At 37.5% G+C, this 57,671-nt stretch carries 47 protein-coding genes and 1 tRNA gene (2 of these 48 running past the window's edge); 25 read left to right on the top strand and 23 right to left on the bottom strand.

Going from position 1 to position 57,671, the window contains the following annotated elements; all coding sequences use genetic code 11:
- The 3 genes from gyrA to MMF97_RS11530 form a co-directional block, all read right to left on the bottom strand.
- Positions 1 to 1,777, bottom strand: the 5' portion of a protein-coding gene (gene gyrA, locus MMF97_RS11540) for a DNA gyrase subunit A (protein ID WP_243362494.1). Its footprint begins 755 nt before the window's first position; 1,777 of the gene's 2,532 nt are visible here — the first part of the coding sequence; its start codon is at positions 1,775 to 1,777; its stop codon lies off the left edge, out of view.
- A 293-nt stretch (positions 1,778 to 2,070) separates the two neighbouring features.
- A complete protein-coding gene (locus tag MMF97_RS11535; protein ID WP_243362493.1) occupies positions 2,071 to 8,664 on the bottom strand; it encodes a LamG-like jellyroll fold domain-containing protein in 6,594 nt (2,197 codons plus the stop codon).
- A gap of 112 nt (positions 8,665 to 8,776) precedes the next feature.
- On the bottom strand, positions 8,777 to 9,733 hold the full coding sequence (locus MMF97_RS11530; RefSeq protein WP_243362492.1) for a helix-turn-helix domain-containing protein: 957 nt from the start codon (positions 9,731 to 9,733) through the stop codon (positions 8,777 to 8,779).
- Positions 9,734 to 10,014: 281 nt separating this feature from the next.
- Here MMF97_RS11530 and MMF97_RS11525 point away from each other — a divergent pair, with 281 nt between their 5' ends.
- The 7 genes from MMF97_RS11525 to MMF97_RS11495 all read left to right on the top strand — a co-directional run bounded on the left by MMF97_RS11525 (position 10,015) and on the right by MMF97_RS11495 (position 19,333).
- On the top strand, positions 10,015 to 10,500 hold the full coding sequence (locus tag MMF97_RS11525; RefSeq protein ID WP_243362491.1) for a DUF4442 domain-containing protein: 486 nt from the start codon (positions 10,015 to 10,017) through the stop codon (positions 10,498 to 10,500).
- Positions 10,500 to 11,123: an AlbA family DNA-binding domain-containing protein gene (locus MMF97_RS11520; protein ID WP_243362490.1), complete on the top strand. Its 624-nt coding sequence runs from the start codon at positions 10,500 to 10,502 to the stop codon at positions 11,121 to 11,123. Before MMF97_RS11525 ends, MMF97_RS11520 begins: the two co-directional genes overlap by 1 nt.
- A gap of 46 nt (positions 11,124 to 11,169) precedes the next feature.
- Complete coding sequence (locus MMF97_RS11515) at positions 11,170 to 12,531, top strand: MATE family efflux transporter (RefSeq protein ID WP_243362489.1); 1,362 nt, start codon at positions 11,170 to 11,172, stop codon at positions 12,529 to 12,531.
- 70 nt (positions 12,532 to 12,601) lie between these two features.
- Entirely contained in the window at positions 12,602 to 15,310 is a 2,709-nt protein-coding gene (locus MMF97_RS11510; protein ID WP_243362488.1) for a TonB-dependent receptor, read from the top strand.
- Between the two features lie 5 nt (positions 15,311 to 15,315).
- On the top strand, positions 15,316 to 16,656 hold the full coding sequence (locus MMF97_RS11505) for a DUF4876 domain-containing protein (RefSeq protein ID WP_243362487.1): 1,341 nt from the start codon (positions 15,316 to 15,318) through the stop codon (positions 16,654 to 16,656).
- A gap of 2 nt (positions 16,657 to 16,658) precedes the next feature.
- On the top strand, positions 16,659 to 18,188 hold the full coding sequence (locus tag MMF97_RS11500; protein WP_243362486.1) for a DUF6850 family outer membrane beta-barrel protein: 1,530 nt from the start codon (positions 16,659 to 16,661) through the stop codon (positions 18,186 to 18,188).
- Between the two features lie 5 nt (positions 18,189 to 18,193).
- The gene (locus MMF97_RS11495) at positions 18,194 to 19,333 is read left to right on the top strand and encodes a cytochrome-c peroxidase (protein ID WP_243362485.1); all 1,140 of its coding nucleotides are present in this window, start codon (positions 18,194 to 18,196) and stop codon (positions 19,331 to 19,333) included.
- A 6-nt stretch (positions 19,334 to 19,339) separates the two neighbouring features.
- Here the strand turns inward: MMF97_RS11495 and MMF97_RS11490 are convergent, their stop codons facing one another.
- From MMF97_RS11490 to MMF97_RS11470, 5 genes are all read right to left on the bottom strand, one after another.
- The gene (locus MMF97_RS11490) at positions 19,340 to 19,495 is read right to left on the bottom strand and encodes a hypothetical protein (RefSeq protein ID WP_243362484.1); all 156 of its coding nucleotides are present in this window, start codon (positions 19,493 to 19,495) and stop codon (positions 19,340 to 19,342) included.
- A gap of 121 nt (positions 19,496 to 19,616) precedes the next feature.
- Entirely contained in the window at positions 19,617 to 20,690 is a 1,074-nt protein-coding gene (gene dinB / locus MMF97_RS11485) for a DNA polymerase IV (RefSeq protein WP_317228608.1), read from the bottom strand.
- A 15-nt stretch (positions 20,691 to 20,705) separates the two neighbouring features.
- Entirely contained in the window at positions 20,706 to 21,665 is a 960-nt protein-coding gene (locus MMF97_RS11480) for a hypothetical protein (protein ID WP_243362482.1), read from the bottom strand.
- A gap of 20 nt (positions 21,666 to 21,685) precedes the next feature.
- The gene (locus tag MMF97_RS11475; protein WP_243362481.1) at positions 21,686 to 22,429 is read right to left on the bottom strand and encodes an outer membrane beta-barrel protein; all 744 of its coding nucleotides are present in this window, start codon (positions 22,427 to 22,429) and stop codon (positions 21,686 to 21,688) included.
- A gap of 13 nt (positions 22,430 to 22,442) precedes the next feature.
- Positions 22,443 to 23,153, bottom strand: a complete 711-nt coding sequence (locus tag MMF97_RS11470) for a pseudouridine synthase (RefSeq protein ID WP_243362479.1) — start codon at positions 23,151 to 23,153, stop codon at positions 22,443 to 22,445.
- 163 nt (positions 23,154 to 23,316) lie between these two features.
- On the opposite strand from MMF97_RS11470, the gene MMF97_RS11465 reads away from it, so the two are divergent.
- On the top strand, positions 23,317 to 25,740 hold the full coding sequence (locus MMF97_RS11465) for an alpha/beta hydrolase family protein (RefSeq protein ID WP_243362478.1): 2,424 nt from the start codon (positions 23,317 to 23,319) through the stop codon (positions 25,738 to 25,740).
- 179 nt (positions 25,741 to 25,919) lie between these two features.
- Entirely contained in the window at positions 25,920 to 26,378 is a 459-nt protein-coding gene (locus MMF97_RS11460; RefSeq protein ID WP_243362476.1) for a DinB family protein, read from the top strand.
- Between the two features lie 22 nt (positions 26,379 to 26,400).
- Here MMF97_RS11460 and MMF97_RS11455 read toward each other — a convergent pair whose 3' ends face one another.
- A complete protein-coding gene (locus MMF97_RS11455; RefSeq protein WP_243362474.1) occupies positions 26,401 to 27,621 on the bottom strand; it encodes an ABC transporter permease in 1,221 nt (406 codons plus the stop codon).
- A gap of 60 nt (positions 27,622 to 27,681) precedes the next feature.
- Between MMF97_RS11455 and MMF97_RS11450 the strand changes: the two genes are divergently transcribed.
- Genes MMF97_RS11450 through MMF97_RS11440 form a run of 3 tightly spaced genes read left to right on the top strand, consistent with a single transcriptional unit; the run spans position 27,682 to position 30,506 of the window.
- Entirely contained in the window at positions 27,682 to 28,950 is a 1,269-nt protein-coding gene (locus tag MMF97_RS11450; RefSeq protein ID WP_243362473.1) for an exo-beta-N-acetylmuramidase NamZ family protein, read from the top strand.
- Between the two features lie 37 nt (positions 28,951 to 28,987).
- Positions 28,988 to 29,899, top strand: a complete 912-nt coding sequence (gene fmt / locus MMF97_RS11445) for a methionyl-tRNA formyltransferase (RefSeq protein WP_243362472.1) — start codon at positions 28,988 to 28,990, stop codon at positions 29,897 to 29,899.
- Positions 29,900 to 29,915: 16 nt separating this feature from the next.
- A complete protein-coding gene (locus MMF97_RS11440; protein WP_243362471.1) occupies positions 29,916 to 30,506 on the top strand; it encodes a hypothetical protein in 591 nt (196 codons plus the stop codon).
- A 1-nt stretch (position 30,507) separates the two neighbouring features.
- Here MMF97_RS11440 and MMF97_RS11435 read toward each other — a convergent pair whose 3' ends face one another.
- Together MMF97_RS11435 and MMF97_RS11430 are read right to left on the bottom strand one after the other, a co-directional pair.
- Positions 30,508 to 31,353, bottom strand: a complete 846-nt coding sequence (locus MMF97_RS11435; RefSeq protein ID WP_243362470.1) for an aminotransferase class IV — start codon at positions 31,351 to 31,353, stop codon at positions 30,508 to 30,510.
- Positions 31,354 to 32,388: an RluA family pseudouridine synthase gene (locus tag MMF97_RS11430; protein WP_243362469.1), complete on the bottom strand. Its 1,035-nt coding sequence runs from the start codon at positions 32,386 to 32,388 to the stop codon at positions 31,354 to 31,356.
- Between the two features lie 187 nt (positions 32,389 to 32,575).
- Between MMF97_RS11430 and MMF97_RS11425 the strand changes: the two genes are divergently transcribed.
- Positions 32,576 to 33,568, top strand: coding sequence for a DUF6588 family protein (locus MMF97_RS11425; protein WP_243362467.1), 993 nt, complete (start codon positions 32,576 to 32,578; stop codon positions 33,566 to 33,568).
- Between the two features lie 110 nt (positions 33,569 to 33,678).
- Here MMF97_RS11425 and mgtE read toward each other — a convergent pair whose 3' ends face one another.
- Entirely contained in the window at positions 33,679 to 35,055 is a 1,377-nt protein-coding gene (gene mgtE, locus MMF97_RS11420) for a magnesium transporter (protein WP_243362465.1), read from the bottom strand.
- 301 nt (positions 35,056 to 35,356) lie between these two features.
- Between mgtE and MMF97_RS11415 the strand changes: the two genes are divergently transcribed.
- The 7 genes from MMF97_RS11415 (at position 35,357) to MMF97_RS11385 (ending at position 42,026) form a co-directional block, all read left to right on the top strand.
- Positions 35,357 to 35,428: transfer RNA gene (locus tag MMF97_RS11415), tRNA-Arg, on the top strand.
- Positions 35,429 to 35,763: 335 nt separating this feature from the next.
- Positions 35,764 to 37,971, top strand: coding sequence for a hypothetical protein (locus MMF97_RS11410; protein WP_243362464.1), 2,208 nt, complete (start codon positions 35,764 to 35,766; stop codon positions 37,969 to 37,971).
- Position 37,972: 1 nt separating this feature from the next.
- Positions 37,973 to 38,710: an immunity 49 family protein gene (locus MMF97_RS11405; protein WP_243362463.1), complete on the top strand. Its 738-nt coding sequence runs from the start codon at positions 37,973 to 37,975 to the stop codon at positions 38,708 to 38,710.
- A 141-nt stretch (positions 38,711 to 38,851) separates the two neighbouring features.
- Positions 38,852 to 39,586: an Imm49 family immunity protein gene (locus MMF97_RS11400; protein ID WP_243362462.1), complete on the top strand. Its 735-nt coding sequence runs from the start codon at positions 38,852 to 38,854 to the stop codon at positions 39,584 to 39,586.
- 111 nt (positions 39,587 to 39,697) lie between these two features.
- Positions 39,698 to 40,426, top strand: coding sequence for an Imm49 family immunity protein (locus tag MMF97_RS11395; RefSeq protein ID WP_243362461.1), 729 nt, complete (start codon positions 39,698 to 39,700; stop codon positions 40,424 to 40,426).
- Between the two features lie 122 nt (positions 40,427 to 40,548).
- Positions 40,549 to 41,292, top strand: a complete 744-nt coding sequence (locus tag MMF97_RS11390; protein ID WP_243362460.1) for an Imm49 family immunity protein — start codon at positions 40,549 to 40,551, stop codon at positions 41,290 to 41,292.
- A gap of 2 nt (positions 41,293 to 41,294) precedes the next feature.
- Positions 41,295 to 42,026: a hypothetical protein gene (locus tag MMF97_RS11385; RefSeq protein ID WP_243362459.1), complete on the top strand. Its 732-nt coding sequence runs from the start codon at positions 41,295 to 41,297 to the stop codon at positions 42,024 to 42,026.
- A gap of 215 nt (positions 42,027 to 42,241) precedes the next feature.
- Here the strand turns inward: MMF97_RS11385 and MMF97_RS11380 are convergent, their stop codons facing one another.
- The 6 genes from MMF97_RS11380 to MMF97_RS11355 all read right to left on the bottom strand — a co-directional run bounded on the left by MMF97_RS11380 (position 42,242) and on the right by MMF97_RS11355 (position 46,409).
- Positions 42,242 to 42,739 (bottom strand): GNAT family N-acetyltransferase, encoded by a 498-nt coding sequence (locus MMF97_RS11380; protein WP_243362458.1) that lies wholly within the window; start codon positions 42,737 to 42,739, stop codon positions 42,242 to 42,244.
- Positions 42,736 to 43,806 carry an NAD(P)H-dependent flavin oxidoreductase gene (locus MMF97_RS11375; protein ID WP_317228616.1) on the bottom strand — a complete coding sequence of 357 codons (1,071 nt, stop codon included), beginning with the start codon at positions 43,804 to 43,806 and terminating at the stop codon, positions 42,736 to 42,738. The genes MMF97_RS11380 and MMF97_RS11375 overlap by 4 nt, the downstream gene beginning before the upstream one ends.
- 23 nt (positions 43,807 to 43,829) lie before the next feature.
- Positions 43,830 to 44,762: a Dyp-type peroxidase gene (locus MMF97_RS11370; RefSeq protein ID WP_243362455.1), complete on the bottom strand. Its 933-nt coding sequence runs from the start codon at positions 44,760 to 44,762 to the stop codon at positions 43,830 to 43,832.
- A gap of 157 nt (positions 44,763 to 44,919) precedes the next feature.
- Complete coding sequence (locus tag MMF97_RS11365) at positions 44,920 to 45,333, bottom strand: (R)-mandelonitrile lyase (RefSeq protein ID WP_243362453.1); 414 nt, start codon at positions 45,331 to 45,333, stop codon at positions 44,920 to 44,922.
- 126 nt (positions 45,334 to 45,459) lie between these two features.
- Positions 45,460 to 46,026 (bottom strand): dihydrofolate reductase family protein, encoded by a 567-nt coding sequence (locus tag MMF97_RS11360; protein ID WP_243362451.1) that lies wholly within the window; start codon positions 46,024 to 46,026, stop codon positions 45,460 to 45,462.
- Between the two features lie 20 nt (positions 46,027 to 46,046).
- Positions 46,047 to 46,409 carry a DUF2200 domain-containing protein gene (locus MMF97_RS11355; RefSeq protein ID WP_243362449.1) on the bottom strand — a complete coding sequence of 121 codons (363 nt, stop codon included), beginning with the start codon at positions 46,407 to 46,409 and terminating at the stop codon, positions 46,047 to 46,049.
- Between the two features lie 199 nt (positions 46,410 to 46,608).
- On the opposite strand from MMF97_RS11355, the gene MMF97_RS11350 reads away from it, so the two are divergent.
- The 4 genes from MMF97_RS11350 (at position 46,609) to pgl (ending at position 52,687) form a co-directional block, all read left to right on the top strand.
- A complete protein-coding gene (locus MMF97_RS11350; protein WP_243362447.1) occupies positions 46,609 to 48,921 on the top strand; it encodes a patatin-like phospholipase family protein in 2,313 nt (770 codons plus the stop codon).
- A gap of 83 nt (positions 48,922 to 49,004) precedes the next feature.
- Positions 49,005 to 50,420: an NADP-dependent phosphogluconate dehydrogenase gene (gene gndA / locus MMF97_RS11345; RefSeq protein WP_243362445.1), complete on the top strand. Its 1,416-nt coding sequence runs from the start codon at positions 49,005 to 49,007 to the stop codon at positions 50,418 to 50,420.
- A 27-nt stretch (positions 50,421 to 50,447) separates the two neighbouring features.
- Positions 50,448 to 51,959 (top strand): glucose-6-phosphate dehydrogenase, encoded by a 1,512-nt coding sequence (gene zwf / locus MMF97_RS11340; RefSeq protein WP_243362444.1) that lies wholly within the window; start codon positions 50,448 to 50,450, stop codon positions 51,957 to 51,959.
- The gene (gene pgl / locus MMF97_RS11335; RefSeq protein WP_243362443.1) at positions 51,959 to 52,687 is read left to right on the top strand and encodes a 6-phosphogluconolactonase; all 729 of its coding nucleotides are present in this window, start codon (positions 51,959 to 51,961) and stop codon (positions 52,685 to 52,687) included. Before zwf ends, pgl begins: the two co-directional genes overlap by 1 nt.
- A gap of 12 nt (positions 52,688 to 52,699) precedes the next feature.
- On the opposite strand, the gene trxA is transcribed toward pgl, so the two are convergent.
- The 5 genes from trxA to MMF97_RS11310 form a co-directional block, all read right to left on the bottom strand.
- Entirely contained in the window at positions 52,700 to 52,996 is a 297-nt protein-coding gene (gene trxA / locus MMF97_RS11330; protein ID WP_243362442.1) for a thioredoxin, read from the bottom strand.
- An 18-nt stretch (positions 52,997 to 53,014) separates the two neighbouring features.
- On the bottom strand, positions 53,015 to 53,635 hold the full coding sequence (locus MMF97_RS11325) for a hypothetical protein (RefSeq protein WP_243362441.1): 621 nt from the start codon (positions 53,633 to 53,635) through the stop codon (positions 53,015 to 53,017).
- 1 nt (position 53,636) lies between these two features.
- A complete protein-coding gene (gene bioA / locus MMF97_RS11320; protein ID WP_243362440.1) occupies positions 53,637 to 54,908 on the bottom strand; it encodes an adenosylmethionine--8-amino-7-oxononanoate transaminase in 1,272 nt (423 codons plus the stop codon).
- Between the two features lie 68 nt (positions 54,909 to 54,976).
- Complete coding sequence (locus MMF97_RS11315; protein WP_243362439.1) at positions 54,977 to 55,411, bottom strand: NUDIX domain-containing protein; 435 nt, start codon at positions 55,409 to 55,411, stop codon at positions 54,977 to 54,979.
- Positions 55,408 to 56,385 carry a cation diffusion facilitator family transporter gene (locus tag MMF97_RS11310; RefSeq protein WP_243362438.1) on the bottom strand — a complete coding sequence of 326 codons (978 nt, stop codon included), beginning with the start codon at positions 56,383 to 56,385 and terminating at the stop codon, positions 55,408 to 55,410. The genes MMF97_RS11315 and MMF97_RS11310 overlap by 4 nt, the downstream gene beginning before the upstream one ends.
- A 112-nt stretch (positions 56,386 to 56,497) precedes the next feature.
- On the opposite strand from MMF97_RS11310, the gene MMF97_RS11305 reads away from it, so the two are divergent.
- Positions 56,498 to 57,671, top strand: partial view of a pyridoxal phosphate-dependent aminotransferase gene (locus MMF97_RS11305; RefSeq protein WP_243362437.1) — the 5' portion only. 23 nt of this gene lie beyond the right edge of the window; only the first 1,174 of its 1,197 coding nucleotides appear in the window; its start codon is at positions 56,498 to 56,500; its stop codon lies off the right edge, out of view.

Raw genomic sequence — 57,671 nt, 5'->3', positions numbered from 1 at the left:
TGATAATATTCTGAAGCGCTCTTCCTTTGCTTTGACGGGTACCTTCAGGTATTTCATATACACGTAACCAGAAACAACGACCCGCATCTGTAAAGCATAACATATAGTTGTGGTTAGTGGCTACCAGCAAATGCTCAATAAAATCTTCATTTCTTGAATCACTTCCTTTTGAACCTTTTCCTCCACGTCCCTGTATTCTGTATTCTGTAGCCGGTGTACGTTTAATGTAACCTTCATGAGATATGGTAATTACAACTTCTTCGTCTTCGATAAAGTCTTCCATACTCATATCTTCTGCCGAATGAACAATAGATGTTCTGCGTTCATCACCGTATTTATCGGTAATTTCTGTCAACTCATCTTTAATAATCTTCATTCTTAAACCCTCATCTGCTAATATAGATTTCAGGTATTCGATGGTTTTCATCAATTCAGCATATTCATCTTTGATCTTATCTCTTTCAAGTCCTGTTAACCTTCTAAGAGTCATATCTAAGATTGCACGGGCCTGTATATCACTTAAACCAAATTTTTCCATTAAACCTGTACGTGCATCTTCTGGTGTGTTTGAAGATCTGATCAGTTTAATTACTTCTTCAATGTGGTCTAAAGCAATAAGTAAACCTTCTAAGATATGCGCACGTTTTTCGGCCTCTCCTAATTCAAATTTTGTTCTTCTAACCACTACATCGTGTCTGTGGTCAACAAAATGATGAATAAGATCTTTAAGATTTAATAATTGCGGACGTCCATTTACCAGCGCAATGTTATTTACACTAAATGAGCTTTGTAGGGCTGTATATTTAAATAAATTATTTAGTACAATATTGGCATTGGCATCTCTTTTTATCTCATAGACAATACGGATACCGTCTTTATTAGACTCATCTTTAATATTAGAGATACCTTCTATCTTTTTCTCTCCTACCAGCTCTGCTGTACGTTCTATCATCTGGGCTTTGTTTACCAGATAAGGTATTTCTGTAACAACAATGCTCTCTCTATCTTTTATGGTTTCTATTTCGGCTTTGGCACGCATTACAATACGACCTCTTCCGGTTTCAAAAGCTTCCTGAACACCTGAGTAACCGTAAATAATAGCACCTGTTGGAAAATCAGGGGCTTTAACATATTTCATTAACTCGGCAATAGTAAGATCCCTGTTATCTATATAAGCAATAGTTGCATTTACCACTTCCGTTAAATTATGCGGAGCCATATTGGTAGCCATACCTACGGCAATACCTGATGCACCGTTAACTAACAGATTTGGGATTTTAGATGGTAAAACCGTCGGTTCCTGTAAAGAATCGTCAAAGTTAAGTTGAAAATCAACTGTATCTTTATTGATGTCGGCAAGCATTTCTTCAGCAATTTTTTGAAAACGTGCCTCAGTATAACGCATTGCCGCCGGAGAATCTCCATCTATTGAGCCGTAGTTACCTTGTCCATCAACCATCATATAGCGTAAACTCCAAGGTTGCGCCATACGCACCATGGTCATGTACACAGATGAATCACCGTGAGGGTGATATTTACCCAGTACCTCACCCACAATACGGGCTGATTTTTTATAAGGTTTTCCACTGCCTAAACCTAAATCCAGCATACCATATAATACTCTGCGGTGAACCGGTTTTAATCCGTCTCTCACATCTGGTAATGCCCTGCTCACAATAACAGACATCGAATAATCGATGTAAGCAGATTTCATCTGCTCATCTATATTAATAGGAATGATCTTGTCGCTGTCTTGATATTCTAAATCTTCTGCCATAATTCTTTTTGTCCGTTAAAAACGGAATTAATTAGCTACTGATATAATCTTGCGAATTTAATAAAATAAGCTACATTATATAAGGCAATGTGGAAAAGTTTTAGTCTTTGTAACTAATCATTTAGATTCATCGCAAATGTCCTGGCTTATTTACATTACGGTATCAGCCTTTTTTAAGCTACCGAGACAAAAGATAGGTAACTTTATTGGTCTAATTTATTAGTCTAAACTTATTAAAAAGCCACCTGTCTTATGGGTTCAGGTGGCTCAATAATATGAATACTTTTGATGGATTATTTCTTCACTACTTTTTGGGTTTCGTTTATACCTTTTCCTCTGAGGCGGATAATATACGTTCCTATTGGATACCTACCTAGCGACAGTATCTTGCTGTCTTCCCTATCGTTGATATTCCATTGTTGCAGTACTTTTCCATTTATATCTACAACCTGCAATAGATTAAAACGCCCTGCAGTAAAACTGATATTAACCTGATCTTCTGCAGGGTTGGGGTAAAGCAGAAAGCCATAGGCCGAAAAACTAAAGGTCAAGCTTCTTATGCCCAGTTCTGTTGGCTTGCCATCATTATCTATCTGTACCAGTTTGTAATAGTTGGTACCATTTAGTGGAGTTTTATCGATGTAGGCGTAGCTATGAGAGGTGAGATTTGAAAGTGGAGAAGCCGAAACCTCGCCTATCTTTACAAAAAAACCATCGTCACCGCTTCGGTAGATTTCAAAGCCTCTGTTGTTCTGTTCGCTTGCAGTTTTCCATTCCAGTTTGGCATAGCGGCCCTCTGGCTTGGCCATGAAGCTGATTAAGGTTACCGGAAGTGGGGCTCCTATTACCTGTAGTTGCTGTGTCACATCTGCTGCCGCAAGATAATTGCTGCTTCCCGTCTGGCTGGCGGTGATGTCTGTTGTACCTTCTCCTTTTATGTGTACTTTCCATACTCCGGCATCCTGATATACCTCGGCAACTGCTGCATTGCTGCTTGTAAAATTCAGCGCAAGATTGCTGCTAACGGTTGCCAATAAAGCAAAATCGGGGCTTGTGGTGGTTTTTGTAGTTAATGGGGCAAAGCTAATTGTTTGATTGGCTTTGCCTACTGATAGGGTTAGATTAATACTAGCGCTATTGTAATTTGTTGTAGCAGCTTGTGTAGCAGTTATGGTTGCTGTTCCTGCGCCTTTAATTGTTACAGTACTACCATTAATAGAGGCCACATTTGCATCGTTGCTGCTATAGCTAAATGTTTCGCTACTGCTGCTGGTTGGGGCAGTTAAAGTGAAAACCGCATCGCCATAGATTTTGTTAATGTCGGCAAAGCCAGACAATGACGGATTTGCTTTGTTTACAGTCATCTCTCCATTTACCAGGCTAACAGCATAATTTGCGGTCACCTCGTTACCACTACCATTATTATCCTTGATTATTATACTATTGTTATCGATTACAATAGGATAAGTTGTAACATCTGCTCCTGTCGCTGCACCTGTACTACTCAATAACAATGTGCTAATGCCATCGCCAGATGCGAATACAGGATTTCTTGTACCGGTTATAATTACTTCTGACGAATTATTGGCAAATGTATATTGTGTAGCATAAGTCTTTGTTACATCTTTGGCTGTAATTGTAATCTGACGTTTCGTTATCGTCAGTCCACCGTTTACATAATTAATGGTATAGTTTTGTGCGGTCAGACCCGATGGAATAATTGGATAGACTGTTGCTGAAGCGTTAACTGCTGTCTGTGCTGAACCACCATAGCTCAATGCACCCTGCAGTACACCAAATGTATTTTCATGTTCACCGTTCACAAATCCTTGATAAGAAGCAATGGTATAAGGCCCAGCAAACTTCTGCCCGTCATAAACCTTGGCTTGGTCAGCAGCCGTAACTGTCAATACCGCTTGTTCAACCTGCAATTGCCCTTCTTGCAATGTAACTACATAGTTGGTGGTTACATCATTATCTCCGGCATCTTTGATTACCACACTACCATTGGTGATCTTGCTTGTATAATAGGGAGTTGCGATTACAGGTGCAATACTTGGAGTGCCTGAACTGGTGATCGTTACTGCAGAAAGGGTTTGCCCCGAGGCAATTCCCTGACCACTGATGGTTACGGCTGATGCCATCGTTCCATAACTATAGGTACTGCCGTATGTTTTTTGTGCAAAAGCTGGCTGAATACTTATGGGACGTTGATTTACGGTTAAAGTCATTGTGATACTTCCGCTATTGTAACCAGACATTGCCGCCTGTGTAGCGGTAATAGTTGCCGTTCCTGCACCTGTAATGTTTACGGTATTTCCATTAACAGTTGCCACATTGGTATTGCTACTGCTGTAACTGATGGCTCCATCGCTATTACTGTCTGGTCCGGTCAATGCAAATACTGCATCGCCATATGTTTTGGTAACATCTGGAAAGTTGGACAATGTGGGTGTTGATATACCTTGAAATTCATAAGCACCTAAATCTACCCTGTTTTGCCAGATGCGTACGGCATTTGCAAGATCGATAGTGATGCTAACAGGTAGCAAGTTATTACTTCCCTTATTGATGACATTACTGATATCTTTCAAACTGTAATCGCCTGTGTTATTTGGTGTATTGGCAAGGGTTGGAATCACCGCTTGCACAAAGTAAGGGTTAGCGAAAACGTTATTCCCCTGATCTGTACCAAAAGAAGATTGCCAAATCCCTGTACTGCTTTCGATAAGTGAATACAACACATTGGCCATACCTCCTGCTTCGTTACGTATATTGGGAGATACTCCTCCTGTAGCATTGCCATAAACAATGCTGTTACCTATAGTGGTGATTGCCGTGTTGCCTTTGGTATTGATACCGCCGCCATCGCCGCTGGCATAGTTGCCAGCAACAGTGCAGTTGATAAACTTAGGATTGCTGCTGCTTCCGGCAAATACAGCACCACCATAAGCCGCTTTGTTGCCTGTCATGAGTACGTTGATACAGGTTGGTGCAGATGCATTGAAATTGCTCATAGCACCGCCGTTGTCCATTGCTGTATTGCCTTGTATCACGCAATTCTGCAATACAGGTGATGCCAATAAGGTATACAAGCCTGCACCCTGATTGGATTGGTTATCAGTAAAGGCACAGTTACGGATAAGCACCTTATTATTGGTGTTGTACAATGCCAAACCACCGCCAGTATTTGCTGTTATATTAATGCCATTGCAGGTATAAGTAGTACTTTTGTCGCCATTTGCCCCGGCAAAAGCAAAGCCATCTACTACGATACTGTCTGCCGCTGCACTGGCAATAACCATCACATGATAGCTGTTGTCGCTGCTGTCATTTACCGTGCCTATATCACCAGAAAGGATAGTGCCTCCAGTTCCTCCAAGGTTGGGGAGTACACGTCCGGCAAGGTCATTTGCTGTACCGTTAAGATTGGTTTCATTGCCTGTAAATCCGCCGTATAGTTTCACATTGTTTACCATTACAAAAGCATTGTCTCTACTGTTGCTTTTTGTGGTATAGCTGCCATCGGCGCCGCTGTATAGGGGTTTGTAGGTTCCTTGGGCTACGTATATCTTTAGGGGATTATCTGCGGTAAAGTTGTTTTGCTGCCTTGCCCATTTCAAGGCTTCGGCCAGTTGGGGCATGGCGTTTGTCCAGGTAGTACCGGTACCTGTTCCGGTAGCATTGAGGTTTACATAAATAATATTGTTGTTACCGGGTACCGGATTTATAATTTTTAGGGTAGCTGTTAATATAAGCGTTTGGTAATTAGCGCCGCTAATGGTGGCTGTTACCTGATAGGTCCCTACAGCTGTATAGCTATCATAGTTTACTGTTACGCCCGTGGGCAAATTGCCGGTAACCGCTAAAGTTTTTGGGGTTCCATCATAGGCAACGTTATCGTCTTTCAAGGTAAGGCCCGTAACTGTAGTTTTGGTGATGGTGAGCTCGCCGTTTACATAATTAATGGTATAATTAGCTGCAGTTAAACCTGATGGCACGATGGTATAGGCCGTACCTACGTTAACCGCGGTTTTTGCTGTACCGTTGTAGCTCAACGTTCCGCTAAATACTCCCGGCGTGGTTTCATCTTCACCATTTACAAATCCCGTATAAGAAGCAATGGTATAAGGCCCCGAGAATACCTGCCCATCATAAACTTTTGTTTTATTGGCGGCAGTAATGGTAATGGCCTTGCGGGCTATGGTCAAAGTGATTGTAGTGCTGCCTCCACCGTAATTGGCCGTGGCGGCCTGCGTGGCGGTAATGGTGGCCGTGCCTGCGCCAACAATGGTTACCGTGCTGGCGTTAATGGTGGCTACTGCCGTATTACTGCTGGTATAGCTAAAAGCACCAGTGCTGTTACTGGTTGGTTCGATGATGGTAAATGGGGCGTCACCGTAGGTTTTAGCCATATTGGCAAAACCAGAAAATACCGGATTTCCTTTATTTACCGTTAGGGTTTTGGTAATGTTGCCTTCACTGTAATTGGCTGTAGCGGCCTGCTTGGCGGTAATGATAGCCGTACCTGCGCCAACAATGGTTATTGTGGAGCCGTTAATGGTGGCTACTGCCGTATTACTACTGGTATAGCTAAAAGCACCAGGGCTGTTGCTGGTTGGTGCGATGATGGTAAAAGGGGCATCACCGTAGGTTTTGGTCATATCGGCAAAGCTGGACAGTGTGGGGTCTGCAAATCCCTGATATTCGTAAGCACCTATATCAACGGTACCTACTTGTCTTTGGTTGCCCACCATATCGATAGCTACAGTAGCCATGCTGTTATCGCCTTTATTAATGAGGGGTGATTGCACCTGCAACCGCAAACCGTCATCTGCTGTGCCCCATATGCCATCGTTACCGGCAGGATTATCTGCATTGACAAACAGGGGGTCGGTAGTATTGTCGAGATTGTTGGCGGCATATAAATACCAACCACTAAGTCGGTCATCTGGTGGATAACTCTGTATCAGGCTATTGTATATATATAATACACTACCGCCTTTGGTGAAAGATGCTTCGCTCTTCACGCCTCCGGTATTACCAAACAGAACAGTATTACGGAACTCGGTTGTTGAAGAAAGGCAAACAATAACCTCAGGATGATAAACAGACGAATTACGGGTAAATGTACAATTAATAAACTTTTGGGTAGCACCGTAGCTACTATAAAAAGCTCCGCCATCGCCCCCTCCTGAACCGCTGGATAATGCTTTATTGCCATAAAAAACACAATTGTTAAAGGTTGAAACACCTGCTGCTTCATTATATATAGCTCCTCCTGCTCCATCTCCAGTGCTGATATTATTGGCAAATACACAGTTGGTGAATGTAGGAGATGCAACAAGAATATCCTCATTCCAGAAGGCGCCTGCAAATCTATCTGCCTTATTATTTAAAAATAGGCAATTGTTAAATGCGGGATGAGATGCCCTATTGCGAACTGCGCCACCTGATGTTGAACTGTTATCCAAAAAGGTACAACGTGTTAGCATCATGGCACCGCAATAAGAATTAAATAATGCACCACCACCGTAACATCTATCAATGTTACTAGAAAAAGTACAGTCGGTAAGGTTAGGTGTACTGTTGTTGTTGGCCATTGCACCACCAGACCTGGTGCCCGCTGTAGTGTATCCACATACATTGGCAGAAAAGATACAATTGGCAAACATGGGGGCACCGCCTTCATTGTACACAGCTCCACCATTTCCGCCTGCCTTATTGTTGGTGAATGTACAGTTGCGTACCGTGGGCGACACGTTGACATTGCGCATACCAGCACCAGCTTCCAACCATTGATCTTGGCCTGAACTGCTATAGGTAACTATGCCTTCGGTTATGGTAAAGCCATCCAATACGGCCGCCAAGGTAAGCCCGTTGCTCTCATTACGGATGACTCTACCTGCATTGCCCCTCAGCGTGGTAACATTGGCTTTATAATTACGTTCGGTAAATTTAGGATTACCGGTGGCTGGGAAACCACCATAAATCTTCACGCTTTCTTTCATGATAAAAGACGCCCCGTAGGCAGGCTGGTAAGTACCAGAAGCTACCCAAACTTCGTCGCCCGGTGCGGCAATGTCAATAGCGGTCTGCAGGTTGGTATAGGCATCTTCCCAGGTGGTACCAATGTTAAGGGATGTTGCCGCGGCATTGACATAGTATATTTTAGCTACATTCTGTACAAAATTAGCACTGCTACCTGTCAACGCAAAATTTTTAAGGGTAAGCGTATTGTTGTTGCCAGAAATATCGGGAATGGTACTTATTGTCGTATTATTGGCATTCGGGGTACCATTATTAAAGTCGTAATAAGCAAGCAGATTAGTTTGCGAGGGCTGTAATACGTTCATGCTGAGCCGTATCTGTTCCTGCGAGCGTGCCGTAGTCCAAAAGCGCACTTCGTCTATGTCGCCGTTAAATAATTCGCTCCCAGCATTATTTGCACCTATGGTAAAGTTTCCATTTGGATTATAGGGTGCGGCAGTACTGTTAGCTATTGAAATACCATTTTTATACAACGTGATCGAATTGTTATTGCGGGCAATAGCAAGGTGTGTCCACTCATTGGGAACAAGCGAAACGCCGCTGCCTACAAAGGTTACACCACCCATTAAAACCTTTATTTCGCTGTTACCCATTAAATAAATACCATATCCATTACCACCTGTACTACCATTATAAATAATGGCCTGATTGCTTCCCGAACCACTCCATCGCACCCATGCTTCCATGGTAAAATTGGTAGCGGTAGTAGAAATCACAGTACCTTTGCTTAGATAGCCAGTGCCATTGAAATTTAATGCGGCCTGTGCAAAAACAGTGGTTATATTTAAAAAGGGGATTATAAAAAATAAAAGCTTGAAGTAAAAATTTATCTTCATTGATGAACAATTTAGTGTGGTTTTAACTACAAAGTTAAACCACGCATTTATTGTCGCTAAATTTTGAGCGTACAACTTTGTCCAGTTTTATAAAACTGGACAAAAAAGTAAATTACAAGGAGTTGCGATATGCTAGAGGCGTAATACCAACGGCTTTTTTAAAGGCATTATAAAAAGCACTCCGGGTAGCAAAACCCGATTTTTTGGCTAAAGCTTCAATTGTATAATTGTGCATAATGTCTTTGTCAATCATATCATTCTGAATGCTTTTGATACGATAACCGTTCACAAATTCTGAAAAAGTGAGTTGATAGGTATTGTTAAATATAGACGAAAGCTTATGTATGCTAATGGATAACGCTGCAGCCATATGCTCCATGCTCAAATCTGAATACCTGAATGCTTCTTGATTAATAATATAATCTTCTATTTTACTACACCATTCTTCTGTTTCTTTATCTTTTTGCAAAGAAAGCTGATGCTGCTTTTGCACCTTTAGCAAAGTACCCAATTTCATGTCAAGCATGGAAGCTACCAAATTCAAGGGCAATCTTTCTATATAACCCGGCTTGGTATTTATAAAATACAGATAACGTTCTTTGGCATTGCCCACCCTAATGATGTGGCTACGCTCCTGCGCATCGCGATAGTATTTTTCTACCATTACCCTAAACAGGAAGTTCATATCAAAATACTGAAGAAACAATGCCTGTAAATCATCATTATGCATGGCTATGAGTTCCGTATCTTCAACAGCTATAATGGCCTCTTGTGAAGGTACTATACCATGCAGCCCGGAAATAGAGCTCACAAATTCGTTATCTATGGAGATATAGGTAACAATCTGTTTTTTCTTATGAATGGTCTGCCCCATCAAAGCTCCTTTTTTAATGAAATACATATACTGGCTACGCTCTCCCTCCTTTAGTAGAATCGCTCCTTTTTTTACCTTAAATCGTAGCGTTTTTTCATAAAAAGCTTGCTTTAACTCCTCGCTAATGGGATATATAGTTGCCAGTATATTTAAAATATACACAACATCTTCTTTCTGAGCTTTTTTATGGGGCATAATTTTTTACATGGAATGCAGGTAACAATGTAATGTGCTGTATCAGCAGCATAACCATCAAAAACCATGTAAATATATTCTTTTTATCTCTTTTTTAGTAGTTTGTTTATTAGTTGGTTAGTTGATTGGTTGGTTAGTTATACATCTTTCGGTCTTTGTTCGTTTAACATAGCCAAATTTCGGTCTTCTAACTTCTGAATTTTTCGTTAGTCTTTGTAAATTAATCAAAAATTAACTTCAGTTTTTTCAAACTTAAATTTAATTACAGATATTTAAACATCATGATGGTATCTGAAAGAACGCTTAAATGGGCGTTAAGTTTGTATCCTCCTTTGCTTTTTCAACGCATCTGGGTTAGAAGATTTCATAAAGGTTTTAGAGGAGTTGATGTAAAGATCAGCAACAGTTTTTTAAACAGAAATTACAATGGTTCTATTTTTGGCGGTACCATATATGCTGCTACTGATCCCTTTTATGCCATCCTGTTTGATCAACTTATGCAAAGAAAGGGCTACAAATGTAGAGTATGGCTAAAAAGTGCTTCTATACAATACATTAAACCTGGTATGTCAGCGCTGTATTTTACCATTGTCATTACAGATGAAATGATAGCTGAAGCAGAAAAAGCGCTTACAGAAACCGGAAAATTTGTAAAAGCCTACCCTATGGAACTTTACAACAAACAAGGTGAGCTTTGTGCCAGAGTGATGAACGAAGTTTATTTAAGAAATAAATATCCAAACGAAAACAAACGGGTAGCGATTTAATGAACATCAGAAAACTCATATTAGAAGGCGAAAACGCAAGTGTTGATTTCAAGAAAACTATCAGCAGCTGCGAAAAAATTGCCAAGACTTTGGTTGCTTTTGCCAATAACCAAGGCGGTATGTTGTTGATCGGTGTAGCTGATGACGGTTCTGTTAAAGGGGTAAAATCAGAAGAAGAAGAACGTTTCATGATTACCAAGGCCGCCCATGTTTATTGTAAACCTGCAATAGAACCCGAGTTTGAAGAAGTATATGTTGATCATAAAACGGTATTGGTGGCAAAAATCCCTCAAAGCGACATTAAGCCTCATTACGCTTTAGATGAGAACCAAAAATGGTGGGTGTATTTCAGGGTAAAAGATAAAAGCGTGCTGGCCAGCAAAATACTGGTAGATGTGCTTAAAAAAGGAAAATTAGAAAGCAATCTATTGAGCTATACCGATCAAGACAGAATCTTTTTGCAGCATCTTAAAGAACAGCATCGCGCTACTTTAAAAGAGTTGGCCAAGCTTACAAGAAGTTCTTATAAAAATGCCCAAAAAACTATTGTTAACCTTATTTTGATGGGTAGTATAACACCACATATTTCTGAAAAAGAAGAGTACTTTACCTTGAGCAATTAAAAATTATCGTGATTATCTGGCGTAAAATTCCGATTTTTGCAAGCTTATGCTTAGCTATTCATTCAAGAAATACAAACCTTATTATAACGAAAACCTAAAACTTGCACTGCCCATTGTAGTATCGCAATTAGGGCATACCCTTGTGCATATGGCCGATGGTATTATTGTAGGTCATTTTGCCGGAACGGTACAACTGGCAGCAGTTTCGCTGGTAAACAGCCTTTTTATGCTCATACTGGTTTTGGGCTTGGGTATTTCATATGGCTTAACGCCTCTAATAGCACAGGCAAACGGAAGTAAAGATTACGAAAAATGTGGTAAACTATTAGCAAACAGCATTTTAATCAATTTTATTTTTGCCGTTATCTTGGTGGTACTGGTTTATCTGGTATCTTTTACATTGATCAATCATTTGGGGCAATCTGCCGATGTGGTTGAACATGCCAAACCCTACCTGCGATTAATGGGAGTTTCTATTATTCCCTTAATGATTTTCCAGTCGTTTAAGCAGTTTACAGAAGGCTTGGGCTTTACCAAACAGGCTATGTCTATTTCTATATGGGGTAATATTGTAAACATTATTTTCGGGATCATTTTTGTAAAAGGTATGTTTGGCATTGAGCCCATGGGCGTTAGAGGCGTAGGTTATGCTACTTTAATAGATCGAGTAGCCATGGCTATAGCTATGGGCGCTTATGTATTTAATTCCAAACGCTTTATTCCTTACTTAACACACTTTGCATTTAAAGCGATTAATTTCAAAAAAATAAAAGAAATCATCAAACTGGGTGCACCTGTCGCCATGCAATATTCTTTTGAGATCAGCGCATTTAGCGGTGCCGGAATTATGATTGGTACTATAGGAAAAGTTGAACAGGCTTCTCATTTCACAGCTTTATCTTTAGCTGCGTTTACTTATATGTTGGCCAGTGGAATTGCTTCGGCAGCGACCATCAAAACAGGTCACAATTACGGAGGTAAAAAATTTGTAGATCTGCGTCACTCGGCCATAGCCAGTTACCATGTGGTACTTTTATTTATGGGTTTTACCGCAATTCTTTTTATGGGAGCTAACCAGTTTTTACCCTATATCTTTACCGATGATAAAATGGTGGTAGGTCTTGCCGCACAACTTTTAATCATTGCAGGTTTTTTCCAGTTATTTGATGGTACGCAAGTGGTAGGCTTAGGTATATTACGAGGTATTGGCGATGTAAATATTCCTACTTTCATTACATTTCTATCTTATTGGGTAGTTGGCATACCTTTAGGTTATTATGTAGGAATATATCATGGTGTTGGTGTTAAAGGCATTTGGTACGGCTTAACTTTTGGCCTGCTTGCTGCCTCTATCCTATTATTCTGGCGTTTTCAGGTATTGAGTAAGAAACTCAATCAATTTAATTAGAATTAGTCTAAATAATTTGTTTTAACAAACTATTTTCTTCAATTTTGCGACTGTTTATAATTAGTCTAAATTGAAAAGATACTTATACTTATTATTTCTTATTCTTAACGGCCCTATACTTTTTGCCCAAATCAGCATCCAGGGCAAGATTATTAATCATAAACAGGAACCTTTAGAGTATGTTACTGTAAGGTTGCCTGACCTTGATAGGGTTAGCTATACCGATAAAGATGGATCATTTTCTTTTATCATCAATGTTAAAGATATCAAGTCTTTGAGGTTGCAGGCCAACATGGTTGGTAAAGAAAGGTTTGACAAAACCATAAATATCGATGGTGTAACTAAAAAAGTTTATGTACCTATAACGTTACAGGATCTCAATTTAAGTTTGAATGAAGTTCAGGTATCTGCTGTACAGAAAACGACCAATCTCTCTAACTCATCTGTTTTATTTGACAGGCAAGCCATAGAACAGGCACAGGCCTTTAGTTTAGCAGACATATTAAACGGATTACCTGGCAAACTGTACAGTCCTGTTGACTTACAAAGTCCCAAAAATTTGACCTTAAGAAGTGAGGCTTCCGGGAGTGCTGCCAATAATAATGCAATGGGTATAGCCATTATTGTGGATGGTTTAGCACAGAATAACAATGCTAATATGCAGGCTAAAAATGTGGGCACTTATGGTTTGGGCAATTCTACCATTACAGACCGAACCAATAATGTGGGTTATGATGTAACTTTTGGAGGGCTGGACTTAAGAGAAATCCCTGCTGATAATATAGAAAGTATAGAAGTAATTTCTGGAGTAGCTCCTGCTCAATACGGAGATTTAACCGACGGAGCCATCATTATTAATCGCCAGGCTGGTAAAACTCCATTTATGTTTAATACCCGTATCAATAATGGGTCTACCAATTTTTCTTTAACTAAAGGTTTTAAACTTCCTGAAAAATATGGCTTTTTAAATGCAAATATCAATTACTTAGTGAGTAATGACGACCCACGTGACAACATGAAAAAATACAATCGTGTTTCGGGTGGAATAATGCATACCATTTATTTCAATCATCGCATAAAAAACACCATTTCGTTAGATTACAGTGAAAAATTAGATGATGCCAAACGTGATCCGGATGATGGAACCGAAAAAATGGCTTATTCTAAAAACAGACGTTTTGCTGTTTCCAACCGCTTATCGTGGCAGTTGAACAGTAATGTTATTAAAAGTATTAGCCTTAATGCTGGCTTAGATATAGGTTTTCAGGATAGTTATAGTCAATGGTATTTAAACGGTAATGTAAAACCTATGGCCAATAAAGATACCACCGGAGTTTATGAGGGCTATTATTTACCTGGCAATTATCTTGCAGTTGATCAGGTTGTGGGTAAACCCAAAAACTTTAATGGTAATATCGGTTTCTCAAGTCATTTCAATACAGGCGAAATCAAGCATATTCTTTCTTATGGTGCAAGTATCTCCATTGCCTCTAATAAGGGTAAAGGCGTATTGTTTGACCCCGAAAGGCCTCGCTTTATTAGTCAGGGTTACAAAAATGAACGCCCATATGATTTTGAATTACTTCCAGATCTGATCAATTCGGGCATTTATCTTGAAGATCGCTTTAATATCAAGGTATTTGACAGAAATTTTAGGTTTAATGCAGGTTTACGTTACGATATTCAAAATGGTTATGGTACGATACAACCTCGCATTAATGCCAATTATTCTATCAGTAAAAACTTCAGTTTTAATGCTGCTTATGGCATAGCTACAAAAGCGCCTACTATGGCTTACCGTTATCCTGGTCCTACTTATTTTGATCTTCCTATTCTTAATGTTTATACAGGCGATGTCAGAAATAGCTTATTTCTGGTTTATACCTATAAATATTTGCCAGATAATTCAAACTTAAAACCATCGCAAAGTAATCAGGCAGAAATAGGTTTAAGTTATAATCATCCATTATTTAATGCTTCTGTAAACGGTTATTTAAAAAATAATAAAAATGGGTTTGCTGGTCAGTCACAATATTTTGGCATAATGGTTCCAGATTATACTTATACCATTACCAATAACCAAAAACCCGTTTATCAGCCTACAGGAACCTATACTTTAAAAGGAGGCTTAGCAAATAGTGTAATTACAAATAATGTAAGCTCAAGCAATAATGGAGTTGAACTGTTTTTAAGCATAAAAAAGATCGCAGCCATACAAACCAGCTTTTCTTTTAACAGCAGTTATACTTACAGCTCTTACTATAATTCAAATGAGTTTATAACAAAAGCCAGCGATGCTGATATTTTAGCCAATAAAAAAGCATGGTATGCTATATATGATGCCCGCGAAAGCATCAATACTTCATTCATGTCTAAATTGAACAGCGATACCCACATTCCTAAATTAGGATTGGTTGTGAGTTTATACTTCGATTTTGTATGGTTAAAAAATCAGCTTGTAAAAGGAGATTCTACTTATCCTAAAGCTTATTTAGACAGCTATGGTAACCGTTATCCTATTGAGAACTTTGATCCCAACAATCCAGATTATGGGCATTTAACAAGATCAACAGACCTTGAAACACAGGGTAAATTACCTTTTTCTTACGCCAATGTTTCTATGCGCCTGGCAAAAGAACTAAAAAATAATATTCGTTTTTCTGTGAATGCTTATAACGTTTTTAACTTAAAAGCCAATTATTACGACCCGAAAAACAATAAATCTTACTCTTATTTAAACCCTTTAAGTATTGGAGCCGAATTATCCATTAAATTTTAAGCAAAATGAAGAAACTCTATTTTTTGATAGCCGCATTACTATTTATATTCTCTGCCTGTAAAAGGAATGAATTTGAAGACTTAAAACCTGTTGCTTTAAGTGTAAATGTATCTTTTGATCAATCTCTAAAAGAATACAGCCTACCTTTAGCTAATGCAGAGATCAAACTTACCAATCTGGCAAACGGCCTGGTTACAACCATAAAATCTGATGCTAATGGTAAGGCTTCAATAGATAAAATTTCGCCGGGAAACTATGATATAGAAGCTACGCTTACCATAAAAGCAGCTGATTATACTACTTACGTTGGTATTTTTACTGAGAATGATGTTGTGTTTAATGGTTTACTGAAATCACAGAATATTATTCAGAATGTAAACAGCTTGTCTTTAAGCTTAAACACAGGCAAAATTGGCGACTGGGTATTTAAGCAAATCTATTATGCAGGTTCACATACCAGTAACGGTGCTTCGTTCAGAGATCAGTTTGTTGAGATCTATAACAATTCAAATCAGGTGCTTTATGCAGACAGTCTTTATTTTGTAGAGGCTTATGGCACTAATTCTAAATTAACTGCCATAGACTTAGCTACTGGATATTATCAAACGGCAACTAAACAATATGACTGGACTAAGTCTATTGATATGAATGATCCTAATGCCAACAACAACTATGTATATGCCAAAAACATATTTATGATTCCAGGCAGCGGTAAAGATCATCCTGTTAAGCCTGGTGAAAGTATCATCATTGCAGGTACTGCGCTAAATCATAAAACACCTTATGTAGGAAATGACGGCAAAGGTATTTCTGTTAAAGACCCCAGCTTAACCATTGATTTAAGCAAAGCAGATTTTGAAGTTTATTTAGGTAATTATCCAGGTATAACACCATTGGCTTCTGATATTGACAATCCTGCTGTTCCTAATATGGTTAACATTGATATAAGAGCAAATAAAGATCTGATTTTAGATGCCACAGGTCGTGAAGCCTTATTATTGTTTAAAACCACAAGAGATATTCAATCTTGGAAAAGATATGCAGCGCCAGATATAAAAGTAATTACAACTTCTACAGATAAGTATTACCAAATTCCATTAAATGAAGTTTTTGATGCGGTAGAGATACAACCTCCTTTAGAAGCTAATCAAATCCCTAAAAAATTCAATGCTAAATTAGATGCTACCTTTAAGTTTGTATCTAAAGGGCAATATTCTTCGCAATCTTTAATACGTAAAACCGCTAAAGTGGTAAATGGACGTCATATCTTAAAAGACACCAATAGCTCTGCTAATGATTTTGATGAATTAAATATCCCTGACGTAACCAAATCAGTTTTTAAATAACATTGAAGAAGTTTATTACAATATGCTTTGTTTTACTATCGGTTAAAGGTTTTGCACAATCTTTAACCGATAGTTTATACCTGTACCAACAATCAGGCAACATTTTATCTGCAGCCCAACAAAACGCCAATTTTTTATTGGTTACTCCTGTTAATCGAAGCGGAAAGATCAATCTGGACTATGACTATTCAAATGGTGGTTTAAGAAGGGCACAACAAGCTCAAACCACACATCAGGCAGGTTTGGTATCTGAAGGTTTTAACAAATTCGGACGTTTTGAGACTACCGGTTATTTCAGATTTTCAAGAATATGGCAAGACAGCTTATCATGGACCACCAAAGGACTTGAACAGGATGATCAGCCCTACTATTATGGCTCTATAAAAGCGGGTAGTTATGAACGTTTCAGATATGAACTAGGCGGTATCTTATCTTATAATCTCATTAAAGATAAAATATACCTCGCAACAGGTTTAAACTACCTGTATAATTCGGCCACTAGATCTGTTGATCCAAGACCACAGGTAAATACTTACCAGTTTCAGATTAAACCAGAAGTACTCTATCGCTTAAGTAAAAGTGTTATCGGTATAAACGCTTTATGGGGTTATGGTACCGAAACAATGGGTATTGCATATAAGAATATAGGTTACCGAGGAGGCGGATATCCAGACAGGGTAAATTATTTTGTACAGGGTTATGGTTATTACACCAAAAGCCAGAATGAAAGCCCATTAAAAAGATTAGATAAGCAATATGGTTTAGGCTTAACTTATACCACTTCTTTTGCTGACTACCATTTAAAAGCTGCTGCAAGCTATAAAACTATACTTGAAGACAATTACAAAGACCTAGATCAATCTGTAAGAAAATCATACGTATCTTTCTATGACACAGAAAAGTATGATATTTTTTTACAATTAGATAAACAGGATAAAAAAACACAACAACAATTACAACTTACCTATAATCAGCAGCAAAGTAATGATGTGAACATTGTTTTTTATGCTATAAACTACAAGTATTCGGCAAAAAACTTTAACCTGCAATACCTGATCAGGTTAGACCATTCTAATTATGCAAATGAGTTTGGTTTAAATGTAAACTACAATCACCTCAATAAACAGGATGTAGCAACACAGCACCACTTGCAATATGTACTTTTTGAACCCAATGTATTGTATAATGCTTACCTGAACTTTAAAAACAAAGATCGCTTAAAATTAGGCTTACAATTAGGATATCGTACACCTCTGCAAAATGAATTAAGTGTAGATCCACTACAGATTAATATTTTTACACATGATGTTATCTTTCCGGATTACCAGTTTTATAGCAGTAATACTGTAAAAACCTCTGTTTCTGTTCATTATGTTACGGCTAATCTATTTAAAAATTTCAGATCGGCCATTACTGCAAGTGCAGATTATTACCGCCAATTGTCAGTAAAAAACCAGCTTACTGATTATAATTTTAATCAGATTGGTAAGGATTTTATCTCCTGTAATTTGGGATTAAATATTTATTTTTGACACACATGAAAAAGGTATTTGCAGGACTGTTTGCAGTTTTTGGAATTTTGTTTTTTGTTTCTTTCAGAGGTACCGAATTTATCAAAGGCGACGAGCTTACACCAGATAGCTTACGTAAGATCTATAGCCAGTCTCCAGATAAATGGCCGGCGCCCAATGTAGATAAGGGAGTAAACTGGAAAGAATTGGGCGTACTACCTCCCTCTCCTATAAATCTAAAAGATGATTCTATCAAAAAGATTGTAGATCTGGGGCGTTTGTTATTTTTTGATCCACGCCTATCCTCATCTAACCAAATTTCATGTTCTAGTTGCCATGCACCCGATCTCAACTGGGCAGATGGCAGAGAGGTTTCTATTGGTCACGATCACTCACCCAATAAGCGTAATGCGATCTCTTTAGAGAATGTATGGGCGCAAAAAAAGCTTTTCTGGGATGGCAGAGCCGATAGTCTGGAACAACAGGCAGAAGGTCCGATAAGCAGCGAGATAGAAATGCATCAGGATCTGAAACAATTGGCAAAAAAAATAGGTAAAATAAAAGGTTATAAACCTTTCTTTTCTGCTGCATTTGGTACCGATAAAATTAGTAATCAACGCATATTAAAAGCATTGGCTATTTATCAGCGCACCATTGTGAGCCGTAAAACCGATTTTGACAGATTCTTAGAAGGTAAAAAAGAAGCGCTTACCGACCAGCAGGTTTTGGGATTACACCTTTTCAGAACTAAAGCCCGTTGCATAAATTGTCATAATGGTCCTTTATTTACCGATTTCGATTTTCACAATGTAGGCTTAACCTATTATGGCCGATCGCATGAAGATCTGGGTCTTTATAATATCACCAAAAAACCTGAAGATGTAGGAAAATTTAAAACACCTGGTTTACGTAATGTAATGCGTACTGCCCCTTGGTTTCATAATGGATTATTTCCTGATATGGAAGGTGTAATGAATATGTACAATGTAGGTATGCCCGTTCAAAATGTTAAACCAGAGCAGGTTAACGATCCTTTATTACCTAAAAACGACAAGCTGTTAAGAGGATTAAAGTTGAGCAAAGCAGAAAAAGATGCAGTTATCTCGTTTTTATACGCGATCAGCACTACACCATGGAAAGACAGACAACCTGAGTTGCCAAAATAGCTAATGCTAAACGCTGGTTTTCTTGTCTTTTTTAAACAGCGATTTTTTAGCCAGTTGTTTCATTTCTTCATTCTGCTCATCATTATTGTTGCTGATGATATAATAAATGAAACCCAATAGGGCTACAATAGCTACTGCGATTAAAATAAAGTTGATTTTCATCTTCTCTTGTTTTATAACGAATGTAAAATCAACAGATTAAGTATGTGTTAAGATATAATTAAACTTTAAATCTATGGCACGTATTGTTCAAGAAATAAGAGAAAAGATTATAAATGATTTTTTAGAAGAGTTCTTTTTGCTCTTCTACCCGGTTTCGCATTTTAGGTTCATGAAAATTAGAAAAGCCCACACCTATCAATCTTACTAATTTACCTTCAAAATCTGCGTTTTCTATCAGTGTTTTGGCCGAAAGGTAGGCTTCGTTTTCATTACTTATAGGATGATCAAAAGATATACTTCTGGTAATCTGCTTAAAATCTGCAAATTTTACTTTCACAGTCAATGTTCGTCCATATAAACGATATTGATTAAGTCTTTTAAAAGCAGATTGCGTAATGCGTAGTACATGTTCATACAATTCGCTTCCCTTATCAAGATCGTAACTAAAGGTGTCTTCAGAACTGATAGATTTAGTTTCTCTATCGGGTTTTACTGCCCGGTTATCTATTCCTCTTACAATGTTGTAAAAGAATTTTCCAGACTTCCCAAAAAGAACCATTAAACGTTCCTCACTTAGCTTTTTCAGGTCACTACCTTTGCGTATGCCCTGCATTTTCATGCGTTCTGCAGTAACCTTACCCACGCCATGAAATTTTTCTACCGGTAGTTTTTCCATGAATTTTTCAATTTTGGAAGGGCCTATAAAAGTCAAACCATCTGGTTTGTTCATGTCTGAAGCTATTTTGGCTACAAATTTATTGATAGAAACGCCTGCAGAAGCTGTGAGATTCAATTCCTCTTTAATCGCTTTTTTAATTTCCTCTGCAATGGTTATGGCCGAACCGATGTTCAGTTTATCTTCCGTTACATCTAAATAAGCTTCATCTAATGATAAAGGTTCTATCAGATCTGTATAACGACTAAATATTTCTCTGATCTGCCTTGAAACCTGCTTATATACATCAAACCGGGGATAGACAAAAATTGCATAAGGACATAATTGCTGTGCTTTTTTTGAAGGCATTGCAGAACGTACGCCAAAAGAACGGGCCTCATAACTGGCTGTGGCTACTACACCTCTGCCTTCAGGAGTACCTCCCACAACCAAAGGTTTACCTCTGTATTGCGGAAAATCCCGCTGCTCTACAGAAGCATAAAAAGCATCCATGTCTATATGTATAATCTTACGAACCACTTATTAAACCTATTTCTAATCTGAAATATACTTTGAATAAGCTCTATCACTCCAGAAAGTATAATTACGGCTCTTGAATTTTGTGCCATTAAAAATCAGGCTGATAAAGCCATTTTTTTCTACGAGATTGGTATGATAAATCTTGGCTTCAGGGTTTTTGATCAATACAAAATCTATAGTATGGTTCTTATTAAAGAAATCCATTCTGTCGCTCAGGTTTAAATTAGACAAATTGATTTTCTCTGTGAGATCTTTGGCCATCAGTTGGCTCCTGTACCAGGTGCCACCTTTAGGCGAAACCAAAGGCTTACCATTAAGTACCACAACGCTGTCATTATAGGCTATAACCTGTAAAGTCTTATTTTTATCTTCAAGCCAGTTGAGTAGTTTATCTTTATGTTGCGGGGTATTATAGGCATAAGTTGCATCTATAAAACCTATTCTTTTCACATAATCAGCTATCTGGTTGTTTGCACCAATGTAACCGAAAATAAAACTTCCGCCACCACTATGTCCTGTAAGATAAATTTCGGGGTTAAAATTCTTGTACTTTTCATACAATGATGCAACAATATTGGTAATTACCTGATCTGCATTTTTATATTTTTTACGCCAGGCTGGCCAGCTTTTCAGATCGTTTTCGGCATATACCACTACATAATTGCTGTGTTTGTCGGTTTCGCGTATAAAAGCAGTTTGCGCACCAATATGCTGTATATCAAAATGCCAGTCATCATTGGCACTTAATTTCTTTCCATAAGTTTGCATTGTGGTATTTCCATTAGGCAAAGCATATAAAATAACTTTTAAGGGTCTTTTATAATTAAAGTTTACAGGTTCATCTATGGTTAAAATAATACCTGTATCTATTTTAAGTGTTTTAAAGCCTGCTATTTTTTGTGATAGCGCAAGCTGTGCCGTAGCGGTTTTTACAAGCAGCAGCGTAAAAAATAAAGCTAACTTTAAGTATTGCATACCATAAAAATAAGAAGTATTTACTTAACTTTAGGCTTCTTACCTATATTTAAAACTGCACCTATAGTAAATATAGAATAACCCGCATTTAAGAATTTTCTGCTTTTTAAGCCAATGTTACTGCCTGTAGTGTACTGCAGTTGAAATTCATCACTTAACACCATACGTGTAAAAAATACAGGTTCTATGAATATATTATCTTCATTGACATGTGCTACATTATTGATGGTAAAATCTTTGGTTTCTGCATAGCTTAACCGCCAGGCCATACCATAATTCAATTTAAGCTGTGTACCAAACAAACGTATGGTATCTATTTTCTTTGAACTGTAATTTACCTGCAAAAAAGTTTTGTTATAACGGGCATGCTGTACATCAGTAGCCAACAGCATTTCCCTATTATCATAAGTACGGGTGGTCTTAATGTTTTTGCCACTACCCACACCTGCGTACACTTCTAAAATACGGTTATTATCGGGACCAAAATTTCTGAAATACCCTCCTCCTATTTCATAAAGGCTGTGTTCTAGATCTTTGCTGTATTTCTCGCTGTTAAGATATGCTGCGTTACCTATAACCGCAAAATGATCGCCAACAGCATAAGCACCGTTCACATTAAAATTTCCTTTTAAAGAAAGGTGTGCTCCGGCAGAAAATTCGCCCTGGTTGCTTAACATCGGTGTGTTGGGCACAACAGGCATATAAATAGATGAACAGGCACTTAAAGAGAGGGCTATAGCGGCGAGAATAATCTTTTTTAGCATAAAGTAAATAACGCTATTTAACAGAAAAATTATGTAACGCTTCTAAATTTAAGCCCATAATAGTGGCTGTACGTTCAAATTCGGGTTGTAAACTGGCAGTAATGTTAATATGTTCTGCGGTAAGCGGATGAACAAATGCTAAAGAACTGGCATGCAAAAGCATGGTATTCATATGGTAATGCTCTTTAAAATAACGGTTTTGCTTATTACAACCATGTGGACGGTCACCTATAATGGGATGAAAGATATGGGCAAAATGCTTGCGTAACTGGTGCATCCTTCCGGTTTTCGGATTTGCCTCTACCAAACTGTAACGGCCGGTTGGGTGTTTTCCAAATTGTACCGGTATTTCTGCTCTTTCTAAAGTTCTGAACATGGTAAAGGCTTCCTGCAATGTTCCGTTTTCTTTTGCTAACGGATAATCTATTTCCATTTCATCTGGCGTAAAGCCTCTCACTATAGCCAGGTATTTTTTCTCTACCAAACCTTCCTGAAACTGCTTCTGCATTTCTATTTCTACCTCTTTAGAAAAAGCAAACAGCAATACCCCTCCGGTTTTCCTGTCGAGGCGGTGCACCGGATTTACATGTTTACCTACCTGGTCTCTAAGCAATTGTAAAGCAAACTCTTTGGCATCGTTGGCCAGTTTAGAGCGATGAACCAATAAACCATGAGGCTTATTGATGGCAATAAGGTCATTATCCTGATAAACTATTTCTAACATGCGGAGCTAAATTATAAAATTTGTTTCCTCCGTGGGTTTAAAAATTTTAAAATTGTGTTGTAAGATTGTTTTTTAAGGTACTTATTATTTCTATCAAATTATTGATACAAAATCAGAATTTGAACTGAATAGTAGTAAATTTAACCAACTCAATTTAATTGAAATGAAGAAAAAACTACTAAGCTTATTTTTGATTGCACTGGCAGGCAACAGTTTTGCGCAAGATGCAGTTACTTACCAAAAGCCGGCAAAAGAAATTGTGGATTTACTCTTAGCTAAACCTACGCCTGGTGTAAATATAGACAGTAAGGCTGAATGGATTTTATTTAGTGAAAGAAATCCTTATCCTTCTATAGAAGAACTGGCTATGCCCGAGTATAAAATTGCTGGAATGCGTATCAATCCAAACAATTACTCGCCAAGTCGCCAGACTTTTTTCAATAATTTCAGTTTAAAGAACATTAAAACAGGAAAAACTGTAGCCATTACCGGTTTACCTGCCACATTATATGCGGGTAACATACGTTGGAACCCAAGCGAAAACAAAATAGCTTTTACCCAGACCGGTCAAAACAGAATTGACCTCTATGTTATTGATGTAGCTACAGGAAAAGCAACTAAAGTTAACAAACAGCCTTTAAACGCTATTTTAGGCTCGAGCCTTATATGGATAGATGACCAGACCCTTGTTTACCAAGTGGCTACCAAAGCTGCCAGCATGGCCCCTGCCCGTCCGTTGGCACCAAAAGGCCCTACCGTACAGGAAAATTTAGGTAAAGTTGCACCAAGCGCAACCATACAGGATTTAATTAAATCGCCTTATGATGAGCAATTATTTGAGTTTTTTGCTACATCACAGTTAGTACAAAATAAAAATGGCATTGAAACACCTATCGGTTCACCTGCTATTTACAGCTCGGTAAGTTTATCGCCAGATAAAAACTACTTTTTGGTACGTACCATCAAAAAACCTTTCTCTTATCTGGTTTCTGCCGGAGGTTTTCCTTCTGTAGTTAAAATCATTGATAGAAGTGGTAAAACAGTAAAACAACTGGCAGATTTGCCTTCTACAGAAGTTCGTCCTTCGGGTTATGATAACGTACAAAACGTTCCAAGAAGTTTTGACTGGCGTGATGATGAAGCGGCTACCATTACCTGGGCACAGCCACTTGACAGCGGATTGATCAAAAAGAAAGTAGAGTACCATGATGCTGTTTATGAGCTAAAAGCACCTTTTAGCGGATCGGCTAAAGAATTATTCAAAACCAAAACCCGTTATGCAGGTACAAGTTGGGGCAACGCTACTTTAGCTTTGGTTAGAGAAATGTCGAGAACCAACCAAACCAGTAAATTAAATCGTTTTAATCCTAGTACAGGGGCCTTAGAAACATTGTACGAATTAAATACTACAGATGCTTACAATAACCCGGGCAATCCTGTAACCGAAAAAAATAAATTTGGCCGTCAGGTAATTTTAACTACAGATAATGGCACTAAATTGTTATTGAACAATACTACAGGTGCATCACCTAAAGGCGATTTACCTTTTTTGGCAAAATTTGACCTGAACACTAAAAAATCTGAGATTTTATGGCGCTGTCAGGAAGGTACTTTTGAAACCGTAACCGATGTTTTAGACCCTCAGAAATTGGTTTTATTAACCAGACGCGAAAGTAAAACTGATGTTCCTAACTATTACATCAAAAATCTGGTTTTAAAAGTTGCCGATAGACAAATCACCAGCTTTACCAATCCATATACTGCTTTAGATGGTGTTAGCAAACAAAAAATCTCTTACAAACGTGCCGATGGCATTGACCTTACCGGAGATCTATATCTGCCTAAAGGTTACAATAAAGATAAAGACGGACCTCTGCCTGTATTGATCTGGGCATATCCGAGAGAGTTTAACTCTGCAAATGATGCTGCACAGGTACGTGGTTCGGAAAATAAATTTACTATGGTAAGTTCTGGCGGACCACTTTTCTTTGTTACACAGGGTTACGCAGTTTTAGATAATGCTGAGATGCCAATTGTTGCTAAAGATGGGAAAAGACCTAACGATTCGTTTGTTGAACAATTGAAATTAAATGCCGAAGCCGCTATTAACAAATTAAGCGAAATGGGTGTTGGCGATAGAAACAGAATGGCTGTTGGCGGTCACAGTTATGGTGCGTTTATGACTGCAAACTTATTGGCGCATACCAATTTATTTAAAGCTGGTATTGCCCGTAGTGGTGCTTACAACCGTACTTTAACACCTTTTGGTTTTCAGAATGAAGATAGAACTTACTGGCAAGCTCCTCAATTGTATTATGAAATGAGTCCGTTCAGCTATGCAGATAAAATTAAAACGCCTATATTATTGATCCATGGCGAAATGGACGATAATCAGGGAACATTCCCAATTAATAGTGAGCGTTTATTTAATGCAATTAAAGGTCATGGCGGTACTACACGCTTTGTATATTTACCTTACGAAGCTCATGGCTACCGTGCTAAAGAAAATATTATGCACATGCTTTGGGAAACTAACCGTTGGTTAGATACCTATGTAAAAAATGCAAAACCGGCATCTGCCAGATAATTAAATTTGCATATAAATTTTAGATGAGGGTGTTCATTAGTCTTACGTCATTCCGTACTCGATACGGAATCTTTGAACTGAGATAAGATACTGAAACGACTTGTCCCGAATTCAATCGGGAAGTTCAGGATGACGATAAACCTAATTTGAACCCCCTCATTCATTTAAACCATTTAACCATGAACACTACACTTGCATTGATCAGAGCCACACGTAAAAAATTCATAGAATTTACAGAAGCTTTTACCATTGAACAGCTTAACCAAATCCCAACAGGTTTTAACAACAATATTGCATGGCACCTGGGGCATATTATGGTTAGCCAGCAATTATTAAGTTACAAATTAACCGGGAACCCTTGTTTAGTTAGTGATACACTACTGGAAAAATACAGACATGGCACAAAACCCGAATCGTTCATTAACGAAGCCGAAATTGAGGAAATCAAACATTATCTTTTAGCCAATATAGACCAACTGGAAGCAGATCTGCAAACCGATAAATTTGACCAGTTTAAAACTTATAACATCGCTACTTATAACTTTACCCTGAATAATATTAAAGATGTGGTTACTTTAGTTTCAAACCACGATGGGTTGCATTATGGCTATTGCATGGCCATGAGAAAGCTACTCTAATCAAAAACAGTCCTTTAAAGGTTTATTTAAATCTTATTGCTTTTAAAGGACTGATTTTACCAATTAACATAGCTGGTACCAAAAGTACCAATGTACAAATAACCGCCGTACCTATATTCAGTAATAAGATATCCATTACATGAAATTCTACCGGAACAAAAGAAAGATAGTAACTGGCCTGATCTAATTTTATAAAATGGGTTTGCTGTTGCAAAATACCTATGCCAATACCCAATAAGTTACCTAATACAAGACCTATTCCTATAAGATACAAAGCATTATAAATAAATATTTTCATAATGCTGGCATTACCCGCTCCCATTGCTTTAAGCATTCCGATCATATTGGTGCGCTCTAATATCATGATAAGCAGTGCCGTAATCATGTTAATTAAGCCTACAATCATCATTAACACCAGCAAAACCTGAGTATTTACATCTAATAAAGAAAGCCAGTTAAAAATTTCAGGACTGCTTTCCATTACAGAACGTGATCTTAATTTTAATTCAAGGTCATGGTAAACCTGATCGGCTGTGAATTTTAACCGACTAAAATCTTTAACCTTTACTTCTATTCCACCCGTTTCTTGTGCCTGCCAGTTGTTTAATCTTCTGATGAGGTTTAAATCGCCAATTACAAAGTTCTTGTCTAAATTATCTATGCCTATGTTAAAAATACCCACAATAGTTACTTTTCGCTTTTTAGGTGGGTTTTGTATAAAGTGCATAATAAAGCTGTCGCCAACTTTAAGTTTTAATCTTTTTGCCGTAAACTCAGAAACCAAGATTTCTTTCATAGCTGCAGCACTATCGGCAAAATTGATTACCCTGCCCTGCACCAAATGTTCTTTTAAATAAGACCAGTCATATAAACTGTCTATCCCTTTGTAATTAACAGCTTCTACTTCGCCATTTACCACAAGAATAGAAGGTTTAACTGCAAATGGATAATAAGTGAACAGGTCTTTGTTGTTCTTAAGTGCTTTTAAGGTAGTATCATTAGGTATAAAGGGCGATTTTTCAAACGAGCCGTTCAGATCATAACGGTAAATCTGTATATCGCCTACAAAACCTCTTACTTTATTCTGAATTTCAGTTTTAAAGCCTTTTATAACCGCAACAGATAAGATCATTGCTGCCAAACTAAGCATGATACCTATAATGGCTATACGTACTATTAATTTAGAAAAGGTACGCTCTGATTTTAAGGATATTCTGCCGGCTATAAAATATTCGAAGTTCAAAATTTTACGATAAATTGTATATTAGCAAAAATGCTAATTCAAAATTGAATTAACACATAAATGTTTAAAAAACTCATCATGAACAAAACTATTGCAGCACTTAAAATTTGTTTATTTGCTTTTGTATTTTCTGCATGCGGACAAGGTGTTTCGCATAAAGCACCTGCCTCAAAACAGCAGAACAAGAGCAAATCTGTAGAAGCGAGCATTAAAACCGGAGCCGAACAAACCGATCTTTATCTCCCTATGCTAAAAGGAAAAAGAGTGGGTATGGTAGTTAATCCTACCTCTGTTATAGGTAAAGAAACCACGGTAGATGCATTACTGAAATTAGGCGTTAACATTGTTAAGATATTTGGCCCTGAACATGGCTTTAGAGGTGATGCAAGTGCAGGTATTCATGTTGATGATTCGATAGATAAAGCTACAGGCATTAAAGTAGTTTCTTTGTATGGTAAGAACAGCACACCAACTAAAGAAAACCTTGAAGATATTGATATTTTGATCTTTGATATACAGGATGTTGGCGTTCGTTTCTATACTTATATCAATACTTTGCAGCATGTAATGGAAGCTGGTGCAATGTACAATAAAGAAGTGATCATTTTAGACAGACCTAATCCAAACGGTTACCTGATAGACGGGCCTATTTTAGATCCTAAATACAAATCGGGCATAGGCTTACAACCTATACCTATTGCACATGGTTTAACTATAGGCGAATATGCACAGATGTTAAACGGCGAAGGTTGGTTAAAAGACGGTTTAAAGTGTAAGATCAAAGTCATCAAAAATGCCAATTACACACATGATATGCCTTATGTGCTGCCTGTAAAACCATCGCCTAACCTAAATACACAACAATCTATACTATTGTACCCAAGTACCTGTTTATTTGAAGGTATTTATGTAAACCATGGTCGTGGCACGCAGTTTCCTTTCACCATATTGGGAGCTCCTTATTACAAAGGGATCTATCAGTTCTCATTTACGCCAACTGGCATAAAAGGCATGGCCGAAACACCTATTTTTAAAGATGAGGTATGCTACGGAATAGATTTAAGAAATTACGATACTTCTATTTTAAGAAAAACCAAGCAGATCAATTTAAGCTGGTTAATAGAATTATACCAGAAATCGCCACGTAAAGAAGATTTCTTTAATTCTAAACTGAGCAACCAGATGGGTACCATAGAAAAATTAGTAGGTGTTGGCGATTTCCGTCAACAAATTATTGATGGAAAATCTGAAGCCGAGATCAGAAAAAGTTGGGAACCAGGTTTAAGTAAGTATAAAGAAATGCGCAAAAAATACCTGCTTTATCCTTAAGTAGGTTTTATTGCTCTATTAAATTTATAGCATTAACATGAGAATTGTTTTTATGGGTACGCCCGATTTTGCCGTGGCGTCATTAGCTGCTTTAAAAGATGCAGGATTTGATATTGTTGGGGTGGTTACTGCGGCAGATAAACCGGCAGGAAGAGGTCAGAAGTTAAATGAAAGTGCTGTAAAAAAATATGCTGTGGCCCATGGTTTAAAGGTATTACAGCCTTTAAAGCTAAAAGACCCTGATTTTTTAACAGAATTAAGCGAGCTAAAAGCAGATTTGCAAGTGGTTGTGGCTTTTAGGATGTTGCCCGAAGTGGTATGGAATATGCCGCCAAAAGGCACCATTAATCTTCATGGTTCGTTATTACCGCAATACCGTGGTGCAGCGCCAATTAACCATGCTATTATTAACGGCGAAACTGAAAGTGGTGTAACTACATTTTTTCTGAAACATGAAATAGACACCGGAGATGTGATCTTTAGTGAAAAAGTACACATAGATCCCGATGAAAACGCGGGATCTTTACATGATAAATTAATGGAAACAGGTGCTAAGCTAATCGTTAAAACAGTAACAGCTATTAGCGATAACACTTACACTGAAACACCACAACCTATAAGTGCAAACTTAAAAGCTGCACCCAAAATCTTTAAAGACTTTTGTAAGATAGACTGGAACCAGCCTACCAGTCAGGTTTATAACCACATTAGAGGATTGAGCCCTTACCCTACCGCTTTTACAGTTTTTCAGGATAAATTACTGAAAGTTTTTGAAGCCAGCCCTGAATATGTGCAACATAGCGCTAAACCGGGAGATTTTTTGAGCGATGGCAAAACTTACCTCAAAGTGGCCACAACAAATGGCTATATAAACCTGTTGGATGTACAATATGAAGGGAAAAAGCGTATGCGTATAGATGAATTTCTACGTGGCATAAGGCTTAACTAATCACTTAATTAATTATATGGATAATCAGCAGAAAGTATTACTTGAGCAGAAGAAGAAACAACTTCAATTGCAAATTGCTGTACAAAAAGAAATCAGTATGCGTATTTCGGGCTGGTTATCCATTTATGATGAAATTCTTGAAAATAAAGTTGAACACAGTCTTCATGAAATAGAAGCCCATGATCCAGAAACTTTAATTTACTGGCAAAAGGCTTTAAATGAGGCTCCACTAATTGCTTATCAATTAGACAGCAAACTGTTAAACTTTAATAATGAAACCTGGGTACAAACAACTCTATATCGCAATTTTCCTTCTCAAAATCCACTTCGTTTTGTACCGCCACTTATGGAACAGTATTTAAGCGATGATGTAAAAAGCTTATTAGAAACAGCTTTAACACAAAAAGATTTACTTGATGATACAGAGTTGTATTTATGTTACCTGTATTATTATCCCGTTATTAAAATAAAACTGAACGAGGCCTTAAAGCATGCAAACTTATTGTTCGATCATCCGCTTGAAGATATTGCCTTGTTTACTACAGACCGAAACTGGCTTTTCTTTAAATCGATGGAAGACCAGTATTATTTCGGTTCAAAAGTATAAATCAGCTTAAAGTTTCGTTTAGCTTAGTACTTAAAAACTTAGCTTTTTCATTAAAATAACGCTTACGCCCATAGCCCATTACCCATCTTATACCCGATACGGCATTGGTTACAAAAACCTCATCGGCTTCGGTAAGTATTTGCGGATTAATCTGGGCTTCCACAATCTGAATATCATTCTGTTTAGCCAGTTGCATTACTACTGTGCGCATTACACCGGCAATGCAGCCTTCTTCTAATGAAGGTGTATAGATCTGATCTTTATAAACTACAAACAAGTTTGAACTGATACTCTCGCATAAAAAACCATTGTGGTTTAAAATCAGTGCTTCATCTAAACGGTGTTTCTTTTTGTAAATACCAGCCAGTACAAATAAAAGGCTGTTAATGGTTTTACAGTTAGAAAGTTTATCTATGTGCTTGGTCAATTCATCGTACACATCAATAATAAGCCCCTTTTTATTGAGTTCATAGTGATTGTTATCTAAACTTTCAGCTTCCAATACATAGCCCGCTTTATTGCTATCAGGCGTGTACAATCCTGCTCCGCCTCTGTAAACGGTTAGGCGATAGCGTACATTTCCCTGCAGGCGATTTTTTTTTTGTAATTCGGCTGTTTTTTGTTTCAGAAAATACTCATCCAATAAATTGTAACCATCTATTTTAAGTGTTTTCATCCCCGCTTTAAGCCTATCGGCATGCAGTTCGGCAAACTGTAATTTACCATTAACCATACGCATGCTTTCAAAAACACCATCTCCATACCTAAAGGCTCTGTTATTGGCCGTTAATACAGGATGATTACTTAATACAAATTCGTCGTTAACTAAAATATATGGGTTGCTCATTTAATCCTGTACTTGTTTAACGTAATTACGCCATTTTTCTAAAACGCTTTCAAAATCTTGCGGTAAAGGAGCTTCAAATTCCATATATTTTCCGGTAGATGGATGAATAAAGCCTAAGGTTTGCGCATGCAAAGCCTGTCTGGGCATCATTTCAAAGCAGTTGTTTACAAATTGTTTGTATTTACTGAACGTTGTACCCTTTAAAATCTTATCACCTCCGTAAGTAGAATCGCTAAATAAAGGATGTCCAATGTGTTTCATATGTGCTCTGATCTGGTGCGTGCGGCCTGTTTCTAACTGGCAGCTTACCAAAGTAACATAGTTTAAACGCTCTATAACGTGGTAATTGGTTACAGACCATTTACCTTTGGTTTCATCGTCATACACATCCTGTATAATCCTGTTTTTAAGGCTTCGGCCAATATATCCCTCTATCCTTCCATCGTTTTCAATATCTCCCCATGCCAATGCAATGTACTTACGTTTAATGCTGTGGTCAAAAAATTGCTTAGCCAGCTTAGTCATGGTAATCTCGTTCTTACTGATCAGCAACAAGCCCGAAGTATCTTTATCTATACGGTGCACTAAGCCCGGACGCCCATCATTACCGGGTAAAGTAGGTAGTTGGGTAAAATGATAAGTAAGCGCATTAACCAAGGTTCCAGTATAATTGTTGTAACCCGGGTGTACCACCATACCCGCAGGTTTATTTACTACCAACAGGTCATCATCTTCATAAACAATTTCTAAAGGTATATTTTCGGGATAAACTTCTGTATCTCGGGGCGGGTGTGCAAATACAATAGAAATCTCATCTAAAGGTTTTACCTTATAACTCGATTTTACCGTTTGCTTATTAACCAGTACATTACCTGCATCAATTGAGTTCTGTATTCTGTTTCTTGATGCATTTTCTATACGGTGCATCAAAAACTTGTCAATACGCAATAAAGACTGTCCTTTATCCACAACAATATTGAAATGCTCATATAAGTCCTGCTCTTCTTCTTCGGGGTCTATTGCATATTTTTCCATTCAGCAAAAATAAATTATCGAATTGATAATTAATAAAAACAATTTGGCTTATTATTTGCTTTTGATGTGTGACTTATGATGGTTTGGCTATGAAAAACTTTTCCTCTAACGTAAAAATTATACTCAACTTTTTTCCGTATCTAATCAAAATGATATATTTTCGTAATTGAATATATATCAAACAAAGATGAAGACGTACTTCAATTTACTGAAAAAAGGTGCATTAATCGGTTCTCTTTTACTTCCATTAGGCGTTTCTGCCCAGGATCAGGTTTCTGATCTGATGAAAGGAAGTCCCGAAGATGCAGGTAAACTGGCTAATGCCTATTTAACCCCAGCGTTAAATGGTTTTGGCTTAGGTTTAAATTCTGGCTGGTACAATTCGGCCAAAGCTAAAAATACACTCAGGTTCGATTTAAGATTTACAGCAACAGCTGCTTTTGTTCCGCAAAGCGACAGGACTTTTGATGTAAACAGCTTAGGTCTTAAAACCATGAGTGCTGTGGGTAGCTCTATAACACCTACCATATCTGGTCCCGATCAAACAGGTGCAAGAATGCGCTTAAATAGTAACGGACAGGAATTTAATTTGCCTGAGGGTATTGGTGTAAGCATTGTGCCTTCGCCGCAAATACAGTTAACGGTAGGTTTACCTAAAAATATAGACGTTTCTTTACGTTATATTCCAAAAATTGACCTGAATGATTTTGGTAAGGTTGATTTATTTGGTGCTGGTGCTAAAATAGAAGTTCTACCCCTTATTTTAGGCAAAGTAGATAAGATTGTACCAGTGGATGTGGCTATAGCTGTAGGTTATACACAATTTAACTGGGATATTCCTTTAGAAGTTGGGGATAACAGCAAACACGATCAACACATCTCTACCAAAATTAAAGGTTTAAATATAGATGCCATTGTATCTAAACGTTTCCTTTTCTTTACGCCTTTTGCAAGTGTGGGTTTCAATAACTCAAATGCAGATATTAGGGCTTTAGGTACTTATCAGTTTGGTTCTGATACCGTAGTTGATCCTTTTACCATTAAACAGGATTATGTTAACGGTTTAAAGGCTTCTGTGGGTTTCCAGTTACATCTGGCTTTCTTCAGATTATACGGTTCTTACACCCAGTCTAAATATGGTTATGTAAATGCCGGTATTGGTTTTGGTATGGGTAAATAAACGATAAAAACACTATAAAAAAAGCTGCTCCGTAATGGAAGCAGCTTTTTTTATATCCTGATCTCAGGATTATATTTTACATCAATATTTAATTTGATAGTGTTTTTTATTTAAAGCAACACGCCTTTTAAAATCAGTACAGCTATGCTAAAATAGATCACGATACCTGTAACATCTACCATTGTAGCTACAAAAGGTGCAGATGAAGTAGCCGGGTCTAATTTTAAACGTTTTAACATGATAGGCATCATCGATCCAATTAAACTACCCCAAAGTACAATACCTACCAGCGTAAAGAAAATGGTAAGTGAGATCAGGAACCAATGCTCACCGTAATCATAAATGCCCAACTCCTGCCATAAAATAATACGCAAAAAGCCTATACTCCCTAAAATCACACCTAATGATAAGCCTGAGATGATCTCTCTGCGCATTACACGCCACCACTCGGCAATGGTAATTTCGCCCAGGGCCATAGCCTGTATAATTAAAGTAGAAGCCTGCGAACCGCTGTTACCTCCACTACTCATAATTAAAGGGATAAACAACGACAGTACCACCGCTTTTTCAAGCTCAAACTCAAAATGCTGCATGGCTGTAGCGGTTAACATTTCGCCTAAAAAGAGTACAATTAACCAACCTGCACGTTTTTTAATCAGTTTTAAGATCGGGATATCTAGATAAGGTTCATCTAAAGCCTCGGTACCCCCAAATTTCTGCATGTCTTCGGTGTACTCTTCATGCGCTATCCATAAAATATCATCTATGGTTACAATACCTAACAGGATATTGTTATCATCCACAACAGGTAGGGCTACCCTATTGTTCATTTTAAAGATGCTAATGGCTTCTTCCTGCGGGTCGTTTACATTAAGGGAAATTAATCGGTTATCCGTTAACTCTCCTATCTGTGCATCGGGATCTGCCAATAAAATCTCTCTGATCCTGATATCGTCTAACAGCACCCCATCTTTATCAATCACGTAAACCACATCAATGGTTTCAGAGTTTTTGCCATACCTACGTATGTGATTAAGCACTCTGCTTACAGTCCAGTCTATTTTTACGGCAATAAAATCGGGCGTCATCAAACGGCCAATACTGTCTTCTTTATAACCCAAAAGCACCAAAGCCTCTTTACGGTCATCATCATTCAGTAAAACCAGTAGTTTTTTTACAGCATCACCTTTTAACTCACTAAATAAAGCAGTTCTGTCATCGGGCGGCAGTTGTCTGATGATTTCGGTAAGTTTATTACTCTGTAATTTTTTAATGATCCGCTCCTGAGTTGGAAAATCCAGGATCCTGAAAACGTTTACGGCACGTTTTGTTGACAATGATTCGATAAATTTAACCGCATGTTGTGGAAGCTCGTCTATCAACTCCTCAACATCAGATATGTTGAGCTCGTTTAAATAGTTTTTTAACTGCCTATCATTATCATTTTCCAAAAGTTGTAATACTTCATCTACCAGCAGTTGCTCCATAACCTCTAAATTTATTTACTCCATTAACACCCTTGTTTATTTACCGCAAAAGTGCATTTTTTTTTTCAAAAACTATCAAAGCCAAAAAGCATTTTTTTACAAAAAAATTATAGGGTTTATTAGGGCTGAAAATGTGTTTTAACAGCTCTTTCATTGCAATTTTTGTTTTATATGTTACTTGTATTGCTTATTATAAGTGTTTTAAAATCATTTTGTTTCAAAAGTGCTTTCAATATTTTGTTCAACATCAGGCGCATTATAGTAGAATAATCACTATTTTTTTTATTTTTGCGGCTTAGCTGTTTCCGTAGTTCAATGGATAGAATGTCAGATTCCGGTTCTGATGATGTGGGTTCGACTCCCGCCGGGAACACAGATACACCGTATAAAAGCCACTCTTTGGGTGGCTTTTATTTTTTAGGTTTTGTCAATAAAAAAGCCTTGAATGATTTTTACAATTTTTCGGGCTCCTATCCTACTTTTATTTGCAGAGATTGGGAAATTAAGTTCAGCAGGGATATGAACACCCCTTAACAAACTATTTAATGATAAATTAAAAGCAAAACTATCAATAATAATTTACAGTCAATTTTATTAGAACGAAAAATTTTATATAATAAATACAAAATATTTATTATAATTATTTTTGTGTATTTGTTTTAAATTGATAACTTGGTTTTTGTAACCCAAACTAAACTAATACCCTCAATGACTAAACTCACGCTTTCGGGCCGAAAAAGAGGCAGCCTCTTTTTAGCCTTTCTTGCAATTATAGCAATTGCAGTCCTCTCTTGTAAAAAAGATCTGTTTAACCAGAGCAAAAAAGAACACAGTAATCCTGAACTTGTCAAAAGAAATGCGGAGTACCGGAAAGGTCCGCAAATGGAGAAGGTAAACTTCAATTCTTTCAAAACAAAAACAGACCTGAATGTTCTGGGCACCGTTGGAAAGATGCTCACGACAGCCAACTCAAAGGCCAAAACCATGGCCGTCAATACACCCGAAACTTATGAGGGGCTCCAGATCAATACCGATAGTGTTACCATTGTTAAAAACGGAGATCGTACCAGCTATATATTCAGTATTAAACTGTCCAATCCCAGAGCTATCGTTTTCCAGAACCTCACGGTAGATGTATCGCCTGAAAGAACGCTCACTTTCATCAATACCTATGCACCAACACAAAAGTGGATTTCTAAATGGCGTGCCGGAAACGCTGGAGAATTTGAAGGCGATATCAGCGTAACCTACCTTAAATCGGCCTCGACAGCTTTGCCGGGCACAGGCTCTACGTCACCTAATGGTGAGCTTAATAAAAATTCAACAACCAAAACCTTGGGCGGAGCTGTTAAGCCCGGCACATCCGGTAAAACCAGTATGGTCTATCAGGATTGCTACACCACCACTTATTATTACATAGTAGCATATCAATGTACCGGTGATGGGCACTGGCCGGGAGAAGAATGTAATATGGACGGTGATAATCGTGCTGGCTGGCGTGTATCATCCAAAGACATTACCGACTGCTATGAATATGACGATGGTATCGGCTCTGGTGGCGGTTCAGGAGGCGGGTCTGGAGGCGGCGGTGGAACTTCTCCAACAACCCCGCCAGATTATGATCCATGCGATACCACGCAACCCCCAACAGGCCCAATTCAGGTACATAGCGGCGCTACAGGGGCTAAGCTAATGGTACATCAAAATCCTGATTGCAATACACCCCCGCCCATATTACCAGTTATTACAGATCCTGATGAACCAGACTATAACTATGACCCATATGCCGGAAACGATCTGCACGACAGAAGTGAGAGCGTATATGTTGCCGAATTGGGCCAGTCTTTCAGCTTTGGGCAGATAGAGGATTATTATTACAATAATCCGGAAGCAGTAGAAAACTTATATGAGGAGGGCGATACTCCTGTTTTATTTCCGCCGTGGGGTTTCCAATATGTAATAGACATCCAAATACAGATGGTCTATTTAAAGGCTAAACATCCCACTTGGACAAAAACAGAAATTGCAGCTACCGCAACATGGAATGTTCTCAATAAAGAGATCCATTTTGCGCTTGATCTTGCAGGATTGGTTCCGCTGATCGGAGAAATTGCAGACATTACCAATGGTGCCATTTATTTTATAGAAGGAGATCGCATCAATGCAGCAATGAGCTTTGGTGGTGCCGTGCCAGTAACAGGCTGGGTGGCGACAGGTGGAAAGTGGATTAAAACGGCGGGACAATCCTTAAGCAAGCCACTAAGCCAGGCAGCAGGTAAGATTGGTTTTCTAGCTATTAAAAACGGTAAGAGCGTCCGTTTAATCAAAGTCGCGGTTGATGCTTTTAGCCACAATGCAGTTAAGGCACTCAAAGCAGTTAAACCAGCCGATAATAAACTCACCAACCTTAGCCGTACTTTGATAGATCAGGCCTCTTTTAGAATTAAACCCGTAGCAACAAATCTTAAAAATAAAATTGACGATATTGTACGTTATGGCGATAATGGGGTGCTTGGGGAAGCAGGAAGCAAAACTGAACAATTGTGTGATGATATTTTCGCAACAAACGGTTTTGTAAAACACGAAGCCAAGATTGGCACTAACAACGGATTTGATGGAGTATATATCAAAAAAGATGCCGCTGGCAATGTAGAGGAGATCATAATTAATGAAGCCAAACAGGTTCAGGCAGCAGGGAATATTAAGCTAAACCCAAGGAATAATAATACATTATTGCCACCACAAATGAGCAATGATTGGATTGATAATATTATTACAAAAATGATAAATCAAGGAGGAAGTCTATCATCTTTAGCTTCGGTTATCAATGCAAACAAAAGCAAAATAACCAAAACTGTAACTGGAGTAGATAAGGCTTCAGGGGATATTGTAGTATTAAAATTAGCTAATTACTAATATGCTATCACTTAAGGAACTATATGTGGAAATGTTGAAAAATGAGCATGAAGCATTGACAAGAATTTATTTGCCAGAAACAGATGGAATACAATCAGAGAGTGATAAGCGAATGCTATGGTATTATAATGAGATTTTTGCATTACATTCTTTGTTTGTTGAAAATAATATAGAGAAATGCAAACAGTATTTTTATATATGTGGACGATTAGATGAATATTTAATTACTAATTATAATTCTCGTATTCTGGACTATGGTGTTAATCATTTCTCTTACGCCCTTTTATGTGACGAAAACTCTCTCATTAAAAGTTATGCCAAACTAACACACCCTTGGTATGCCCATACTATTAAAAGTGGTAGTTTGGTGCATGCCATGCAATGTTTCATTAATGAAGACTGGCAGGCTTTGGAAAAAGATATTGCGACTTATGAGCGTATAACTTCTGCGCAAAAAGGAAAGATCAATATTCCGGATCTTATGTACTTTAAAGGAATGCTACAAAAGGATAAACTTATGATAGAAGAAGCGTTGCTATTATTGCTTAAGGATCATAAAAAGAGAAACAAACATGCAGGCATTGCGCAGACTTATATTTCTATACCTGCATTAGGTTATGCAAAGTTAGCCTGGTTAAAGGGTATTGAAGTGCAGGTAGATCATCCTTTAATACCTAAAGAACTGTTGCCATACCGACCATTGGAAAAATACGAAGACAAGTACGATTTTTTAAAATAGTTACATATAAAACAAGCCACTCTTTTTGAGTGGTTTGGCTTTAGATTAGTTATGAGAAATAACTAAAACTGTAACCGGAGTGGATAAGGCTTCAGGTGAAATTGTAGTACTTAAATTAGCCCAATATTAAAAAGTAAAAAAATGAAAGATCAAAGAGTACCCGTTGAGGAACTATTCGCTAATGAGCGTGTTGCAGAAAAGGAAACGTTAGAGCAAATTAGATTAGCTAATAATATTCAAGGACAAATACGCGGACTTTGGTATTGCAATCGAACATTTGCCATATATGCTATAAAATATAAGGACTTTAAGGAAGCAAAGAAGAGTTTTGATACCTGCGGTAAATTAGATGAGTTTCAGATAAAATTATTCGAAGATCGACTTTTGGATGCGGGCATAGATCATATTTGCTATATGCTATTGAGCGATAATCTGGAATTGATAACTCGTTATTCATACTTAACCCATCCATGGTTTGCCCATACCATAAAAAGCGGCAGCCTTGTTCACGCCATGCAGTGTATCATTAAAGAAGACTGGCCAGCTTTAGAACAGGATATTGCAACCTACGAGCGCATTACCTCTACACAAAAGGGAAAGATTAACATCCCAGATCTTATGTACTTTAAAGGGATGCTGCAAAAGGACAAGGGAATGATTGAAGAAGCGTTGTTACTCCAGCTAAAAGACCATAAAAAGCGTAACAAGTATATGGGTATTGCCCAGGATTATATTTCTGTGCCCGCCTTAGGTTACGCAAAATTAGCCTGGCTAAAGGGTATTGAGGTGCAGGTAGATCATCCTTTAATACCTAAGGAACTGTTGCCGTACCGTCCGTTGGAAAAATACGAAGACAAGTACGATTTTTTGAAATAACTAGCTATAAAACAAACCGCTCAAAAAAAGTGGTTTGTTTTATAATCTTTAATACTGATCTAAGATTGAAAAGACTATTAACGGGTACAAAGAAACTTGACAACTACTAATATGGAAAGATTTGAACATCTTAAAACAATTTATGATGAAAGGCTCGACGATGAGCAAATTGTAGAACAAAAATTAAAAACTGGCGGCGATCCGAATTTTAACCTGATTATTATGGGTGGGACTTACATAGTATTTGCAGTTCATGCTATATATTCCTTAAAAGATTTAGATCTTGCCAGAAACTATTTTTACAAGGCCGCTCGTATAGACGAGTACAGAGGAGTTAATCTTAAAAGATGCATATTGGATACAGGAATAAATCCCATTAGCTACGCACTTTTGTCCGACAATCACGATTTGATACAACGTTTTTGTAAATTACAGAACTCCAAATGCCATGAACTTAGTGTTGGTTTTCAGATTTCACATGCGGTTTTAAATATCTTGTCAAATGAAATGGAAAAACTGGAGGAGAATATTCAAAAAATTGAGCGATTTGTAAAGGTTCGCACTCTCAAGTGGTGGGCACCCATGGTGGATGTTTTTTTAGGTTTTTTGTCAAAGGAAGAAGGATTGATAGAAGCAGGTTTAAAACAACTGATAAAAACAGATAGCAAACGAAATGATGATCCCTTAATCAGCAGGTTCTTCTCTCCGGACGTTTCCGGTTTATGCAAATTAGCTTGGATTAAAGGTTACGAGATTGATTTGAAAAATGAGATGGTACCATTAGAGTTAATGCCAATTAAACCTTTAGATCACTACGAAGATTATCCATTTCTTAAATAAACAAAAGCCACTCATAAGGAGTGGCTTTGTTTCAGGTTTGTTGTAAGAAAATATATTTACTGTAACCGGAGTGGATAAAGCATCAGGAGATATAGTAGTTTTAAAATTAGCAAATTATTAGTATGCTTTCCTTAAAAGAGATATTTGAAAATTCTAAGATCGATGAGCAAAAATCAGTAATTAGAATTAATGATAAGAATGTAGAGCCTGTCCAATATGTAAGCGATATTAGGTTTCTTTGGGGATGCAATCAAGTTTTTGGTTTTTATCATTTATTCATTGAAAATAATTTACAATTAGCCAAGCAAGACTTTTTTACCTGCGGTATTTTAGATGAACATATTATAACGCGGTTTGAAGATCGTTTACTTGACAGCGGTATTCATCATATCACATTGGCGATACTAAGTGATAATATATCTTTAGTTAGCCGTTATGCTGATTTGACGCACCCTTGGTTTGCCCATACCATCAAAAGCGGAAGCCTCATTCATGCAATGCAATGCATCATTAAAGAAGATTGGCAGGCTTTAGATAAAGATATAGCAACCTATGAGCGTATTGCTTCTACACAAAAGGGAAAGATTAACATCCCCGATCTTATGTACTTTAAAGGGATACTGCAAAAGGACAAAGCAATGATTGAAGAAGCTCTGATGCTCTTACTGAAAGATCACAAAAAGCGTAACAAATATATGGGCATTGCCCAGGATTATATTTCTGTACCCGCCTTAGGTTACGCAAAATTAGCCTGGCTAAAGGGTATAGAAGTAGAGGCAGATCATCCTTTAATACCGAAGGAATTGCTGCCGTACCGACCATTGGAAAAATACGAAGACAAGTATGATTTTTTGAAATTGTCTTAAAAATGAAAAAGAAAATAAAAAGTTTAATACTCTGTGTTGCTATCATTCAATTGATAGCCACCAATAGCTTGTTTGCGCAGTTTTATTCATTCAATTACAGGTCTGACAGATTTGAATTTGCCACTTTAACTATAGGCGAAGATTGCTATAAAAGCAAAGACATGTTTCATGAACTCTTGAAACCTAAAAACGACAACAATCTTTACGCTATACATAACAAGAGAAAAGACACTGCGTACATTGCAAAAATTAAGATCTCAGAATATCCTGGCTCAAACTTATTTAATCAGGACGAAGACAGGGTCTTTTATAAAATCGACACCATCGTTTCAAAAAGTGATACACTTCTAAACGGCTTTGAATGTAAAAGAGTAAACATTGATTATGTTCAGGCTTTTATTAATGAACAGGGGCAACGTCAACCTTATGACACTATTCACCATGTATTATATATCGCTCCTGTATTCAAAACAATAACACCTTTCTCATTTGTTTCAAGCAAACTAACAGGTCTTGTTTTGAAGTTTGTAAAATATCATCCCGTTCATTCCAGAGAAGATGGTGTATTGATAAGAACCTACGAGGTTACAGAGATCTTAACCAGCAATGCTATTGCAAGCAAAATAAATTACGAGATTTTTAAACTCCCTAAAAATGCAAAATTTCTAAACTCTTATGATGATTTTCTAAACAGCATGGGAGAAGGAATGGCTGATATTGTCAAGGATTTTTAACTTAAACAGCCAAAGAGATGTTGTAATAACTGGGCAAATGATCTATGTACCTTATTGACCTTTCATCACGATAACTGGAAAGATTATACACCCATGTTTGCTGAATGCAGTTATACCTGGGCGCAGTTTCTCAAAAGTTTGAAATTATTTTGCGAAACGGGTAAAGGTAAACCCTGGCCTACACAGCATCGGTTATAAGTTCGGATCACAAGCTTTTATCTCGTTCTTTCCCAAATCATGTTTTCAGGTTCGGCTTTGATCAGCTTAAAAGATGATTTTTCCAGTACTTTTATAGAAGCCAAATTTTGAGGGCTGGTTTGGGCTAAAATGGCATTCAAATCTGTATATTCAAAAATCCACTTACTAATTTCCTGCAAGGCTTGGGTCATGATACCCCTGTTCTGAAACTGGGGAAATGTAGTATAACCAATCTCAGCTTTTTGGTTAACAGGCAGTCCTTTAAAACAAAACTCGGCAGCAATCTCATTTTTCTGCTTATCTATAATGATCCAAAACGTAAAGAAGACATTTTCAGCTTTACCTTCTTTTATTTCAGGCAAGATCTGTGTGGTGATCTTTGCTTTTACTTTTTCTGAAACCACCCTGTTGTTTAACTTTAAACCCAATTCATTTTCAAGTTTTCCAGGTTCTATATAGGCAGACAGCTGGTGAAAGCTGAGCATAATTATTTTTAAATCTAAATTTTCTATCATTTTTCTGCTTCTTTAATTAAGTTTTCAAGAATTTCGGTTGTAGATTTTCCACTGTAGGCATTAATAGATTGTCCGGTCCAGATATTTACAAAATCTGCATTATGGTTTATTCTTGCTATTCTTCGCAATTCGGCCGTAAGCTTGTTTTGGTACGGATAAGGCAGAATTTGTTGATTGGCCTCAACCGCGTTTACAAAGGTATTTTTAATACCTCTGGCATAACGCCCCGAAAAACTTTTAGTGAGTACAATATCTTTTTCATTGAGATTTCTTAGGCGTTGCTTTTCAAATTCCATTAAAGCACTCTCGGCAGAACCTAACAACAGGCTGCCAATTTGAAAACCTTGTGCGCCCAGAGCCTGCGCTGCCTTTAATGTTCTTCCATTGTAAATACCTCCGGCATAGATCAGTGGAACGCTTACACTATCATAAACTTTTGATAAGAGCGACATACCTCCTATTTCGGGAATGTCCGCATTCACAAAAGTACCCCTGTGTCCGCCAGCCTCAATGCCTTGTACACAAATGAGATCAATACCCGATTTTTCTAAAATAACAGCCTCATTTACCGAAGTACAGGTTCCAATTAGTTTAATTCCGCTGCTTTTTAACCGATGAATACTTTGCTCATCAAGGTTACCAAAGGTAAAACTTACAATTTTGCAGTCTTCTGCAATCATGGCATCTATACGCTCATGATAGCTGTTAACCTTAATTTCTTCAATTTCAGGTAACTGAACTTCTATATGATGTTGATTGGCTAATTGCGTAATAAAATTTTTGACAGTCTTGTATTGTGCTCTCAGTTCGTCTGTAATTTCAGGAATATCATTCACAAAAATATTGACCGCGAAAACCGCGTTTGTGAGTTGTTTGGTAGCACGGATAATTTCAACACATTTATCGGCCGGAAGATCGCCCAAAGGCAAAGCACCTAAACAATTTGCTTTAGCTGCAGCAGCCACCATTTGGGGTGTCGCAGTACCCAACATCGGTGCCTGAATAATGGGATATTCAATGTTCAATAAGCGGCTTAAATCGTTTTTCCAGTGCATGATATTATTTATTACATTAGCTCTCTTAAAATTATTTATCCCGAAAATTCATCCAGCAGATCCAATGAAGGTACAAAAAAGAGGGTTCCTGTTTGAGCAGTACTAAAATCTAAAATACGATCATAATTACCCGGGGGATTACCTACAAACATATTGGTCAGCATTTTTTCTACCGTACTAAAAGTGCTTGCATAAGCAATAAAATAAGTTCCCATTTCGTTGCTGGTCACATTTCCAAAAGGCATATTATCTCTCACTACTTTAAAATCATCACCAATATTAGCCAAAGCGATATGCGAATTTTTAGGTTTTACGTCATCGCTCATTTCAATATCATTTTCTTTTGTACGGCCCATTACCTTTTCCTGCTCTTCTATTGAAAGCGATTTCCAGGCATCCAGATTATGGATGTATTTCTGCACAAAAAGATAGCTCCCGCCCTTATAAGCCGGGTCCTGCTCATCAATAACCGCAAAAAAATCGCGATCTGCACCATGCGGATTTTCTGTTCCATCTACAAAACCTAAAATAGAGCGACTGTCCCAATAGCGAAAACCCTGCACCTCTCCTACACAATCTGCAATGTCTTTCATGGCATCTGTAATTACCGAAGCCATATCAAAAGCAAAGCTTTTTTCATCAGAACGGATATGGAAATGTAAATCACCTTTAGTGGCAATTGCCGTATGTTTACTGCCAGTTATAGATTCAAAATTTTTAAGCTCTTTAGGCAGTGGTTTAGGTAAATCCAGTTTTAACCAGGCATCATAACCTATGCCCATTACACAGCTTGCTTTATAATTAGGAAAACGATCTAATGCAGAATTATTGAGATTAATAACCAAAGCACATATTCTCTGAAATACCAGCTTGATATTTTCTACAGGTACGTCTTCCCTAAAGTTCCATACCAGAAAATAAGTATTGTTATTAGGATAATCGGTTACGTTTTGAGGGTTTATTGGCATAGCAGGTATGGTTATGATTATGTATCAAATTTATTAAAAGTATTGCTTTAAGTATGTATGAAATAATTTGAATGTATTTTTATATTATCCAACCCAAATAAGAAGAGGGAAAAAGGCTCCCTCTTCAATTGTATTCTATATAAATCATTAACTGATATTAACCATTTACCTGTTTATATTCTTCATCAGTTACGGCTTGTAGCCATGTAACTTGTTCTTCTCCCACATAATTGGTAATGGCAATGTGTACCATTTTATGTGTGGCTGTTGCACCATGCCAATGTTCTACATTTTCAGGAATATTAACTACATCGCCCCTTTTTATAGGCTGTGCGGGTTTACCTTTTTCCTGATACCATCCAATACCTTCAGTAACAATCAAAACCTGTCCTTTGGGATGTGTATGCCAATTGGTTCTTGCTCCGGGATCGAAAGTTACGCTTCCGGCCGAAAATTCATTGTTCTTGTCTTTTGCAATAAGTGGCGTTAAAAATGCATGACCGCTAAACCAATCTGCTGGTAACTGATTTCCTTTTGGAAAAATTGATGTATTGTTTTCGTGCTGTTTCATTGCCTTATGTTTTCCAATTAACTTTCTTTCATTATTTATATACCCGTGTAGGTAATCATTACATTGCCCGCTCCTACAGCAGCCGCTAATCTTACTAGGTCTTCTATTACTTATATGCTGTAAAGCTCAACTTTGTGCTTTAGCGCTTCTTTTTGGTTCATAATAAAGAATTATTCCTCCAAAATCGAAAGTTTTAGTCTTTATGAGCTTAAGCATAATCTTTTCATGTATGTTTTTAAATAAAGGCAACCCTTTTCCTGCTATAACAGGATGGATACAAAGTTGATACTCATCTATTAAATTAAGCTCTGTTAAAGCTACAATCAAACTTGGGCTACATACCAAAATGTCTTTATCTGTTTGTTGTTTAAGTGCTAAAACTTCTTCTTTAAGCCCATGATGAGCCAGTTTTGCACTTTTCCAATCTACATTTTTAAGGGTATGAGAAAAAACAATTTTTGGAATGCGATCTATGGCTACGGCAAACTCATCCATAAATTTATTTCCTGTTGGATTTTCTAAAATAGGTCGCCAATATTCCATAAGTTGATAAGTTATCCTGCCATACAAAGCCGTACCTGATTGGTTTAACAAATCAGCATAATGCTGGTGTATTGCTTCATCAGGAATGCCAGATGTATGATCGCAAAACCCATCAAGGGTCATATTCATTGCTGCTATAAGCTTTCTCATAACTATGGTTTTAAGCTTGATTAATCCTGTCTTAAAATTTTGTTCATTGCTTTTCCTTTAGCCAGCTCATCAATCAGTTTATCTAAATAACGGATTTTTCGCATCAGCTCTTCTTCTATTTCTTCTATGCGGTAACCGCAGATTACTCCGGTAATTTTTGAAGCATTCGGGTTGATTTGAGGTGCCTGAGCAAAAAAAGTTTCAAAATCAGTTTTTTGATCGATCTGCTGTTGCAAAGCTTTTTGGTCGTAGCCCGTTAGCCAGCAAATGATTTCATCTACTTCTGCTTTAGTTCTGCCTTTTTTCTCTGCCTTTTGAATGTAATGCGGATAAACACCTGCAAAAGACATTTTATAAACTCTTTCGTAATTTTTATTGTTCATTTTCCAGATTCTAATTTAATCTTCAGGTTTTACTTATTTCCAAATTTACCAAAATATGAACCCGATTAAAAACCCTATAGATGTATTCTTGTAAGATAAGCGTCAATTAGCCTCTTAAAAACCTTAGTTTACCGCTTTCTCTTTTGCTTTACAAAAGCATAATCTTTAAATTTAAGCACTGAAACCATAAAAAATACTGATGCGGTTCCTGTTTGTACTCGTAATATTATCCTTCAACTTAAATATAGGTCATGCCCAAAAAGTAGGCTTGGTTTTTAGTGGTGGCGGTGCAAAAGGACTTGCTCACATTGGCACGCTAAAAGCACTGGAAGAAAACAATATACCGGTAGATTACATTACCGGAACTTCTATGGGAGCCATTGTAGGTGGTTTATATGCGGCTGGCTACTCACCCAGCCAAATTGAAAAAATAGCCCTGAGCAAAGATTTTCAGGATTGGGTAAACGGACGTTATACCAGCGATTACAGCTTTTATTTTCAGAAAAATCCGCCTAATGCTTCAAGCATCAATGCCAAACTTAATATAGATACGGGTTTAAGATTATCGTTTAGATCGAGCCTGATCAATGATATTCCGTTAAATTTTGCGCTTTTGGAGCTTTTTTCGCAAGCTTCGGCCATTGCTAAAGACAACTTTAACCAGCTTTTTGTTCCCTATCGCTGTATGGTTTCTGATGTGTTGTCGCAAAAAAGCATTACCATGAGTAAAGGCAGTTTGGCCGATGCGGTGAGAGCCAGTATGACCGTGCCTCTAATTTACAGGCCCATCAGAATTAACGATAAGCTGTATTTTGATGGTGGTATCTATAACAATTTCCCTGCCGATGTGATGCAGAAAGAATTTAGTCCTGATATTATCATCGGCGCAAATGTTTCGTCTAAAACCTATAATGAATACCCTAAAAACGACGATCGTTTAATGAACAGGTTATTGATGTATATGTTTCTGGCAAAATCTGATTCTACGCTGGTAGGAAAAGAAGGCATATACATAGAACCCAATCTCAGCGATTACTCCTCTACCAACTTTGTGCCTGTAGCAGAGATTATCCAAAAAGGTTACGAAGCTACCATGGCCAATATGGAGCAGATCAAAAAACACGTTCAACGACGTGTTAACCCACAGGAACTGCTGCAAAAAAGAATTGAATTTAATGAACGTAAATCTGATCTCATTTTTAGCGATGTGGCAGTTTATGGCGTAAACTCGCAACAGAAAAAATATATAGAACGTTTATTTAAAAGTGACCAGCCTAATTTTAACCTAGATGATATTAAACGTGGTTACTATAAATTAGTAGCCGACGAAACTTTTGAATCCGTATACCCCAAGATCTTTTATGATGATATTCGCGATAGTTATATTTTTGAGATCTATGCCCGGCCTAAAAAAAGCTTTAAGATAGATTTTGGCGGCAATATTTCAACCAGACCCATTAGCAACGTATTTTTAGGTATTCAATACAATTACATCAATAAAAAGGCCTATACTTTTGGTGCAAATTTCTATTCCGGTAGATTTTATGAAGCGGCTCAACTTAACGGTCGTGTAGATTTTCCGAGTAAATTGCCCATCTTTTTAGCTTCTGAAATAACTTTTAACCACTGGAATTATTACAACACCAGCCAGATCTTTATCGAAAATCCCAAGCCTGTATATATTGAACAAACAGATCGTAAGATAGATCTTAAACTGGGAGTTCCCTTAAACAAGAACAGCAGACTGGTTTTAAATTCGGCTTTTATCTATAACTCAAACTACTACAGTCCTAATAATACTTTTGCTGTAGGTGATATATTGGATAAAACCTCTTTTAGCGGATTTAATACAGGCTTAACTTTTGAAAAAAATTCATTAAACCGAAAACAATATGCTACTGCGGGTAAATATATTTATGCCAGTTTTAATGTAAACCACGGTAGAGAAAATTATACACCAGGTAATATATTTCAGCACATTTTGCCTTTACAGGTTCCCAGTCCTTTAACGCATCATTATAAAAACTGGGTAAATGTTAAACTGAGTTACGAAAATTATTTCTTAAGAATAAAAAATTATAACCTTGCCGCATTTGCCGAGGCTGTGCTTTCTAATCAGGAACTTTCAAATAATTATTATGCTACTTTATTGCAAGCGCCAACTTTTTATCCTTTACAAGACAGCAGATCTATTTTTTTAGAGAATTTTAAAGCGCATACTTATGGATCAGTCGGACTAAAAAACGTATTTACCTTAAAACGCAATTTAGATCTGCGCCTAGAAGGTTATGTATTTATGCCACACAAAGCATTTGCTAAAATAGGCTTACAAGAAGTTGCTTATCAGCAGCCTTTCGAAAAAATATATTATGCAGCTACAACCGGATTGGTTTACCAATCGCCTTTAGGCCCTATAAGTTTAAGCTACAATTATTACGATGATGAACGGAAAAGACATGGCGTACTATTTCACATAGGCTATCTTATTTACAATAAAAAGTCATTAGAATAATATATTTTTTGCATTCCAGTTAAAAACAATTGAACTTAGCGGTTGTATTTAGAATACAGCAAAATTTTAATCTATACATATAAATGAACTCCCACAATAACTATAAGTTTGGCATGATCGGTCTCGGTACCATGGGTCGCAACCTGCTGCTTAACATGGCCGATAAAGGTTTTTCTGTAACCGGTCACGATAAAAACCTGCAAATGATTGCATTGCTTAAAGAAGAAGGAAAAGCGCACCATCTTAACGGCTTTGCAGATGTTAAGGATTTTATCAACAGCCTTGAAAAACCACGCAAAATCATTTTATTGGTTCCGGCAGGTGCAATTGTAGATAACGTGATCAATGAATTGATTCCGCTTTTAGATAAGGGAGATATCATTATAGATAGTGGTAATTCTTATTTTGCCGATACAAGCCGCAGAGATGAAGAGCTAAAAGCTTTGGGTATTCATTTCTTTGGTATGGGTATTTCGGGTGGCGAAGAAGGTGCCCGTTTTGGACCAAGTTTAATGCCAGGCGGTGATAAAGAAGCTTATGCCATGATGAAAGATGTGCTGGAAGCCGTTTCTGCCAAAGTAGATAACGAACCTTGTGTTACTTACATTGGCCCTGGTGCCTCAGGACATTTTGTTAAAATGACCCACAATGGTATCGAATATGCCATTATGCAGCTCATTGCCGAGATGTATGAATTCTTAAAAAATGGTCTTAATTACAGCAATGAGCAAATTCAACAGTTCTTTGCCAAATGTAATGAAGGTCGTTTAAAATCATTTCTGATTGAAATTACGGCTAATATCTTTTTGGTTAAAGACAAACAGACCGGAAACTTGCTGGTAGATATGATTCGCGATCAGGCCAAATCAAAAGGTACAGGTAAATGGACTTCGCAAATTGCAATGGATCTTGAGGTTCCTATCCCTACTATAGATTCGGCAGTTGCCATGAGAAACCTTTCAAAATTAAAGCAGTTAAGGGTTTCATTAGAAAATGATTTAGGTAAATCTACGCCTGTAAAGGTAGATCCTGAAATGGATATACATTTAGAAAATGCTTTCTTCTTTGCTATGGTTAGTGCCTATGCTCAGGGAATGCATTTATTGCAACAGGCTTCACGTACTTATGAATATAACTTAAACCTGGCAGAGATTGCCAAAATATGGCGTGGTGGTTGTATCATAAGAGCAACATTCTTATCAGATATTTATCAGGCTTACAGCCGCAATCCTGAGTTAGGGCATCTTTTTAAGGACGAAAACATACAACAGCAATTATCAGATAGTTTAGACAGCACCCGTAAAATAATTACCAAAGCACTTAACCACGGCATTAGTGTACCTGCTTTTGCAGCATCTTTAACTTATTTTGACATGCTGAAAACAGGCCGTATGCCATCTAACTTAACACAAGCACAACGCGATTATTTTGGAGCCCATACTTTTGAGCGTACAGATGAAGAAGGTATTTTTCATAACGACTGGAATTCTGGCAATTAACGCAGGTAAATTTTTAATTAGCTATTCATGAAAAAGCGACAAAGCAATCTTAAACCTACTATATTTATCATATTTGGAGGCACCGGTGATCTTAATAAAAGGAAACTGGCCCCTGCCCTTTACAATTTATATACCGAAAATTACATGCCCGGTAAATTTGCCATTATTGGCACCGGCCGTACCACTTATACAAATGCACAGTACAGAGAAGAAATACTGCACAGTGTAAATGAGTTTTCGAGAAACGGAGAAGTACAAAAAGAGCGCTGGGATGTTTTTGAAAAGAATATCCACTATATCTCTGTTGATATAGAACAACAAAAGACTTTTGAAGACCTGAAAGAGGCTATTGTTAATTTGCAGGAACAATTCGGCCCCGATACACAAACCATCTTCTACCTTGCAGTAGCGCCTAATTTCTTTCCGTTGATAGCTGAATGTCTGCACAAATATAAACTTACCTCTGACGAAGAAAAATGCCGTATCGTAATTGAAAAACCTTTCGGGCATGATTTAGAATCGGCTAAAAAACTTAACTGCTTATTAAGCGCCATTTTTACTGAGAAACAGATTTACCGTATAGACCATTATCTGGGTAAAGAAACTGTGCAGAATATGATGGCTTTCCGTTTTGCCAACTCTCTGTTTGAACCTTTGTGGAACAGAACTTATATCGAACATGTTCAAATTTCGGTAACCGAGCAATTAGGTGTAGGCGAACGTGGTGGATATTATGAAGATGCAGGTGCTTTGAGAGACATGATCCAAAACCACCTTTTGCAATTGCTTTGTCTGGTAGGTATGGAAGCGCCTATTTCTTTTAATGCCGATGAAATCAGGGATAGAAAAGTAGAAGTTTTAAAAGCCATGCGACCGTTTAAACCTGAAAATGTAAGCTTACAAGCCGTAAGAGGTCAATATGGAAAAGGCTGGATAGAAGGTAAAGAAGTACCTGGTTACCGTTCTGAGAAAGATGTAGATCCAGAATCTAATACAGAAACCTTTGCCGCTATCAAATTCTTTATAGACAATTGGCGCTGGCAAGGCGTGCCTTTTTACTTGCGTACAGGCAAACGCCTTAACCAGACTTCTTCTACCATTACCATACAGTTTAGAGATGTACCACACCATATATTTGCCACCAGTTCTATTGAAAGCTGGCAGCAGAACCGTTTGATCATCAGCATTCAGCCTGAAATGAGCATACGCTTACAGGTACAATCAAAAAGACCTGGCTTAAACATGATCTTAAACCCGGTAGATATGATTTTTAATTACAAAGGCACTTATGATAACAATACTCCTGAAGCATATGAAACCTTACTCCTTGATGTAATGACCGGCGACCAGACTTTATTTATGCGTGGCGACCAAGTTGAAACAGCATGGGAACTGGTAATGCCTATCATTAACCTTTGGGAAAATAAAAAATCATTGAACTTCCCTAATTACGCAGCTGATAGCTGGGGCCCTGAAGAAGCTGAGGCATTGATCGCCAAAGACGGATTTTATTGGTTTACGCTACCTGTTAAAGAATAATGAATTTACATATATACGAAGAAGTTAATGCTATAAACGAAGCCTTAGCGCAGTACATTATATCTGTTGGAAGACAAGCCATTGTAACTAACGGCAGGTTCAATTTTGTACTTACGGGCGGTAATTCGCCCAAAGGGGTTTATGAATTACTTTCTACAAAGTACAAGCAGGATATAGACTGGAGCAAAGTATTCTTTTTCTTTGGCGATGAAAGAACAGTTGAGCCTTTTCACAAAGATTACAACGGCTTAATGGCTAAAGAAACACTTTTTGACCATTTAAAAACACCTGCCGATCATATCTTTTATGTAAACACTTTTCTGCAACCGCAAGATGCAGCGGCGGCTTACAAAAAAAGTATAGATAAGCATTTTGAAGGCAAAGAACCCATTTTTGATCTTATTTTATTAGGAATGGGCGATGATGCGCATACAGCTTCTATTTTTCCGCATACCACTTTAACTGCTGTTACCGAAGCTGATGTACAAGCTGTTTTTGTAGAAAAGCTCAATACACATCGGGTAAGTTTTACTGCTCCATTGATCAATATGGCGGATCATGTTGCCTTCCTTACATTTGGAAAAAATAAGGCAACTGCTTTATATCATGTACTGGGACCTCAAAAAGATTATGCTTCGTTTCCTGCTCAGTTAATCAATCCGGTAAGATCGCCATTAAACTGGTTTATAGACGAAGAGGCTTATGCGCTTTGCAAACAGAACAGTTAAAACAGCCTAATTTTACAGGTGATTTTGGATTACCTGTTTCAATTGCTGTGCAGGTATGGCACCACTTTGTCTCCATAACTGCTTACCATTCTTAAATAAAATAAAAGTAGGTACACCCTGAACACTATATGCCGCTGCGGCGGCATTGTTTTTATCTACATCAACCTTTATAATGGTAACCTGGTCTTTAAGCTCAGCTTTAACTTCTGTTAAAATTGGAGCCATCATTTTACAGGGGCCACACCACTCTGCAAAGAAATCAACCAAAACAGGCTGATCACCGTTAATTAACTCAGAAAATTTAGACATATCTTATTTTTTGAATAATTAATTTACAACTACCTGAAGTTCATTTGCCAATGCCTGCATCCACATTTTGAACATCTCATCTTCTATTTTAACAATTTCATCTGCATGTTGTTTCCAGTCTGGCGAAAACTCATTTAGCTGGTTGATCATTTCTTCCAGATGTCCTTCTTCTTCCAAAATGATAGACTTTACCGTTACTTTGCTCTGCGCTTCACTCAACACCTGTTGGTAAACCGGATAGAGTTCATCTGCCCTTACTTCTATAGCATAGGTAACAAAGAGGTAGGCAGCAAATTTCAGGTCGTAACCCGAAAGATTAAAATGTTTTTTAAGATAACGGCATACCTTAACATCTAAATTGTGGAGGTAATATTTGGTATGGTTTGGAGCTAATAACTCTTGTTGAGTATAAGTTTTACATAAACTTTCATCCAGCTTGGCTAGCTGCTTTTTCAGATAAAAAGCATGACGGTGCTCTTCGGCAGCATGTTTTAACACCAACAGAGTAACCTGTTCTTTATGTTCTGAAGCAGATATTTTCTTTGCACCTGCATTTTCCATGAAAGATAAAGTGTTAAGCCATTTACTATGGATAGCTGTATGTTTTACAATATGTTGTAATAAAGGGGTAATCTGCATGTTAAAGTATTTCTAATGCTGCTGTTATAGTTTGGTAAATGTAATCTAAATCCTGTTCTGAAATTACATAAGGAGGCAATATATAGATAATATTCCCCAAAGGTCTTAATATAATATGATGTTCTAAAAAGTAGGTGTATAAACTATCCCGCAAGGTATTTAGATAAGATGTTTCGTTTGATGTAGCCCACTCCAAAGCTAAAATCGTTCCCGTCTGCCTTACTTCTTTTAATTTAGGATGATGCTTTATCCGCTCTGCAAATTGGGTATGTTGCTTTTTAATACGGTTAATATTTACCAGAGTTTCATGTTTTAACAACAGATCTAAACTTGCCAGAGACGCGGCGCATGCAATTGGATTGGCTGTAAAAGAATGTCCGTGATAAAGTGTTTTCAGTTTATCGTCGCTATAAAAGGCATCAAATATCTGTTGGTTACAGGTGGTTATTCCCATAGCCATGGTACCTCCGGTTAAACCTTTGCTTAAACAGAAAATATCAGGCCTTGAGCTTAATTGCTCAGAGGCAAAAAAAGTACCTGTACGCCCAAAACCGGTCATCACTTCATCTGCAATGGTTAAAATACCCTGTGTTTTACATAAAGTGATCAGCTCATCTAAATAAGTTGCTTCATACATCAGCATCCCTCCAGACCCCAGTACCAAAGGTTCAAAAATGAAACAAGCGGCCTCATCTCCTATTGCGGTAATTTTTTCTTTAATGACATCAATGTTCGAAGCATTGGGCAAATCAATAAAATCTACCTCAAATAATAAATCACTGAAAGGATGGGTAAAAATGCTACGGGCGCTAACGGCCATAGCTCCAAAAGTATCTCCGTGATAAGAGTTGTTAAATGCAAGGATTTTTTTACGCTTGGTAATACCTTTATTGTGCCAATATTGCAAGCACATTTTTAAAGCTACCTCTACTGCCGTTGAACCATTATCGCTATAAAATACCTTTTTCTGATCTCCAGGTAGTAAATTCAACAGTCTTTCTGCCAGCTGTATAGCAGGTTCGTGTGTAAAACCGGCAAAGATCACATGCTCCAGTTCTCTGGCCTGTTTGGCAACAGCATCTGCAATAGCAGCATTACCGTGCCCATGTATATTTACCCACCATGATGATACAGCATCAATATATTGCTTACCATCTTCTGTAAATAAATAAACGCCTTCGCCTTTTACTATGGGTATATGTGTGAGGGCATTTTTCATCTGGGTATATGGATGCCAGATTACCGCTCTGTCTCTTTCCTCTAAATTGCTCATTAAATAAGAATCTGCCGTTTTACTTCGCAAAACTACATTTATTAACGGAAAAGAAAGTATAGCAGAACTTAGAATTTCTGCTTTAACAATTCTACAACAACTTGATCGGTTTTAAAAGTTACATCTTCTGTTTGGAGAGTACTAATGCTTTTCCACCTGAAACTTTGAAACAAGCCTGTCTCAAAATCAAATGCTTTTTCTTTAGGTATGATATTTAAAGTAGAAACTGCTTTAACCAGATAGTAGATACTAATTACCTGACTATCATTGAATGATGATTTTTCGTAGAAATCTGTGGTGTAAAAATGCGAAACGACTTCTATCTCTGTCTGGCATTCTTCTATAAATTCGCGTTTTAGTGCATCTATCAGTCCCTCGCCTAATTCAAGCCCTCCGCCCGGAAATTTGGTAAAGTGTCTGCCCACCTCAAACTCATCGCTCAATAAAACTTCATTGTTTTTATTAAGCAACAGCCCGTAAACTCTTACGTTAAAATAACTCATAGACTAAAATGTTTCTGGTTTTTTGTTACGTTATCCAGATTCCACGCAATTTCACGTTTAAAAGCTTCGGCTCTAACCGGGCAATCGGTCATCTTACAATAATGACAACAGGCAGGCAAGCAAGGATCTGCGTGGATAAAAAACTCTGTTTTATGCGTAGTAGAATGATTGATCAATTGATCTATGTCTGAGATTTCCTTATGAACTTTGTTCAGATCATAATAATAAGGTAAAGTTACATGGCAATCTATGTGCAGATCAGCTCCGTATTGCTGTGTTCTTAAATTATGAATGTCAATCCAGCTGTTATGCCTGTTTTCCTGTAAGATATTTACCACCTCGCCTACCAGTTCAACATTACTTTCGTCCATTAATCCACCCACCGATTTTCTGATCAGTTTATAACCCGAAAAAATAATATAAAACCCAACAAGAATAGAAATAATGCTATCTAAACGATAGATTCCTGTAAATTCAATAATAAGAATACCTACAATTAAACCTGCGCTGGTTACCGTATCGGTTAAAAGATGTTTTCCATCTGCCTCTAAAGTAAGTGATTTGTTGGCCTTACCCGTTTTAATGAGATATAAACCTATGATAAGGTTAACCAGACCTGTTATACCAATAATAATGGCACCTTCAAAAAGCTGCTGTATATGCTTAGGGTAAAACAAGTCGAACCCAGACTTTGCAACAATGATAATGCCTGCAATTACAATAAGAACGCCTTCTATAAAGGCTGAAAAGAATTCTACCTTTCCATGGCCATAAGGATGGTTCTCATCTTTAGGCTGTGTAGAAAGGTAAATACTATAAAAAGCAAATGAGCTGGCTACAATATTTACAATGCTTTCTGCCGCATCGGTAAGTATTGCATTTGAGTTAGTTATGGCATAAGCCACAAACTTGGCAACCATTAATATTACTCCAACACAGAGCGACACCAAAATTGCTTTTTTATTTGTATGCATAGACCAAATTTTGTTGGCAAAAATACAACTAAAACCACCATTTCTTGCAAAGAAAATCTTTTTTTAGCGCCTTATTAAATAGTTTTTATATTTGTTTTTCTCAACTACGACCATGACATTTTTATCAGACAGAATCAACAGCCTATCAGAATCTGCAACACTTAAGATGACCAAACTAAGCCGCGAACTAGCAGCTAAAGGTATTAACGTTATCAATTTAAGTGTAGGCGAACCAGACTTTAATACACCTGAGTATATTAAAGATGCAGCTAAAAAAGCATTAGATGAAAACTATACCCGCTACTCTCCTGTTCCGGGCTATCCTGAATTGCGACAAGCTATTGCCAACAAATTAAAAAGAGAAAACAATTTAGATTATGATATGTCTCAGATTGTGGTTTCAACAGGTGCAAAGCAATCGCTGTCTAATGTTATTTTAACACTGATCAATCCAGGCGATGAAGTGATTATCCCTACGCCGTACTGGGTGTCTTATTCTGAAATGGTAACCTTAGCAGAAGGTAAAGCTGTTTATATTGATACTACGATAGAGAGCGATTTTAAAATCAGTCCTGAGCAACTAGAAGCCGCAATTACACCTAAAAGCAAGCTTTTCATGTTCTCTTCGCCATGTAACCCTACGGGTTCGGTGTACAGCAAGGCTGAGTTGGCTGCTCTGGCTAAAGTTTTTGAGAAACATCCTGATATCTTCATTATTTCAGATGAGATTTATGAGCATATCAACTTTATAGACAAGCATGAGTCTATTGCACAATTTCCTGAGATTAAGGAACGTGTAATTATTGTAAATGGTTTTTCTAAAGCCTACGCAATGACAGGCTGGAGATTGGGTTATATTGCCGCAAGCAAAGAACTGGCCGCTGCTAATGATAAAATGCAAGGGCAAACCACATCAGGTACCTGTTCTATTGCACAACGTGCTGGTATAGCAGCTTATGAACATGGTTTAGATAGTGTAATGGAAATGAAAGAAGCCTTTGCCCGTCGCAGAGAGCTGGTTTACCATTTGCTAAATGAAATACCGGGTGTTAAAACCAATTTACCACAGGGTGCTTTTTATTTCTTCCCTGAAATAAGTTCTTTCTTTGGTAAACAGGACGAAACTGGTAAGGTTATAGAAAACTCTGCTGATTTGGCTTTATACCTATTAAATGCTGCACACGTGGCAACTGTTGGTGGCGACAGTTTTGGCAATAACAATTACATCAGATTATCTTATGCTGCTTCTGATGATAGCCTGAAAGAAGCACTTCGCCGAATAAAAG

This window comes from Pedobacter montanisoli, from assembly GCF_022809115.1.
Taxonomy (GTDB): Bacteria; Bacteroidota; Bacteroidia; order Sphingobacteriales; family Sphingobacteriaceae; genus Pedobacter; species Pedobacter montanisoli.
The sequence above is the reverse complement of the archived record's forward strand: the minus strand, read 5'-3'. Positions and strand labels throughout refer to the sequence as shown.

What these genes read in the sequence shown, in the direction of transcription:
- MMF97_RS11475 (WP_243362481.1), bottom strand. Translation starts at nt 22,429, where the DNA reads ATGCTAAAAAAGATTATTCTCGCCGCTATAGCCCTCTCTTTAAGTGCC.
- MMF97_RS11405 (WP_243362463.1), top strand. Translation starts at nt 37,973, where the DNA reads ATGCTATCACTTAAGGAACTATATGTGGAAATGTTGAAAAATGAGCAT.
- MMF97_RS11495 (WP_243362485.1), top strand. Translation starts at nt 18,194, where the DNA reads ATGAAAAAGGTATTTGCAGGACTGTTTGCAGTTTTTGGAATTTTGTTT.
- gndA (WP_243362445.1), top strand. Translation starts at nt 49,005, where the DNA reads ATGAACTCCCACAATAACTATAAGTTTGGCATGATCGGTCTCGGTACC.
- MMF97_RS11505 (WP_243362487.1), top strand. Translation starts at nt 15,316, where the DNA reads ATGAAGAAACTCTATTTTTTGATAGCCGCATTACTATTTATATTCTCT.
- MMF97_RS11380 (WP_243362458.1), bottom strand. Translation starts at nt 42,739, where the DNA reads ATGATAGAAAATTTAGATTTAAAAATAATTATGCTCAGCTTTCACCAG.
- MMF97_RS11480 (WP_243362482.1), bottom strand. Translation starts at nt 21,665, where the DNA reads ATGCAATACTTAAAGTTAGCTTTATTTTTTACGCTGCTGCTTGTAAAA.
- MMF97_RS11410 (WP_243362464.1), top strand. Translation starts at nt 35,764, where the DNA reads ATGACTAAACTCACGCTTTCGGGCCGAAAAAGAGGCAGCCTCTTTTTA.
- MMF97_RS11325 (WP_243362441.1), bottom strand. Translation starts at nt 53,635, where the DNA reads ATGCAGATTACCCCTTTATTACAACATATTGTAAAACATACAGCTATC.
- MMF97_RS11525 (WP_243362491.1), top strand. Translation starts at nt 10,015, where the DNA reads ATGATGGTATCTGAAAGAACGCTTAAATGGGCGTTAAGTTTGTATCCT.
- MMF97_RS11440 (WP_243362471.1), top strand. Translation starts at nt 29,916, where the DNA reads ATGGATAATCAGCAGAAAGTATTACTTGAGCAGAAGAAGAAACAACTT.
- MMF97_RS11515 (WP_243362489.1), top strand. Translation starts at nt 11,170, where the DNA reads ATGCTTAGCTATTCATTCAAGAAATACAAACCTTATTATAACGAAAAC.
- MMF97_RS11310 (WP_243362438.1), bottom strand. Translation starts at nt 56,385, where the DNA reads ATGCATACAAATAAAAAAGCAATTTTGGTGTCGCTCTGTGTTGGAGTA.
- pgl (WP_243362443.1), top strand. Translation starts at nt 51,959, where the DNA reads ATGAATTTACATATATACGAAGAAGTTAATGCTATAAACGAAGCCTTA.
- MMF97_RS11400 (WP_243362462.1), top strand. Translation starts at nt 38,852, where the DNA reads ATGAAAGATCAAAGAGTACCCGTTGAGGAACTATTCGCTAATGAGCGT.
- MMF97_RS11530 (WP_243362492.1), bottom strand. Translation starts at nt 9,733, where the DNA reads ATGCCCCATAAAAAAGCTCAGAAAGAAGATGTTGTGTATATTTTAAAT.
- MMF97_RS11350 (WP_243362447.1), top strand. Translation starts at nt 46,609, where the DNA reads ATGCGGTTCCTGTTTGTACTCGTAATATTATCCTTCAACTTAAATATA.
- MMF97_RS11460 (WP_243362476.1), top strand. Translation starts at nt 25,920, where the DNA reads ATGAACACTACACTTGCATTGATCAGAGCCACACGTAAAAAATTCATA.
- MMF97_RS11435 (WP_243362470.1), bottom strand. Translation starts at nt 31,353, where the DNA reads ATGAGCAACCCATATATTTTAGTTAACGACGAATTTGTATTAAGTAAT.
- MMF97_RS11355 (WP_243362449.1), bottom strand. Translation starts at nt 46,409, where the DNA reads ATGAACAATAAAAATTACGAAAGAGTTTATAAAATGTCTTTTGCAGGT.
- MMF97_RS11365 (WP_243362453.1), bottom strand. Translation starts at nt 45,333, where the DNA reads ATGAAACAGCACGAAAACAATACATCAATTTTTCCAAAAGGAAATCAG.
- MMF97_RS11370 (WP_243362455.1), bottom strand. Translation starts at nt 44,762, where the DNA reads ATGCCAATAAACCCTCAAAACGTAACCGATTATCCTAATAACAATACT.
- MMF97_RS11390 (WP_243362460.1), top strand. Translation starts at nt 40,549, where the DNA reads ATGCTTTCCTTAAAAGAGATATTTGAAAATTCTAAGATCGATGAGCAA.
- MMF97_RS11470 (WP_243362479.1), bottom strand. Translation starts at nt 23,153, where the DNA reads ATGTTAGAAATAGTTTATCAGGATAATGACCTTATTGCCATCAATAAG.
- MMF97_RS11535 (WP_243362493.1), bottom strand. Translation starts at nt 8,664, where the DNA reads ATGAAGATAAATTTTTACTTCAAGCTTTTATTTTTTATAATCCCCTTT.
- MMF97_RS11425 (WP_243362467.1), top strand. Translation starts at nt 32,576, where the DNA reads ATGAAGACGTACTTCAATTTACTGAAAAAAGGTGCATTAATCGGTTCT.
- mgtE (WP_243362465.1), bottom strand. Translation starts at nt 35,055, where the DNA reads ATGGAGCAACTGCTGGTAGATGAAGTATTACAACTTTTGGAAAATGAT.
- fmt (WP_243362472.1), top strand. Translation starts at nt 28,988, where the DNA reads ATGAGAATTGTTTTTATGGGTACGCCCGATTTTGCCGTGGCGTCATTA.
- MMF97_RS11315 (WP_243362439.1), bottom strand. Translation starts at nt 55,411, where the DNA reads ATGAGTTATTTTAACGTAAGAGTTTACGGGCTGTTGCTTAATAAAAAC.
- MMF97_RS11360 (WP_243362451.1), bottom strand. Translation starts at nt 46,026, where the DNA reads ATGAGAAAGCTTATAGCAGCAATGAATATGACCCTTGATGGGTTTTGC.
- MMF97_RS11395 (WP_243362461.1), top strand. Translation starts at nt 39,698, where the DNA reads ATGGAAAGATTTGAACATCTTAAAACAATTTATGATGAAAGGCTCGAC.
- MMF97_RS11450 (WP_243362473.1), top strand. Translation starts at nt 27,682, where the DNA reads ATGTTTAAAAAACTCATCATGAACAAAACTATTGCAGCACTTAAAATT.
- MMF97_RS11385 (WP_243362459.1), top strand. Translation starts at nt 41,295, where the DNA reads ATGAAAAAGAAAATAAAAAGTTTAATACTCTGTGTTGCTATCATTCAA.
- zwf (WP_243362444.1), top strand. Translation starts at nt 50,448, where the DNA reads ATGAAAAAGCGACAAAGCAATCTTAAACCTACTATATTTATCATATTT.
- MMF97_RS11465 (WP_243362478.1), top strand. Translation starts at nt 23,317, where the DNA reads ATGAAGAAAAAACTACTAAGCTTATTTTTGATTGCACTGGCAGGCAAC.
- MMF97_RS11430 (WP_243362469.1), bottom strand. Translation starts at nt 32,388, where the DNA reads ATGGAAAAATATGCAATAGACCCCGAAGAAGAAGAGCAGGACTTATAT.
- MMF97_RS11490 (WP_243362484.1), bottom strand. Translation starts at nt 19,495, where the DNA reads ATGAAAATCAACTTTATTTTAATCGCAGTAGCTATTGTAGCCCTATTG.
- bioA (WP_243362440.1), bottom strand. Translation starts at nt 54,908, where the DNA reads ATGAGCAATTTAGAGGAAAGAGACAGAGCGGTAATCTGGCATCCATAT.
- MMF97_RS11520 (WP_243362490.1), top strand. Translation starts at nt 10,500, where the DNA reads ATGAACATCAGAAAACTCATATTAGAAGGCGAAAACGCAAGTGTTGAT.
- trxA (WP_243362442.1), bottom strand. Translation starts at nt 52,996, where the DNA reads ATGTCTAAATTTTCTGAGTTAATTAACGGTGATCAGCCTGTTTTGGTT.